Annotated in this window: 44 protein-coding genes and 1 tRNA gene (1 of these 45 running past the window's edge); 18 read left to right on the forward strand and 27 right to left on the reverse strand. The window is 54.7% G+C overall.

Going from position 1 to position 57,671, the window contains the following annotated elements; all coding sequences use genetic code 11:
• The 5 genes in view from K7H94_RS02710 to K7H94_RS02730 are tightly spaced (at most 24 nt apart) and all read right to left on the reverse strand, a layout consistent with a single transcriptional unit that may run on beyond the window.
• A protein-coding gene (locus K7H94_RS02710; RefSeq protein ID WP_141496425.1) for a Csu type fimbrial protein crosses the window boundary here: on the reverse strand, positions 1–484 show its 5' portion. Its footprint begins 479 nt before the window's first position; only the first 484 of its 963 coding nucleotides appear in the window; the start codon lies at positions 482–484; the stop codon falls past the left edge of the window.
• On the reverse strand, positions 481–2,913 hold the full coding sequence (locus K7H94_RS02715) for a fimbria/pilus outer membrane usher protein (RefSeq protein WP_222951599.1): 2,433 nt from the start codon (positions 2,911–2,913) through the stop codon (positions 481–483). Before K7H94_RS02715 ends, K7H94_RS02710 begins: the two co-directional genes overlap by 4 nt.
• A complete protein-coding gene (locus K7H94_RS02720) occupies positions 2,913–3,611 on the reverse strand; it encodes a fimbrial biogenesis chaperone (RefSeq protein ID WP_420874719.1) in 699 nt (232 codons plus the stop codon). Before K7H94_RS02720 ends, K7H94_RS02715 begins: the two co-directional genes overlap by 1 nt.
• A gap of 24 nt (positions 3,612–3,635) precedes the next feature.
• Positions 3,636–4,139, reverse strand: coding sequence for a Csu type fimbrial protein (locus K7H94_RS02725; RefSeq protein ID WP_021509579.1), 504 nt, complete (start codon positions 4,137–4,139; stop codon positions 3,636–3,638).
• Positions 4,140–4,161: 22 nt separating this feature from the next.
• Positions 4,162–4,731, reverse strand: a complete 570-nt coding sequence (locus K7H94_RS02730; protein WP_021509578.1) for a spore coat protein U domain-containing protein — start codon at positions 4,729–4,731, stop codon at positions 4,162–4,164.
• A gap of 547 nt (positions 4,732–5,278) precedes the next feature.
• Here K7H94_RS02730 and K7H94_RS02735 point away from each other — a divergent pair.
• Positions 5,279–7,378, forward strand: a complete 2,100-nt coding sequence (locus tag K7H94_RS02735; protein WP_222951600.1) for a putative bifunctional diguanylate cyclase/phosphodiesterase — start codon at positions 5,279–5,281, stop codon at positions 7,376–7,378.
• A gap of 162 nt (positions 7,379–7,540) precedes the next feature.
• Complete coding sequence (locus K7H94_RS02740) at positions 7,541–9,631, forward strand: putative bifunctional diguanylate cyclase/phosphodiesterase (protein ID WP_222951601.1); 2,091 nt, start codon at positions 7,541–7,543, stop codon at positions 9,629–9,631.
• A gap of 279 nt (positions 9,632–9,910) precedes the next feature.
• Here K7H94_RS02740 and K7H94_RS02745 read toward each other — a convergent pair whose 3' ends face one another.
• On the reverse strand, positions 9,911–12,616 hold the full coding sequence (locus tag K7H94_RS02745; protein WP_222951602.1) for an Ig-like domain-containing protein: 2,706 nt from the start codon (positions 12,614–12,616) through the stop codon (positions 9,911–9,913).
• Between the two features lie 12 nt (positions 12,617–12,628).
• On the opposite strand from K7H94_RS02745, the gene K7H94_RS02750 reads away from it, so the two are divergent.
• Positions 12,629–12,823, forward strand: coding sequence for a hypothetical protein (locus K7H94_RS02750; RefSeq protein WP_222951603.1), 195 nt, complete (start codon positions 12,629–12,631; stop codon positions 12,821–12,823).
• Here the strand turns inward: K7H94_RS02750 and K7H94_RS02755 are convergent.
• Complete coding sequence (locus K7H94_RS02755; RefSeq protein WP_222951604.1) at positions 12,820–15,075, reverse strand: Ig-like domain-containing protein; 2,256 nt, start codon at positions 15,073–15,075, stop codon at positions 12,820–12,822. The genes K7H94_RS02750 and K7H94_RS02755 overlap by 4 nt on opposite strands.
• 210 nt (positions 15,076–15,285) lie before the next feature.
• Between K7H94_RS02755 and K7H94_RS02760 the strand changes: the two genes are divergently transcribed.
• Positions 15,286–16,716, forward strand: a complete 1,431-nt coding sequence (locus tag K7H94_RS02760) for an aminotransferase-like domain-containing protein (RefSeq protein ID WP_058757217.1) — start codon at positions 15,286–15,288, stop codon at positions 16,714–16,716.
• A 12-nt stretch (positions 16,717–16,728) separates the two neighbouring features.
• Here K7H94_RS02760 and K7H94_RS02765 read toward each other — a convergent pair whose 3' ends face one another.
• From K7H94_RS02765 to pepA, 4 genes are all read right to left on the reverse strand, one after another.
• The gene (locus K7H94_RS02765; protein WP_370586218.1) at positions 16,729–17,235 is read right to left on the reverse strand and encodes a GNAT family N-acetyltransferase; all 507 of its coding nucleotides are present in this window, start codon (positions 17,233–17,235) and stop codon (positions 16,729–16,731) included.
• Positions 17,236–17,298: 63 nt separating this feature from the next.
• Positions 17,299–20,154: a valine--tRNA ligase gene (locus K7H94_RS02770; RefSeq protein WP_058757216.1), complete on the reverse strand. Its 2,856-nt coding sequence runs from the start codon at positions 20,152–20,154 to the stop codon at positions 17,299–17,301.
• A 5-nt stretch (positions 20,155–20,159) separates the two neighbouring features.
• Positions 20,160–20,618, reverse strand: a complete 459-nt coding sequence (locus tag K7H94_RS02775) for a DNA polymerase III subunit chi (protein ID WP_058757215.1) — start codon at positions 20,616–20,618, stop codon at positions 20,160–20,162.
• A gap of 302 nt (positions 20,619–20,920) precedes the next feature.
• Positions 20,921–22,432 carry a leucyl aminopeptidase gene (gene pepA, locus K7H94_RS02780; protein ID WP_021506719.1) on the reverse strand — a complete coding sequence of 504 codons (1,512 nt, stop codon included), beginning with the start codon at positions 22,430–22,432 and terminating at the stop codon, positions 20,921–20,923.
• A gap of 267 nt (positions 22,433–22,699) precedes the next feature.
• On the opposite strand from pepA, the gene lptF reads away from it, so the two are divergent.
• Positions 22,700–23,800: an LPS export ABC transporter permease LptF gene (gene lptF / locus K7H94_RS02785; RefSeq protein WP_031279533.1), complete on the forward strand. Its 1,101-nt coding sequence runs from the start codon at positions 22,700–22,702 to the stop codon at positions 23,798–23,800.
• The gene (gene lptG, locus K7H94_RS02790; RefSeq protein ID WP_021506721.1) at positions 23,800–24,876 is read left to right on the forward strand and encodes an LPS export ABC transporter permease LptG; all 1,077 of its coding nucleotides are present in this window, start codon (positions 23,800–23,802) and stop codon (positions 24,874–24,876) included. Before lptF ends, lptG begins: the two co-directional genes overlap by 1 nt.
• A gap of 115 nt (positions 24,877–24,991) precedes the next feature.
• Here the strand turns inward: lptG and K7H94_RS02795 are convergent, their stop codons facing one another.
• From K7H94_RS02795 to K7H94_RS02805, 3 genes are all read right to left on the reverse strand, one after another.
• Positions 24,992–26,269 carry a DUF445 domain-containing protein gene (locus K7H94_RS02795; RefSeq protein ID WP_222951605.1) on the reverse strand — a complete coding sequence of 426 codons (1,278 nt, stop codon included), beginning with the start codon at positions 26,267–26,269 and terminating at the stop codon, positions 24,992–24,994.
• A 23-nt stretch (positions 26,270–26,292) separates the two neighbouring features.
• A complete protein-coding gene (locus tag K7H94_RS02800) occupies positions 26,293–27,795 on the reverse strand; it encodes a helicase HerA-like C-terminal domain-containing protein (RefSeq protein WP_222951606.1) in 1,503 nt (500 codons plus the stop codon).
• Between the two features lie 170 nt (positions 27,796–27,965).
• A complete protein-coding gene (locus K7H94_RS02805) occupies positions 27,966–29,540 on the reverse strand; it encodes an ABC transporter substrate-binding protein (RefSeq protein ID WP_420874720.1) in 1,575 nt (524 codons plus the stop codon).
• A gap of 525 nt (positions 29,541–30,065) precedes the next feature.
• On the opposite strand from K7H94_RS02805, the gene K7H94_RS02810 reads away from it, so the two are divergent.
• Genes K7H94_RS02810 through K7H94_RS02820 form a run of 3 tightly spaced genes read left to right on the forward strand, consistent with a single transcriptional unit; the run spans position 30,066 to position 33,854 of the window.
• Positions 30,066–30,797 carry a gluconate 2-dehydrogenase subunit 3 family protein gene (locus tag K7H94_RS02810; protein ID WP_222951607.1) on the forward strand — a complete coding sequence of 244 codons (732 nt, stop codon included), beginning with the start codon at positions 30,066–30,068 and terminating at the stop codon, positions 30,795–30,797.
• A 32-nt stretch (positions 30,798–30,829) separates the two neighbouring features.
• Complete coding sequence (locus K7H94_RS02815) at positions 30,830–32,599, forward strand: GMC family oxidoreductase (RefSeq protein ID WP_125311423.1); 1,770 nt, start codon at positions 30,830–30,832, stop codon at positions 32,597–32,599.
• A gap of 4 nt (positions 32,600–32,603) precedes the next feature.
• Entirely contained in the window at positions 32,604–33,854 is a 1,251-nt protein-coding gene (locus tag K7H94_RS02820; protein ID WP_222951608.1) for a c-type cytochrome, read from the forward strand.
• Positions 33,855–33,966: 112 nt separating this feature from the next.
• On the opposite strand, the gene K7H94_RS02825 is transcribed toward K7H94_RS02820, so the two are convergent.
• The 5 genes from K7H94_RS02825 to K7H94_RS02845 form a co-directional block, all read right to left on the reverse strand.
• Positions 33,967–34,644 (reverse strand): MarC family NAAT transporter, encoded by a 678-nt coding sequence (locus K7H94_RS02825; RefSeq protein ID WP_021506728.1) that lies wholly within the window; start codon positions 34,642–34,644, stop codon positions 33,967–33,969.
• Positions 34,645–35,184: 540 nt separating this feature from the next.
• Positions 35,185–35,820 (reverse strand): hypothetical protein, encoded by a 636-nt coding sequence (locus K7H94_RS02830; protein WP_021506729.1) that lies wholly within the window; start codon positions 35,818–35,820, stop codon positions 35,185–35,187.
• A 95-nt stretch (positions 35,821–35,915) separates the two neighbouring features.
• Positions 35,916–36,395 carry a carboxymuconolactone decarboxylase family protein gene (locus K7H94_RS02835; protein ID WP_021506730.1) on the reverse strand — a complete coding sequence of 160 codons (480 nt, stop codon included), beginning with the start codon at positions 36,393–36,395 and terminating at the stop codon, positions 35,916–35,918.
• A gap of 12 nt (positions 36,396–36,407) precedes the next feature.
• The gene (locus K7H94_RS02840) at positions 36,408–37,013 is read right to left on the reverse strand and encodes an FMN-dependent NADH-azoreductase (protein ID WP_222951609.1); all 606 of its coding nucleotides are present in this window, start codon (positions 37,011–37,013) and stop codon (positions 36,408–36,410) included.
• 11 nt (positions 37,014–37,024) lie between these two features.
• Entirely contained in the window at positions 37,025–37,450 is a 426-nt protein-coding gene (locus tag K7H94_RS02845) for a GNAT family N-acetyltransferase (protein ID WP_059011143.1), read from the reverse strand.
• 120 nt (positions 37,451–37,570) lie between these two features.
• On the opposite strand from K7H94_RS02845, the gene pdxR reads away from it, so the two are divergent.
• Entirely contained in the window at positions 37,571–38,950 is a 1,380-nt protein-coding gene (pdxR, locus tag K7H94_RS02850) for a MocR-like pyridoxine biosynthesis transcription factor PdxR (protein ID WP_222951610.1), read from the forward strand.
• 109 nt (positions 38,951–39,059) lie between these two features.
• Here the strand turns inward: pdxR and K7H94_RS02855 are convergent, their stop codons facing one another.
• On the reverse strand, positions 39,060–39,575 hold the full coding sequence (locus K7H94_RS02855) for a YjjA family protein (RefSeq protein ID WP_021506733.1): 516 nt from the start codon (positions 39,573–39,575) through the stop codon (positions 39,060–39,062).
• Between the two features lie 249 nt (positions 39,576–39,824).
• On the opposite strand from K7H94_RS02855, the gene K7H94_RS02860 reads away from it, so the two are divergent.
• The 7 genes from K7H94_RS02860 to K7H94_RS02890 all read left to right on the forward strand — a co-directional run bounded on the left by K7H94_RS02860 (position 39,825) and on the right by K7H94_RS02890 (position 51,127).
• Positions 39,825–39,909, forward strand: a tRNA-Leu gene (locus K7H94_RS02860).
• A 186-nt stretch (positions 39,910–40,095) separates the two neighbouring features.
• On the forward strand, positions 40,096–41,349 hold the full coding sequence (locus tag K7H94_RS02865; protein ID WP_033852815.1) for a tyrosine-type recombinase/integrase: 1,254 nt from the start codon (positions 40,096–40,098) through the stop codon (positions 41,347–41,349).
• A gap of 333 nt (positions 41,350–41,682) precedes the next feature.
• Positions 41,683–45,207 (forward strand): type I restriction-modification system endonuclease, encoded by a 3,525-nt coding sequence (gene hsdR, locus K7H94_RS02870; RefSeq protein WP_222951611.1) that lies wholly within the window; start codon positions 41,683–41,685, stop codon positions 45,205–45,207.
• 79 nt (positions 45,208–45,286) lie between these two features.
• The gene (locus K7H94_RS02875; RefSeq protein ID WP_222951612.1) at positions 45,287–46,906 is read left to right on the forward strand and encodes a class I SAM-dependent DNA methyltransferase; all 1,620 of its coding nucleotides are present in this window, start codon (positions 45,287–45,289) and stop codon (positions 46,904–46,906) included.
• Positions 46,906–48,264, forward strand: a complete 1,359-nt coding sequence (locus K7H94_RS02880) for a restriction endonuclease subunit S (RefSeq protein WP_222951613.1) — start codon at positions 46,906–46,908, stop codon at positions 48,262–48,264. Before K7H94_RS02875 ends, K7H94_RS02880 begins: the two co-directional genes overlap by 1 nt.
• A complete protein-coding gene (locus tag K7H94_RS02885) occupies positions 48,264–49,967 on the forward strand; it encodes an AAA family ATPase (RefSeq protein ID WP_089528227.1) in 1,704 nt (567 codons plus the stop codon). The genes K7H94_RS02880 and K7H94_RS02885 overlap by 1 nt, the downstream gene beginning before the upstream one ends.
• A complete protein-coding gene (locus tag K7H94_RS02890; protein WP_222951614.1) occupies positions 49,967–51,127 on the forward strand; it encodes a hypothetical protein in 1,161 nt (386 codons plus the stop codon). The genes K7H94_RS02885 and K7H94_RS02890 overlap by 1 nt, the downstream gene beginning before the upstream one ends.
• 270 nt (positions 51,128–51,397) lie before the next feature.
• On the opposite strand, the gene K7H94_RS02895 is transcribed toward K7H94_RS02890, so the two are convergent.
• From K7H94_RS02895 to K7H94_RS02920, 6 genes are all read right to left on the reverse strand, one after another.
• Complete coding sequence (locus tag K7H94_RS02895; protein ID WP_222951615.1) at positions 51,398–52,510, reverse strand: helix-turn-helix domain-containing protein; 1,113 nt, start codon at positions 52,508–52,510, stop codon at positions 51,398–51,400.
• A 9-nt stretch (positions 52,511–52,519) separates the two neighbouring features.
• On the reverse strand, positions 52,520–53,239 hold the full coding sequence (locus K7H94_RS02900; RefSeq protein ID WP_089528225.1) for a hypothetical protein: 720 nt from the start codon (positions 53,237–53,239) through the stop codon (positions 52,520–52,522).
• A gap of 205 nt (positions 53,240–53,444) precedes the next feature.
• Positions 53,445–54,383 carry a glycosyltransferase gene (locus tag K7H94_RS02905; RefSeq protein ID WP_222952013.1) on the reverse strand — a complete coding sequence of 313 codons (939 nt, stop codon included), beginning with the start codon at positions 54,381–54,383 and terminating at the stop codon, positions 53,445–53,447.
• Between the two features lie 670 nt (positions 54,384–55,053).
• Positions 55,054–55,461: a zinc ribbon domain-containing protein gene (locus K7H94_RS02910; protein ID WP_127350906.1), complete on the reverse strand. Its 408-nt coding sequence runs from the start codon at positions 55,459–55,461 to the stop codon at positions 55,054–55,056.
• Between the two features lie 165 nt (positions 55,462–55,626).
• A complete protein-coding gene (locus K7H94_RS02915) occupies positions 55,627–55,833 on the reverse strand; it encodes a helix-turn-helix transcriptional regulator (RefSeq protein ID WP_045141672.1) in 207 nt (68 codons plus the stop codon).
• 85 nt (positions 55,834–55,918) lie between these two features.
• On the reverse strand, positions 55,919–56,383 hold the full coding sequence (locus tag K7H94_RS02920; RefSeq protein WP_080336124.1) for a YagK/YfjJ domain-containing protein: 465 nt from the start codon (positions 56,381–56,383) through the stop codon (positions 55,919–55,921).
• A gap of 157 nt (positions 56,384–56,540) precedes the next feature.
• Here K7H94_RS02920 and K7H94_RS02925 point away from each other — a divergent pair, with 157 nt between their 5' ends.
• A complete protein-coding gene (locus K7H94_RS02925) occupies positions 56,541–57,086 on the forward strand; it encodes a hypothetical protein (RefSeq protein WP_045141671.1) in 546 nt (181 codons plus the stop codon).
• Here the strand turns inward: K7H94_RS02925 and K7H94_RS02930 are convergent.
• The gene (locus tag K7H94_RS02930) at positions 57,083–57,667 is read right to left on the reverse strand and encodes a rolling circle replication-associated protein (RefSeq protein ID WP_045141670.1); all 585 of its coding nucleotides are present in this window, start codon (positions 57,665–57,667) and stop codon (positions 57,083–57,085) included. The genes K7H94_RS02925 and K7H94_RS02930 overlap by 4 nt on opposite strands.
• Between the last annotated feature and the right edge of the window lie 4 nt (positions 57,668–57,671).

Raw genomic sequence — 57,671 nt, forward strand, 5'->3', positions numbered from 1 at the left:
CGGCGCACACGTTATAGCTCACCGTCAGCGTGATGGTGGTGGTGTAACTGCCGGCGGCAATCACCTGGCCAGGCACGGTGCGGAAATAGAGTGGAATGACAAAATTGAGGCTGTTGCCGAGCGCCAGCAGCGCGGAAGAGTTCCAGCGATAGCTGCCGCCCTGGCGCAGTTCGGTGGCACAGGCGCTGTCGATGCACAGCTGAATCGGCACGTTATCGGTGCCGCTGGCAGACGCCTTCATAGTGGCGCGCGTGCCGCTCAGGTAGTTGGCGGTGGTAAACGCATAGGCGACGTAATCGCTGCCCAGCAGGTTGAGCGTGCCGGTGCCGCAGTTAACGTTGGTGTTACTGGAGGTATTGACTGCCGTCGACTGCACGTAAAACGTGGTTTGCGTGCCAAAGCTGGCGCTGGGGGCCGAAAGCGAACAGAGCGCGTAGCTGCTGGCCGGCAGCAGCCACAGCAGTAAGAACAGAAATTTCCTCATGGCGAGATCCCTGACTGTGAGTTGTTGGCGGCATTCACTGCCGTACCGGGCGCGGCAGGCGGCAGCGGGCAGGTGAGTGGACCGTAAGTCTGCAGCGCTTTAGGCTGCCCCTCAGCAATAGCCAGCGTGGTCTCGCACTGGCGTCCGTCCGGCGTCACCACGCGCATCGGGTTGCTGGCGCTGAGATCTTCCATCCACACGAGGCCGTCCCAGCCGACATATTCGGTGGCGCGATCGCGGCGCAACACCTGGCTGGAGACCGGCAGCGGCTGGCCGTCGCTGTCGTGCAGGATCACGCTGGCGGCGCGCAGGCGCTCCACCGGGAAATTCAGCAGATAGCCACTTTTGCGCTTCACCGCGAAGCGCTGCTCCACTTTGGGCGCGGTCATGTCAGCCGGCAGATCGAGGGTATCGATATCGTACTTCGCGCCGTAATAGCTGCTGATGGACGGCACCAGCAAATAGCCGGCGTCATCGGTGCGGCCCATCGCCTGGTTCTCGTAGCGCACCGTCACGTCCGGATAGCGGGTTTTCACCACCACAAAGGCATCGTTGATGTTGTTGGCGGCGAACACATGGTTGTCCATCAGCACCAGCGAGCCGGTGAAATCGGCCCACTGCGTGGTGTTGTCATCATCGCCGTAAAAGCCGGCGGAAGTATCAATCTTGTTGTTGCGATAGCGCAGGCTGCCCTGACGATAATCGCCGCTGTCGCCGCCCTGATGCGCCCATGACGCATCGTAAGCAAAACCGCCGTCGCTCGGCATGGCGCGCGACACGTACAGGCGCTGATTGCTTTGTCCCTGCTGATCGCGCTCGACGCTGATCGATGCGCTGCTCTGTTCGCCAAACGGAATCACCAGCGAAATCGCGCCGCTCCAGTCGCCCTGTTGCTGGTCGCGGCTGGCGGAGATGTACAGGCTGCTGTTGCCCCACAGGTTTTTACTCCACGATAAATTCCACAGGCGGGTGCGATCGCCGCTGCCGCCGGCGATGTCCAGATACGCCAGACCGAGGCTGCCGTACTGGCTGAGCGACAGGCTGGCGGTGTACTGCGCACTGCGTCTGGCGAGCGAATAGCTGGTATTGGCGCTGTCGCCGCGGCTGCCGACCAGCGCCAGGTTGCCGAAATCCGCGCTGCGCAGCGTGTGCTGGGTGCCGAGGCTGAACCAGCTGTTGTTGTACTGGTAACCCCAGCTGTACTGGGTGCCGGGCCTGCCGTCCAGCTGGCTCTGCGCCAGCGCGGCGTTGATGACGCCCAGGCTGCCCAGCTTCACCAGCGCGCCGGCACCGCCCATCGCCACGTCGCTGCTGCCTTCGGCGTGCGATTCGAGCGTCAGCCAGTCGCGCAGGCCGTAGCGATAGGATCCGCTGGCCGCCGCCGCGCCGTAATCAAAGTTTTTGATGCCGTAGTTCTCGCGAATCGCCCCGGCGGAGAAGGCGTAATCAGACAGGCCGGTTTTCAGCAGGCTGCTGGAGACGTAGAACGGCAGCGTTGTCGTCACCTGACGGCCGACCGCGTCGGTGGTGGTGATCACCGCATCGCCCGCCCCGTTCACGAACGGCACATTGGTCAGCGACCACGGCCCCGGCTGCACGTTGGCCTGCGCGCTGCGGTAACCATTGATAAACAGATCGACTGACGACGGCACCGCCGCCTGGCCGCTAAAGGCCGGCAGCGGGTAGGTAACCAGATCCGGCCGCACGCTGAAGTCACGCGCGATCTGCACGCCGCCAAGGCGCACGCTGTTGCTCCAGCCCAGCGCATCCGTAATTAAATCGCCAGCGCGCCAGCTCAGCGCGGCGTTCTCGTTCTCGTTGCTGTACCAGGTGTCGTAGCGAATGTAACCCTGCTGCTGGCCGCGGGTGTCACCCGCAAGCTGCTGAATATAGACACCGTTGCTGGAGAACTGGCCGGCCGGGCCGAACAGGCGCAGCTCGTTCCAGCTGGAGAGGCGCGAACCGGCGTTGTCGGTTCGCGTAGCGTAGAGGTCGTAGTTGAGCAGCGCGCCGTTGCTGGCCTGGCCGGGATAGCGCGGGCCATTTTGCGGCTGACCGAGCGTCTGCTCTGGCAGCCAGGCGGGCGGTACCGTCAGCAGCAGGCGCTGGCGGCGTTCATCGTATTCCACTTTAACCTCACCCAACTGACCGGGAGCGACCTGTTCGCCAGCCAGCTTCGCCGCCGGAATGCCGGCGCGCTGCAGATCGCCGCTGCGCAGCCAGAACTCACCGTCGCGCCGCTCGACCGGCACAATCTCGCCCCGTTCGCGCTGGTTCACCACCAGTTCCAGCATGTATTGCTGGCCGCTGGCGCTGTGGCTGACGGCAGGCGGCGGTGGCAGCTCAGAGAAAGTCTCTGCGCTGCTCAGCGGGGAAAAGCACAGCACGCTGGTCACCGCCAGCGCGCAGGGAGGCGGCGTCAGCTTCATCAGCGCGCGGCAGCGCTGCGCCAGTGAGTTTTATTCACCTCGGCCGCGAGTTCACCGCTCACCGGGCTGTTCAGCGGCCAGCGGTGGCTGCTGTTAGCCAGCACATAGCCAAACAGGCCGTTGCCGAGCGCGCGACCGCCGACGGTGACGTTGCTCAGGCGCGCGTGGCCGTTGCCGCGATTGGTCAGCTCCAGCCAGCGTTTGCCGTCGCGGCTGACCTGACGCCAGCTGAGATCGGCTTTGGCGCTGTCGCGCGTCAGGCCATCGCCATAGACAAACAGTGGCACCGAGTAGCGCATCTGAAACGTCAGCCCGGCCTGATTCTCGCCCGGCGAGCGCGGCGTCGGGATCTCATCCAGCACCACACGATAGGCTTGCTCCACGCCGGCGGGCGGCGCGCTCTGACGAATCAGGCGCACCAGCTGCTTCTGCCCCGGCTCCAGCCGCACCATCGGCGGGCTGGCGACCACCTGCTGCTGCGTTTGATACTGTTCCTGGCCGTCAATCTGCTGCCAGTTGAAGATGCGCACCTGCATGATGGTGGTGGCGTTACCGCGATTCTCCAGCCACAGTTCGCTGGCTTTTTCCTGTGGGTTGATGGCGGGATCGATCGGCCAGATCATCAGCGAGTTGGCCGCGAAGCTGGCGGGCGAAAGGGCCAGAAGTAACCACAGAAGCAGGGCGCGCAGGCTCATCATCTTTTATCCTTTTTTATGCTGCCGTCACCAGCTCAGGGTGACGGTTAACGTATCGGTATAAGTCCCGGCGCGCGTCGGGCCGGGCAGGGTTAACAGGCCGTAAATCGGCAGCACGATGTTATTGGCGTTGCTGTAACTCAGCGCCACCGGCGAGTTAACCGGAATCGCCGTGGTGTGCGCTGCGTTGGTATACAGGCTGTACGCCACGGTATCGGTGTTACTGGTGTGTTTGAGATTGCGGCTGCTGGTGTAATTGCTGCCGCCATTGATGCTCATGCTGAGGGCGGTACCCGGCGTGCAGGCGAGGGTGAGGGTGGTACTTTGCACGTAGCTGGCGCTGACGCTGCTGCTCGCCACGCCCGACTGGGTGCCAAAATTCAGCGTGCCAAACACGCCGGTATTGGTACCGGAGATCACGCAGCCTGCCACCACTGACGCAGAGACCTGGAAGGTGGCCGTCGGCAAACTCCAGGCCGGGACGCTCCCTATCAGCAGGGCCAGGCTGCCAGCACGCAGCAGCCAGACCATCCTTCTTACCCCACCGCTGGCGTCAGTAGTTCACCGCCACGTTAATAGTATCGGTGTAGGTACCGGCCGGAATCAGTGGGTTAAAGCCGCCGCCGACTACCCGACCGTAAATGGCATAGTTGGTGCCGAGCGTCGGATCGGTGGTGCCGCTGGCGGCAATGTTGGTGTTGTTGGCGATGGCGGTGGTAAACGCGGCGTCGCTGTACAGCGTGTAAGCAATGCCCTGCGTATTGTTGGAGCCGAGGATCAGGTAACGCGGCTGGCCGCTCACCGTACCGTAAATAGTGGCCGGTGCCGGATTACTGCTGGTGACCTGCACATTGAAGGTCTGGCCGGTGGTGCAGCGGACAAAAATGCCGTTCCCGGATGCACCCACCAGGGTGGCGTTTAAGGTATCAAAGGTTGCAGCGCTGCTACCGAAGTTCAGGGTACCGAAGTTAACCCCGCTGGTGGCGGACTGACCGTTCACCAGACAGCCGGTGGTGAGCGTCAATGTGGCATTGATGGTTCCCGTTGTGGTGGCAGCAAAAACCGTTGCAGGGGCGAGCGCGGCGCTCAGGCTGGTAGCCAAAAGAAAAAGCTTGAGTTTCATAATCAATCCTTACTGATTATCCAAGGTCAGTGCTTTTTCGCCTGGTGATTTATTAATGAAACGAACCCGTAAATAACAAGACGCCGCGATCGGCAAACGAACTTAATGCCCTGCCACCTAAGAAAATTCTTAAAGGCTGAGTTAGTGATTTATATCAGTTTTATTTACTATAGAACACCCTTTTGCCGCTTGTACAACGCACCGGAGAATTTTCGCTAATCAATTCTCCCTTTTCGCCGATAACGCAGTCATAACAAGGGCTGGCGGCCCGTTAAAAAAACCAAACGGCGAGTGTTTTCCCCCTCTACCGCGACTTCAGGTTCAATGCTATGTTCATGCATTAATCAGATATCATTACTTTTCCCGGCCGCGACAGACGATGAGAATAAAAAATAGCCGTGTAATACCTCCAGTTATTTATGGACCTGTTTTTGTGTCGCCACAGCGCGGGTGGTCATTAGCTACCTCTCATTGATGTTTTCACTTTTTCTGTTGTTAATTGACGATACCGCACCTGCGCCGCCGCGGGTTGAGTTGAGGAGCGCACATGTTGCTGGTTACCTGGGATAGCGTTCTGGTTGCCGTTTCGCTGATTGTGGCGTTTATCGCGGCGTTTACGGCGCTGGATACCGCCGGGCGCGTCGCCGTGTCGCGCGGCCTGCTGGCGAAACTGTGGCTGGTGGCCGGCGGTACGGCGATGGGCATTGGCATCTGGGCGATGCACTTCATTGGCATGCTGGCGATGATGATGCCGATGACCATGCGCTATGACATTCCGCTCACCGCCTTCTCGCTGCTGATGGCAATTCTCACCAGCATCTTCGCCTTTGCGCAGGGCCTGCAGGGCAGCCATCTGACGCGCCGCCGGCTGCTGCGTGGCACGGTGATCCTCGGCAGCGGCGTGGTTGCCATGCACTATCTCGGCATGCTGGCGCTGCTGATCGAACCCGCCATTCACTGGGATTTGCGCCTGGTGGCACTGTCGGTACTGATTGCCTATGGCGCATCCGGTGCCGCGCTGTGGCTGGCATTCCATCTGCGCCATGGCGAGAGCCTGCTGCTGATGCGCGCCTGCGCGGCGCTGGTGATGGGGGTGGCGATTGCCGGCATGCACTACACCGGCATGGCGGCCGCGCATTTCAGCGCGCCCGGCAGCATGCAGCACCACGGCATGGGGCAGGAGGGGCTGGCGGTGTGGGTAACCATCATCACGCTCACCATTCTCGGTCTGACGCTGCTGATCTCTATGCTGGACGCCCAGCTGCGCGCGGCGCGTCTTGCCGCCCGGCTGCGGCGCGCCAACAGCGAGCTGCGCCAGCTGGCGCTGCACGATAATCTCACTGCACTGCCCAATCGCGTCATGCTGGACCAGCAGCTCAGCACGCAAATCAAACACGCGACGCTGTATGACCAGCCCTTTGCCCTGATGTTTATGGATCTCGACGGCTTCAAAGCGGTGAACGATACCTGGGGGCATCACGTCGGCGATCGTTTGCTGGTTGCCGTGGCGGAACGGCTGCGCACCCAGCTGGAAGCGGACATTTTGCTGGCGCGCCTCGGCGGCGATGAGTTTGTCATGCTGTGTCCGCAGTACGCGGCAACGCAGGCTGAAGCGCTGGCGCAGCGGCTGGTGCACAGCATTGATGCACCGTTTGAGCTGGATCGTTACTCGCTGCGCGTCTCGCTCAGCATCGGTATTGTGATCTTCCCGCAGCATGGCCGCAGCCCGCAGGAGATGATGTTCAACGCGGACTCGGCCATGTACCACACCAAGCACAGCGGGCGTAACGGCTGGAGCCTGTTTGAACCGGTGATGAGCGCGGTGGCGCAGCATCAGCTGGCGCTGGCCAACGATTTATGGAACGCGCTGGAGTGCCAGGAGATGCGCCTGTTCTACCAGCCGAAATTTCGCGCGGGCGGGACCATTCTGATGGGTTTTGAGGCGTTACTGCGCTGGCAGCATCCGCGCCGCGGCTTGCTGATGCCGGATATGTTTCTGGCGCGCGCCGAGAAAACCGGCCAGATTGTGGCGCTCGGCAACTGGGTGATCAACGAAGCCTGCCGCCAGCTGCGGCAGTGGCATGACGAGGGCAATCGCGACTGGAGCGTCTCGGTTAACCTCTCCGCACTGCAGTTTCATCAGCGCGATCTGATCGACACGCTGCGCCAGACGCTGCAGCGCTACCAGCTGCCGGAAGGCGCGCTGATGCTGGAAATCACGGAAAACATCGCCATGCGCGATCCGCAGTTCAGCCAGCAGCGCATCGCCGAACTGCAGCGGCTTGGCGTCAAAGTGGCCATCGACAACTTTGGCATTGGCTACGCCAATCTGCTGCACCTCAAGCATCTTGAGGCCAGCGAGCTGAAGATTGATCGCGCCTTTATTAACAGCCTGCGTGCCGACAGTGAGGATGCAACCGTGGTGACCGCCATGCTGACGCTGGCGCAAAGCCTTAACCTGCGCATGGTGGCGGAGGGCGTGGAGACCGAAGAGCAGCAGCGCCTGCTGACCGGTCTCGGCTTTGACACGCTGCAGGGGTATCTGCTGGGCAAACCAACGCCGGCGGAGCGCATCGGCGAATTCACTGCATCAACGCAGATTGCGCCGCACTTTCCTGATAACGTGCTGCCGCTCACCGGCGCCTGACCAGCAATTTTTGTTCTCCTTCACATCGGAAGCTTTCATCGTTCAGTGACTCATATCGGCAGCCGGTCTGCCGATAATTTCAATTATAAAACCAACATTTTCTTTTTCATTTCAACAACACCACAGCTGACTTAACACAGCTTTTTTATATGGGAAATCACTATGTTAGTGACTTCGTACGATGCGTTTACCGTTATCGTCTCGATACTGGTAGCGATGCTGGCCTCGTTTACCGCGCTGGATATGGCGGGACGCGTCGCTTCCTCGACCGGCCGGGTGGCGCTGGTCTGGCTGCTGGGCGGCGGTTTCGCCATGGGCGTGGGTATCTGGGCCATGCACTTTATCGGCATGCTGTCGATGAGCCTGGATATGGTGATGAGCTACGATCCGCTGCTCACCGCCGCCTCAATGGTGGTGGCGATTCTCGCCTCCATCTTTGCCCTGTGGCTGGTGTGCTCGTCCGGCGACTTGCCGTGGCGACGGCTTATGGGCGGCGCGCTGGTGCTGGGTTCTGGCGTGGTGGCGATGCACTACACCGGCATGGCGGCGCTGATGTTTGAGCCGGGCATCAGCTGGAACTGGGGCTGGATTGCGGTTTCGGTGCTGATTGCGCTGGTGGCTTCCGGTGCCGCGCTGTGGCTGGCGTTCAACCTGCGCGAAGGACATGGCCGCGTCACGCTACTGCGCGTCGGGGCAGCCGTGGTGATGGGCTGCGCCATTGCCGGCATGCACTATACCGGCATGGCGGCGGCGAACTTCCCGATGCACAGTCACGCCACCCATCACGGCGTGAACAGCGACTGGCTGGCGATGCTGGTCACAGTAGTGACGCTGGCGATTCTCGGCATTACGCTGCTGGTTTCGATGCTCGACGCGCGTATGCAGGCGCGCACCTCGATCCTCGCGCGCTCGCTGGCGGAGGCCAACCGCGAGCTGGCACAACTGGCGCTGCACGATAACCTGACGCGACTGCCGAACCGCATCCTGCTGGAGGATCGCCTCGAGCAGGCGATCAACAAGGCCAACCGCGAGCGCTCGCAGTTTGCGCTGATGTTTATGGATCTCGACGGCTTCAAAGCGGTCAACGATGCCTTTGGTCATCACGTCGGCGATAACCTGCTGATTGCAGTAACCGAGCGCATGACCGACCAGATGAAAGGGCACTACACGCTGGCGCGGCTGGGCGGTGACGAGTTTGTGCTGCTGATTGAGATCGGCGATCCCAATGATGCCGCAGCGGTGGCGGATGCGCTGGTAAAAGCCGTGGATCGCCCGTTTAGCGTGTCACGCTACGAGCTGATGGTGTCGCTGAGTATTGGCATCGCCGTTTATCCCGGTGACGGCAAGGACGAGCGCGAGCTGATGTTTAACGCCGACGCCGCGATGTATCACACCAAGAACAACGGCCGTAACGGCTACAACTTCTTCCAGCCGTCCATGAACACGCTGGCGCAGTCGCAGCTGCAGCTTAATAACGACCTGTGGCAGGCGCTGGATAGCAACGAGCTGCGTCTGTTCTATCAGCCTAAGTACTGCGCGCCGAGCGGGCCGATCATTGGCTTCGAAGCGCTGCTGCGCTGGCAGCACCCGACGCGCGGCCTGCTGACGCCGGACAAGTTTTTGCCGATTGCCGAGAAGACCGGCATGATCATTAATATCGGCAACTGGGTGATCAACGAGGCCTGCCGCCAGCTGCACATCTGGCATCAGCAGGGCCATCCGCACTGGTCGGTGGCGGTGAACCTCTCTGCCTTGCAATTTGAGCAGTGCAACCTGGTCGACACCGTGACGCAGGCGCTGGAACAGCACCAGATCCCGGCGGAGCTGCTGACGCTGGAGGTCACCGAAACCACGGCGATGCGCGATCCGGAAGAGAGCGTGCGCATCCTCACCGAGCTGACCAGCATGGGGGTAAAAGCCTCGATTGATGACTTCGGCACCGGCTACTCCAGCCTGCTGTATCTCAAGCGCTTACCGGCCAGCGAGCTGAAAATCGACCGCGCCTTTGTTAACGAGCTGCAGGCCAAGTCGGAAGATGCCACCATCGTCTCCGCCATCGTCGCACTGGCGCAGTCGCTGGATCTCAAAGTGGTGGCCGAAGGCGTGGAAACCCAGGATCAGCAGGCGTTCCTCACCGGGCTCGGCTGCGACACCCTGCAGGGTTTCCTGCTGGGCAAACCGCTACCGCCAGAGCGCATCAGCGAGCTACCGGACTTTGTTAAGGACAAACCCGCGGCGCTGACGGTGGAGTAGAGGCTGGTTTCTGGCGTCTGTCGCTCCTGTCTCCGGGTGCGCGCGGTATGTCTTTTCTCTCTCCCACGTGCACGCTGTGTGTCTTTTCTCCCTCTCCCGCGTGCGCGCTGTATGTCTTTTCTCCTTCTCCCGTGTGCACGCTGTATGTCTTTTCTCCCTCTCCCGCGAGCGGGAGAGGGCCGGGGTGAGGGCCAGACCGCAACTAACCCAACAAAAAAAGCCGCAGCATCCCTGCTACGGCTTTTACCTCAAGCTCACCTAAAAAGGAGGAGAAAAAACTTATACCAGCTCGACTTTCACCCCTTCCTGCACCAGCAGTTCAGCATCGTTGTGGCTGTATACGTTATATTGAATCCCCCCTACAGTGACATGACCATTCTGCTGTACCCAGCTAATTTCACTCTGCTCATCAGAAACTAAATCAGCCAGCTTAACGGAATCGCCTCGTTCGCCCTTCACCATCATCTGCACTTTACCGTCTTCAATAAACAGATCTTGTGCGCCATGCTGCAATAAGGTTTTGGTATCAACCTGCAGAGCATTGTTGCCATGGCCGGAGAGATCGACAGTGGTAATGATGTCATGTTGGCTAAGCAGGTTTGATAATTCGATATTCGCCTCTTCACCCGTCAGGTATATGTGGCTGTCGTCAAACGTCACAATCTCTGTCATGGCCTGAACTTTATTATCGACAGGTTCGATTGTGATATTGTCGATGCTAAAATCATTGCCATTTGAACCGGATGTACCATTAGTTAATATCAGTTGTACAACCTTTGTCTCACTAGCAGTATAAAACCCCGTACGAGTTTCCCAGCTTTTACTCAAAGATTGTTCTGGTATAACAAACTGACCATCTATTTTAAATCCAATTTTAGCGAAATTAAAGTTTACTATGGGGAGTTCAATTGAGTCAAAAGAGATTTTATATCTTTTTCCTTTTTCCACGATGAATTCATGAGACATTACCTCGCCTTTATAATTGTAAGACCCCATTGTGTCAATTCCGACTGACTTACCTTTTGATGTCCATGAACTCACTTGTAACAGGCGTCCTGTCGCATAACCCTCCAGAGGTTTCCAGCCCTGAAAAGTACCATCATTGAAATCCCATTTAAGTATTTGACCATCATTTTGTGATGTAAGATTGATATGAAAAGGCTTACTCCATAGGTCATCATTCAGCTGGTTGAGATTTTTTGCTCTGAAATTACAATAGCTGAATAAGGTCAGTTTTGGGGCTTGCCATGTCCACTCTCCATTTTTATCGACTACGACTGAACCGCCTGCCTGCCATTGAGCGCTGCTTTGATGGTATTCGATAATAATAATTTCACCTGGTGTTCCTGTCCCTTTTAATATGGGATTTTCATCATCAGTAATTCCACCATTGCTTATCATGCCTGTTGAAGGTGGCGTGTCATCAATTGCACCCAATATAATGGGAAGGTCAGGCGTGGTAGAAATATTGAAATTTTCAGACCACTCGCTGTTTTCAGTATTAGTAACTAACTGCGCGCGAAAATGAAAAGTACTGTTGTAAGTGAGTTCAGGTGATTCAATATGCCAGTTGCCTGACGCATCTGCTATAGTAGTGCCTGCATCTTGCCAGTTCCCATTAGCCTCACGATATTGAATATAAACAGTAGCATTTGCTTCTGCCCTGCCGCGTATTTCTGGAGTGAGATCGTCTGTAGAAGCGTTAGATTGTAGAGCACCCGTTATGTTACCAAAATCGTCAACGGCGTGGATGATTGATGGCTTTAAACCAGTCCCAGAAACTACCGTCAGGGAAAAATCACTGTTGCTATTATGCGCTGTAGCGTTATCACTGGCCGAGAACTGATAGCTTCCCGGTGAAATACGGTCGGTTTCATACACCCAGTTGCCATCCACGCCAGCCTGCACGCTGCCCAGTAGTTCCCAGTCGCTCAACGCGTTACGGAAGTGGATATAGACAAGACTGTTAGCCTCAGCGCGACCGTTCAGCGTTGGCGTACGGTCATCGGTGATTGCACCGCTGTGTAATAATCCGGTATTGATGCCAAAATCATCCCACGCATGCGTGATGGAAAGTTCGCTCTGAGGCGTCAAATCAATTTCCAGCGTGAACTCATCCGTCCAGCCGTTGCCCGCATTGGCACGGAACTCCCACTTGCTTTCACCCAGCGCCTGATCCGGCGTCCAGCTCCATTCGGTGCCGTTCAGCGTGGCGTAACCGCCGTCAACCCACTGGCCGTTCACGTCGCGGTACTGAATCAGCACGTTGCTGCCCGCCGGCGCGGTGCCGCGCAACGTTGGCGTGGTGTCATCGGTCAGCGCGCCGTCCAGCAGTTTGCCCTGTGCGGCACCCGCGTCATCGAGCGCGTGGGTGATTTCCACTTTGCCGGGTGCCGGGGCGGCTGCGTCATCGGCAATGGTTAGCTTGAAGGTCTCCGATGCCTTGCTGACGTAGCCGCGCCCATCGGTGGCCGTCACATACAGCGCATGCTCACCGTCAGCCAGCGTCGGGGTGATTTCCCAGTAACCGCTGCTGCTGGCTTTAACGCTGCCAGTCAGCTGGTTCTGCTCGTTGTAGAGGCGCACGATACTATCCGGCTCGGCCACGCCCTTCAGGGTTGGCGTGCGGTCGTCGGTCTGCTGTCCGGAACTGACCGGACCGGTTTTATCACCCGCATTGTCATCGGCACCAATAATCAGTGGCTGGTCCGGCGCGGTAAGGTCAACGTTAACGATTAATAGCGATGGCGCACCAATATTTCCGGCGCGGTCAATGGTACGCACGGAAAGATTATGCGGGCCTTCAGCCAGCGGAAATGGCGGCTGCCAGCTCCAGCTGCCGTCAGCGGCGATGGCGACGCTATAGACTGTCTCATCCATAACAATTTCCATGATGCCGCCGGCTTCACTTTCTGCTGAGCCGGTAAAAGTACGCTGCGGATCGGTAGTCCAGAGTTGTTTTGCGTTGGTGAGTGCTGTGCTCATGAGGTTTTCCTGTTGAGTAATAATCAGAGTCCTGGTGAATCTGTCCGAATCAAACGACAGGCGGCGATTATTAGTCGATCAGATAATTCTCCCAACGAGAAAGGTCTTGAAGGAAAACTGGCTGCGGTGATGGCTGTGAAAGGTAAAACCAGCAAAATGAAAACAGCAAACCACACCAGAAAAAGGTGTGGTTTGCCTGGGGATTAAATCAGCTCGACTTTCACCCCTTCCTGTACTAACAGTTCGGCATCGCCATGATTATAAACCTGGTAATGAATGCCAGCGACAGTAACGGTGCCGCTCAGCTGCGACCAGCTGGCAGTCATATCAGTCCCGGGAACTAAATCTGTCAATTTAACGGTGTCGTCTTTATCACCCATAACCACGAGCTGTGTTTTGTCGTCATTAATAAACAGACTTTTTTCACCATGCTGTAATAAATTTTCTGCGTTTACGGTGAGTATCCCTGCAGTACTATTATCCATGTTGATCACGGACGAATCACCAGGCCTGACCGGCAGGTTTGCCAAATCGAGACTGCTAACGTCGTCAGTGATTGAATCGCTGAGAAGAGCATTCTCCTGCTCTGTACTTTTAACCGCCTTATCAGCACCCAGTTCGATAACAAATTTGCCCGTCCAGTCACTTTTATTAATGCCGTTAGTGCTGCGGGCATGGTAAACCCAAATGCCGTTGCTGCTTAGTTCGGGTGAGACCATTGACCAGTTGCCGTTAGCATCTACTTTAGTACTGCCCGCTGATTTCCAGGATTCGTATTGTTTACCATACTCAATTTCGATAATTGCACCAGGTACGCCTTTCCCCGTCAGTGTCGGCGTTTTATCGTCGGTCCTGCCATTGTGTTGAATATCCCCCTGGACTGTGCCGACATTATCCACTGCATGCGTAATTTGAGGCGCTTTATCGGCCTCATCACCCACGTTCAGGGTAAAGGTTTTGCTCCAGCCGCTATTCACGGCACCATTGGTACTACGCGCCCTGTATTCCCAGATACCGTCTTGAGTTAGCAGCGGTGATGTAAATGTCCAGTTACCGCTCTCATCCACCACCACGCTACCTGCTGTTTTCCAGTAATCTGTAGATAAACCGTAATGGATTTCAATCACTGCGCCTGGAGCGCCTTTGCCTTGCAGCGTCGGGGTTTTATCGTCCGTCAGGCTCCCACTGCTTAATTTTCCGGTGGCTGAACCGGCATCATCAGCGGCCTGGGTGATCTCTGGCACTTTATCCGCTTCAGCGGACACGTTCAGGACGAACTTTGGCGTCCAGCTACTTTTGCTTGTTCCGTCCAGCGTACAGGCGCGGTATTCCCACTTACTGTCGCTTGTAAGCTGCGGCGAAACCAGTGACCAGTTACCGTCGGGGGCGACCATTACGCTACCGGCGGTGCTCCAGCCACCGCTGGCGAGACCGTACTCAACCAGAATAATGGTTCCAGGCACGCCTTTCCCCGTCAGCGTTGGGGTTTTATCGTCGGTGATGGCACCTGTTGTCAGCTGTCCGGTGCTGGTGCCGTTGTCGTCCAGGGCATAGGTAATTTGTGGCTTAAGGTCGATTTTGAGCGTGAACTCATCCGTCCAGCCGCTACCGCTATTGGCGCGAAACTGCCAGTCGCCCTGACCCAGTCCAGGCTCGGGCGTCCAGTTCCAGTTATCGCCAGTCCGGCTGGCAAGGCCGCCATCAATCCATTTGCCGTTAGCCAGGCGATACTGAACGCGGACTTCACTGTCAGCTGGGGCGCTACCGTGCAGAGTCGGTGTGTAATCGATAGTCACCGCGCCATTTTTCAAACTTACCGGCTCGCTACCGGTGTCATCAATCGCATCCTTAATCTCTGTTTTAGCTGAAACGGGTGGGGCATCATCAGCAATAGTCAGCTGAAAAGGTTCGGATGCCTCACTCTCATAACCGCGGCCATCCGTTGCCTTAACGTAAAAAGTGTGTGTACCTTCTGCCAGCGTGGGCGTGATTTCCCAATAGCCATTACTGTTAGTCTTTACGCTGCCAATCACCTCATTTTGTGCATTGTAAAGACGAATAAGGCTATCGGGTTCCGCTACGCCACGCAGGGTTGGCGTGCGATCGTCGCTTTGCTGACCGGAACCGATTAACCCGGTTGCTGCGCCGTTGTCATCCAGTGCATTTATGATGATCGGCTGATTCGGCGCGGTAAGATCAACGTTAACGATTAATAGCGAAGGCGCACCAATATTTCCGGCGCGGTCAATGGTACGTACGGAGAGGTTATGCGGGCCTTCAGCCAGCGGAAATGGCGGCTGCCAGCTCCAGCTGCCGTCAGCGGCGATGGCGACGGTATAGACTGTCTCATCCATAACAATTTCCATGATGCCGCCGGCTTCACTTTCTGCTGAGCCGGTAAAAATACGCTGCGGATTGGTAGTCCAGAGTTGTTTTGCGTTGGTGAGTGCTGTGCTCATGAATATTCCTGTTTGATAATAATTAACGTCCTGGTGAATCTGTCCGAATCAAACGACAGGCGGCGATTATTAGTGGATCGGATAATTCTCCCAACGAGAACGGTCTTGAAGGAAAACTGGCGGCGCGCGGGGAAAAGGACACGGATTTTTAGCCGCAGCAATGGCTGGCAGGCTATACTGGCGCGCACGCAGGTCGCAGGGAATGGAGCCATGGCCAAATACCAGCAGCTGGTAGATCAGCTACGTACGCAAATCGAAGCACGCATCTGGCCGCCGGGTGAAAAGCTGCCGTCGCTGCGCCAGCAGGCGGAGCAGAGCGGGTTAAGCCTGATGACGGTGATGCACGCTTACGAGGTGCTGGAGAGCCAGGGCTGGATTGTGTCGAAGCCGCAGTCGGGCTACTACGTGGCACCGCGCGCGGCGGAGAGCCGTCCGCGTTTGCCAACCCAGGCGATCGCTAAAACCGATCAGGCCGATACCAACAGCTTCGTGTTTGATGTGCTGCAGGCGACGCGCGATCCGGCCATCATGCCGTTTGGTTCTGCCTTCCCCGATCCGGAACTGTTTCCCCAGCGCCAGCTGATGCGCTCGCTGGTGAAGGTCTCGCACAATCTTAAACCCACCGATGCCCTGAATAATCTGCCGCCCGGTAATGAAGCGCTGCGAAAAATCCTCGCCCAGCGTTATGCGCAGCAGGGCATTACGCTGTCGCCGGATGACATCGTCATTACCAACGGTGCGATGGAAGCACTGAACCTCAGCCTGCAGGCGGTGACCGAACCGGGCGACTGGGTGGTGATTGAGAACCCTTCCTTCTATGGCGCGTTGCAGGCGATTGAACGGCTTAAGCTGAACGCGATTGCTATCGCCAGCGATGTGGAGCAGGGCATCGATCTGGATGAGCTGGAGCAGGCGCTGCAGCGCTGGCCGGTGAAAGCCTGCTGGCTGATGACCAACCGGCAGAATCCGCTCGGCTTTACGCTCAGCGCCGAGCGCAAACAGCAGCTGGTGGCACTGCTGACGCGTTATCAGGTGGCGATGATAGAGGACGACGTCTACAGCGACCTGTATCACGGCCACGATAAGCCGTTGCCGGCCAGAGCGTTCGACCGCGAGGGTTACGTGCTGCACTGCGGCAGCTTTTCGAAAAATCTGGTGGCGGGATTTCGCGTGGGCTGGGTCGCGGCGGGGCGCTATGCGCAGCGCGTGCAGCGTATTCAGATGATGAGTACGCTCTCGACCAGCGCGCCGATGCAGCTGGCGCTGGCGGATTTTCTTAGCACCCGCAGCTACGATACGCATCTGAAAAAGCTGCGACAGACGCTGGCGAAGCGCAAACAGCTGGCACAGCAGGCGCTGCGCCGCGTACTGCCCGCCGAGGCGCACATCAGCGATACGCCCGGTGGCTACTTTTTGTGGATTACCCTGCCGGAGCAGATTAACGCCACGCAGCTGTATCATCTGGCGCTGCAGCAGGGCATCAGTATTGCGCCGGGCCAGCTGTTTTCCAGCAGCGAGAGTTTCAGCCACTGCTTCCGCTTCAACACCGCCTGGCCATGGGATGCACGCGCCGAGGCGGCGGTAGAGACGCTGGGGGCGTTAATTGGTCAGCTGGCGCAGGGCGTTGCGGTAGAGAAGTGAGTGGTTTTTCCCTCACAACACCCGCAGCATTCTCACTTCGCAATCCACGTGGCCGGTACAGCCCATCGCGTCCGCAATCTGTTCAAAGCCCAGCGACTGATAGAGTTTAATGGCACGCGTCAGGCTGCCGGTGGTCTCCAGGTAGCAGCGCCGGAACCCGCGCTGGCGGGCAAAATCCATTGCGCGCAGCGCCAGTTCGCGCGCTAAACCCAGCCCGCGCACCGACGGCAGGAAATACATCTTCTGCAACTCACAGATATCCGGTGCGCTGCAGGCCAGTGGCGCCACGCCGCCGCCGCCGACCACCTGACCTTCATGCTCCACGATCCAGTAAGCGCTGTCCGCCGCACTGTAAAGTTCAAACAACCGATCGAGCTGCGGGTCGGACACGGTATAACCTTTATCCGCCGTCAGGCCGAACTCGGCGGAGACATCGCGGATCACCTGCGCAATCCGCGGATTATCGGCGGCGACAATCGGGCGCACCTGCAGGTTAAGTGGCGTGGCGGTGGTCATCATAATCTTCCGATAGAAAAAAGCCGGGCAGTGCCCGGCTTCGATTAAGCGTCAGGACTGAAGCGCTTACAATGCCGCAATCACGCCCTGCTGTTCAATCAGTTTTGCTTTTGATTGCTCCAGCTCGGCTACGCGCTCGCGCTCTTTCGCTACCACCGCTTCCGGTGCGCGCGATACAAAGCCTTCGTTAGCCAGTTTGGTCTGAATCTTCTCGATCTCGACATCCAGCTTCACCAGCTCTTTCGCCAGACGCTCCAGCTCGGCTTCCTTGTTGACCAGATCTGCCATCGGGATCAGCAGCTCCGCGCCATCAACAATCTTGGTCACCGAGACCGGACCCTTCTCGCCGGCTGGCAGAATGGTCAGGCTTTCCAGACGCGCCAGGCGCGACAGGAAGTTGCGGTTCTCTTCAACACGACGCTGCGCCGCCGGCGAGCAGTCGCGCAGCAGCACGTCGAGCGGCTTGCTTGGCGCGATGTTCATTTCGGCACGGATATTACGCACCGCCACAATCGCCTGCTTCATCCACTCGATATCGGCCTTCGCTTCCGCGTCTTCCTTCGCCGCGTCATACTGCGGGAACGGCTGCAGCATGATGGTATCGTGGTCGATGTTCTTCAGCACTTTCACGCGCTGCCAGATGGTCTCGGTAATGAACGGGATGATCGGATGCGCCAGGCGCAGCAACGCTTCCAGCACCGTCACCAGCGTGTTGCGCGTACCGCGCAGCTCCGCTTCGCTGCCGCTGTTCATCACCGGCTTGGTCAGCTCCAGATACCAGTCACAGAACTGGTTCCAGGTGAAGTCGTACAGAATGTTGGCAGCGATATCAAAGCGATAGCTATCCAGCGCTTCACGGTACGCTTTCACGGTGCTGTTGAATTCCGTCAGGATCCAGCGATCCGCCAGCGACAGCTTCAGCTCGCCGCCGTTCTGGCCGCAATCCTGATCTTCGGTGTTCATCAGCACGAAGCGGCTGGCGTTCCACAGCTTGTTACAGAAGTTGCGGTAGCCTTCCAGGCGCTTCATATCCCAGTTGATGTCACGACCGGTGGACGCCAGCGCGGCGAGGGTGAAGCGCAGCGCATCGGTGCCGGAAGGCACGATACCGTCCGGGAACTGCTTCTCGGTGCGTTTGCGAATCTTCTCAGCCAGCTGCGGCTGCATCATGTTACCGGTGCGTTTCTCCAGCAGATCTTCCAGCGAAATGCCGTCCACCATATCCAGCGGATCGATGACGTTGCCTTTCGACTTGGACATCTTCTGGCCTTCTTCATCGCGGATCAAACCAGTCATGTAGACGGTTTTAAACGGAACCTGCGGCTTGCCGTTTTCATCTTTGATGAAGTGCATGGTCAGCATGATCATGCGCGCAATCCAGAAGAAGATGATGTCGAAGCCGCTCACCAGCACGCTGGTAGGATGGAAGGTGCGCAGCGCTTCGGTATTCTCCGGCCAGCCCAGCGTAGAGAATGTCCACAGGCCGGAAGAGAACCAGGTATCAAGCACGTCGTCATCCTGGCGCAGCGTCACGTCGGCGGCCAGATTATTTTCCTGGCGCACTTCTTCTTCGCTGCGGCCGACATAGACGTTACCGTTGTTGTCGTACCAGGCCGGAATGCGGTGGCCCCACCACAGCTGACGCGAGATGCACCAGTCCTGGATGTCGCGCATCCATGAGAAGTACATGTTTTCGTACTGCTTCGGCACAAACTGAATGTCGCCGTTTTCTACCGCTTCCACCGCGACTTTCGCCAGCGGGGCCGTGCGCACGTACCACTGATCGGTCAGCATCGGCTCGATCACCACGCCGCCGCGGTCGCCGTATGGCACCGTCAGATCGTGTGGTTTGATTTCGTCGAGCAGGCCGAGCTCGTCAACGGCGGCGACAATCGCTTTACGCGCGGCGAAACGCTCCATCTTCTGGAACTGCGGCGGAATTTCATCGGAACAGGCATCGCTGACTTCACCGTTGGTGTCGAACACTTCCGCACGCTCGCGGATGTCGCCATCAAAGGTCAGGATGTTGATCATCGGCAGCTTGTGACGACGGCCCACTTCGTAGTCGTTGAAGTCGTGCGCCGGGGTGATCTTCACGCAGCCGGTGCCTTTCTCCATATCGGCGTGTTCGTCGCCGACGATCGGAATACGACGGTTCACCAGCGGCAGGATCACTTCTTTGCCGATCAGATCTTTATAACGCGGATCTTCCGGGTTGACCGCCACGCCGGTATCGCCCAGCAGGGTTTCCGGACGGGTAGTGGCCACCACCAGGTAATCTTTGCCTTCGGCAGTTTTCACGCCGTCAGCCAGCGGATAGCGAATGTGCCACATTGAGCCTTTGCTCTCGCGGTTTTCCACTTCGAGATCAGAGATCGCCGTGCGCAGTTTCGGATCCCAGTTCACCAGGCGCTTGCCACGGTAAATCAGGTTTTCTTTGTACAGACGGACGAAGACTTCTTTCACCGCGTTGGACAAGCCTTCATCCATGGTGAAGCGCTCGCGCTCCCAGTCAACCGAGTTGCCGAGGCGACGCATCTGGCGGGTGATGGTGCCGCCGGATTCAGCCTTCCACTGCCAGATTTTTTCGATAAAGGCGTCACGACCGTAATCCTGACGCGTTTTGCCCTCTTCAGCGGCGATCTTGCGCTCAACCACCATCTGCGTGGCGATACCGGCGTGGTCCGTACCTGCCTGCCACAGGGTGTTTTTACCCTGCATGCGCTGGTAGCGGATCATGGTATCCATGATGGTTTGCTGGAAGGCGTGACCCATATGCAAGCTACCGGTGACGTTCGGCGGCGGGATCATGATGCAAAAGCTTTCCTGGCTGGTATCGCCATTCGGTTTGAAGTAGCCCTGCTGTTCCCAGTGCTCGTAGAGCGGCTGCTCGATATCTTGCGGGTTATATGTCTTTTCCATATCTGCTATGTCGTTTGCGGCGGGGGTGGCGTCGCCGTATTCAATTGGAAACCAACGCTGCGATACGCTTTATAGCGGTCGCGCGCCAGTTGTTTCAGGGATTCTTCATAAGGTACGAAGTCTATCACTTCATGGAAACCGGTAGCAAAATCTGCGAACTGCGGCAGCAGGCTGATCAGCAGATCGCGCGGCGCACTGCCGCGTCGCTGCGGCCAGGCCAGCTCAACCGGCGCGCCGTAGCGCGGGCCTTCGCCGGCCAGGTTGTGCGGCACAAAGGCGTTGGCCGGACGCTGCCACAGTGCTTCATCCAGCCGATTGGCCTGCTGTTCATCTTCGCAGGCAATCAGGATGCGCTTACCGTCTCGCCAGCGGCTGGCGGCCAACTCGCACACCAGCGCTTCGATGGCGCTTAAGCCGTCGCTGGCGCTTTCAGACTCCATGACGAAGAAGGTGGCGTTTTTCATGGCAGGTTATTTCCATCAATGACAGTGGGGCGCATTGTGCGACAGTAAGATTGCGGCGTCCAATAATAAGGTCGCCATGAACGGCGACCCTGTAAACCGTGCGGCTGATAATCAGGTCGCCGTGAACGGCGACCCTACACCGTAGGGTGCGCATTCATGCGCACCGTATCAATGGCCGCACGGTATTTAACGCATTTATACGCACCATCACACCCGTAGGGTGCGCATTCATGCGCACCGTTCCAATGGCCGCACGCTGTCAAACGCATTCATGCGTACCGTTGCAGCATTCGCCCTGGCTCTTAATCGTCGCCGTTCAGGCCAGCGCGGTTCAGCAGGAACTGCGACAGCAGCGGCACCGGACGGCCGGTCGCGCCTTTGGCTTTGCCGGAGCGCCAGGCGGTGCCGGCGATATCCAGGTGCGCCCAGTTAAACTTACGCGCAAAGCGTGCCAGGAAGCAGGCGGCGGTAATTGCGCCGCCCGGACGGCCACCGATGTTGGCCATATCGGCAAAGTTGGATTCCAGCTGCTCCTGATACTCGTCGGCCATCGGCAGACGCCACGCGCGGTCGCCCGACTGCTCTGATGCGCTAATCAGCTCGTGCGCCAGCGGATTGTGGTTCGACATCAACCCGCTGACGTGATGGCCCAGCGCAATCACGCAGGCGCCGGTCAGGGTGGCGACGTCAATCACCACTTCCGGATCGAAGCGCTCAACGTAGGTCAGCGCATCGCACAGCACCAGGCGGCCCTCGGCATCGGTATTCAGCACTTCAACCGTCTGGCCGGACATGGTGGTCAGCACGTCGCCCGGACGCATCGCGCGCCCGTCCGGCATGTTCTCACAGCCCACCAGCACGCCGACCACGTTCAGCGGCAGATTCAGCTCCGCCACCATGCGCATCACGCCGTACACCGACGCCGCGCCGCACATGTCATATTTCATCTCATCCATCGCCTCGGCAGGCTTGATGGAGATGCCACCGGAGTCAAAGGTCAGCCCTTTACCTACCAGCACGATAGGGCGCGCATCGGCGTCGCTGCTGCCTTTGTACTCAATCACCGACATCAGCGACTCATTGTGCGAACCGGCACCGACCGCCAGATAGGCGTTCATGCCCAGCTCTTTCATCTGCTGTTCGCCAATCACGCGGGTGGTGACGTTTTTGCTGTACGCATCGGCCAGCTGACGTGCCTGCGACGCCAGATACGCGGCGTTACAAATATTCGGCGGCATATTGCTCAGGTCTTTCGCCGCTTTGACGCCGGCGGCAACGGCCAGACCGTGCTGAATAGCGCGCTCACCGCTGGTCAGCTCACGGCGGGTCGGCACGTTGAACACCAGCTTGCGCAGCGGACGGCGCGGCTCAACTTTGTTGCTTTTCAGCTGGTCGAAGTTGTACAGCGCCTCTTTAGAGGTTTCTACCGCCTGGCGCACTTTCCAGTAGGTATTGCGCCCTTTAACGTGCAGCTCGGTCAGGAAGCACACCGCTTCCATTGAACCGGTGTCGTTCAGGGTATTGATGGTTTTCTGAATCACCTGTTTGTACTGGCGCTCATCCAGCTCACGCTCTTTACCACAGCCGATCAGCAGGATACGTTCGGACAGGATATTTGGCACATGGTGCAGCAGCAGCGTCTGGCCCACTTTGCCCTCCAGCTCACCGCGGCGCAGCAGCGCGCTAATGTAGCCATCGCTGATCTTATCCAACTGCTCGGCAATCGGTGACAGACGACGCGGTTCGAAAACGCCAACCACAATGCAGGCGCTGCGCTGTTTTTCCGGGCTACCGCTTTTTACACTGAACTCCATGCACTCTCCTGAATCTTAAAGACAACGGCCTTAGCTGTCGTTAGAATGTAGCGCGTTCGTAACCCATTAATTTGTTGCGACGCCATGACAATTTAACGCCGGCGGCCATAATGAGTGGGGTGACAATGTGTTGTTTTTTCACCACCCTAACGCGTTCGTCATACTATTTTAGCTACCATGACGGCCATTGATGAAGAAAAATGGCTGATAAGCGTTGAAACTAGCGATTTTCCTGCAAAAAGACAAGTTTTCACAGGCGTACTAAGCGTGATCATCATTAGATATCTGGTTCGGGAAACGCTCAAAAGCCAGCTGGCTATCCTGTTCATCCTGCTACTTATCTTCTTTTGCCAGAAGTTAGTCAGGATTTTGGGTGCGGCGGTGGATGGCGAAATCCCAACAAATCTGGTTCTGACATTGTTAGGACTTGGCGTGCCTGAAATGGCACAACTTATCCTGCCCCTAAGCTTGTTTCTGGCGATTTTAATGACCCTTGGGCGGCTGTACACCGAAAGTGAAATTACGGTGATGCACGCCTGCGGGCTGGGTAAAGGTGTCCTGATTAAAGCGGCGATGATCCTGATGCTGTTCACCTCGCTGGTGGCGGCGGTCAACGTGATCTGGCTTGGCCCGTGGTCCTCGCGCTATCAGGATGAAGTGACACAAAATGCCAAAGCCAATCCGGGCGCGGCGGCGCTGGCGGCGGGGCAGTTCCAGACCTCCAGCGACGGCAACACCGTGCTGTTCGTCGAAGACGTGAAGGGCAACAAATTCGGCAGCGTGTTCCTGGCGCAACTGCGACCGAAGGGCAATGCACGGCCATCGGTGGTGCTGGCAGACAGCGGCCACATGGAGCAGCACAAAGATGGCTCGCAGACCGTGACGCTGGATAAAGGCACGCGCTTTGAAGGCACGGCGCTGCTGCGTGACTTCCGTATTACCGACTTCGTCAATTATCAGGCGCTGGTGGGGTACAAAGAGGCGGTGCTCGATCCTAACGATGCCGATCAGGCCGATATCAGCACGCTGATAAAAACCAAAACGCCGCAGTTTCAGGCGGAGCTGCACTGGCGTCTGACGCTGGTGTTCGCTGTGCTGGTGATGGCGCTGATGGTGGTGCCGCTCAGCGTGGTTAACCCGCGTCAGGGCCGCGTGCTGTCGATGCTGCCGGCAATGCTGCTCTACCTGATCTTCTTCCTGCTGCAGAGCTCGCTGCGCTCCAACGCGGCGAAAGGCCGGTTTGATCCGGCGATCTGGATGTGGGTGGTCAACCTGGCGTATCTGGCGCTGGCGGTGGCGCTTAACGTATGGGATACCGTACCGATGCGCCGTTTCCGCGCGCGCTTTAGCCGTGGAGGATCCGTGTGATGTTTAAGGTCCTTGACCGCTATATCGGCAAAACCATCTTCAACACCATCATGATGACGCTGTTCATGCTGGTGTCGCTGTCGGGCATCATTAAGTTTGTTGATCAGCTGCGTAAAACCGGGCAGGGCGCGTATACCGCGCTGGATGCCGGTTACTACACGCTGCTCAGCGTGCCGAAAGATATCGAGATCTTCTTCCCGATGGCGGCGCTGCTGGGCGCATTGCTGGGGCTGGGCACGCTGGCGCAGCGCAGCGAACTGGTGGTGATGCAGGCCTCCGGCTTTACCCGTCTGCAGGTGGCGCTGGCGGTAATGAAAACCGCGATTCCGCTGGTGCTGCTGACCATGGCGGTGGGCGAGTTTGTCGCCCCGCAGGGCGAGCAGATGGCGCGTAACTACCGGGCGCAGCAGCTGTACGGCGGCTCGCTTGTTTCGACGCAAAACGGCCTGTGGGCGAAAGACGGCAATGACTTTATCTACATTGAGCGCATTAAAGGCGACAACGAGATCGACGGCGTCAGTATCTATCGCTTCACCGACCAGCGACGTCTGCTGAGCGTGCGCTATGCCGCCACCGCGGTCTGGAATAAAGATCGCAAACTGTGGGAGCTGTCGCAGGTGGATGAGTCGGACCTGAAAGACCCGAAGCAGATTACCGGTTCACAGAGCCTGAGCGGGGAATGGAAAACCAATCTGACGCCAGACAAGCTGGGCGTGGTGGCGCTGGACCCGGACGCGCTGTCGATCAGCGGTCTGTATAACTACAGCAAGTATCTCAAACAGAGCGGCCAGGAATCCGGGCGCTACCTGCTGAATATGTGGGGCAAAATCTTCCAGCCGCTGTCAGTGGCGGTGATGATGCTGATGGCGCTGTCGTTTATCTTTGGTCCGCTGAGAAGCGTATCGATGGGCGTGCGCGTGGTCACCGGCATCAGCTTTGGCTTCCTGTTCTACGTGCTGGATCAGATCTTCGGGCCGCTGAGTCTGGTGTACGGTTTACCGCCGGTGCTGGGCGCGATTCTGCCAAGCGGCGCGTTCTTCGCCATCAGTTTGTACCTGTTGCTGAAACGGCGGTAGTGAGGGTTGCAGGGGCGCGATTCAGGGCGCCCCTGTCATTCCCGCACCGTTACCGTAGGGTCGCCATTCATGGCGACCTTTTTTATTTATGCCAGCCAGGTCGATGCCCGCACCGTTAGCGCAACGTCTGCACCCAGCCCGGCAGCTGCGACAGCAAAAACAGCACCAGGCCAATGGTACCGCCCACCAGCGTGCCGTTGATGCGGATAAACTGCAAATCACGGCCAATGTTCAGCTCAATCTGTTGCGACATCTCGCGCGCATCCCAGCTCTTCACCGTATCGCTGATGTGACGGGTGAGAAACGCCGCAAACTCCGGCGCGACGCTGCGCGCAGCGTCTTCCAGATGCTGATTCATTGAGGTACGCAGTGCTTCATCGGCAGCCAGCGTTTCGCCCAGCCACAGCGCCGCCAGCCGCACCCGCTCCTGCACGCGCGAATCATCACTGTTGAGGTCGCTCTTCAGCCAGCGGCGCAGGTCCTGCCACAGCTCGCTGATATAACGGTTAAATGACTCATCCTCTTTCAACCAGTGTTTGATGGTCTCAGCCCGTTCGGCCATCTCCGGATCGCTTTTCAGTCGCTCAATCAGGCGCTGTACCGCGCGGTTAAAACCGAGGCGGAATTCGTGGCCCTGGTCGCGCGCCACTTCATCCAGAATCGAATCCACCGCGTTGGCGACCAGCTCGGCGCTGTGTTCGCCCAGCCATTCGGTCGGCAGCACTTTGGCCTTGATCGGATGTTCGCGTTTCAGCCAGCGCACAATCTGCAGCGCGATAAACTCGCGCGTGCCGGGTTTGTGCAGCAGACGCAGCAGTTGTTGCACAGCAGCGTCCAGCAGCTCCTGGTGGCGGTTGTTTTTGGTCAGGCTGTCCAGCAGCAGCGCGCTGGACTGGGTCAGATCGACCTTATCCAGTGCGCGATGCACCGCGCGGCGCAAAAAGCGCTGAATACGCTGATCGTCAGTAAGATCGAGGAAACCGCGCATCACCTGCAGCAGATGGCGACCAATGCGATCGGCGTTGCCCGGCGTATTGAGCCACTGCGCCAGCAGCTGTGACGGATCGTGGCGGCGAATCAGTGCCAGCAGCGAATCGGTATCGAGAAACTTCTCCTGCACGAAGCGGCCAAGATTCTCGCCGATGCGATCTTTGTTGCGTGGAATGATTGCCGTATGGCGCGAGATGAACGGTACCGGCACGCGACGAAACAGCGCCACCACCGCAAACCAGTCGGCCAGCGCACCGACCATCGCCGCTTCGGCAATCGCCTTCAGCCCCAGCACCCAGAACGTGGGCGGCAGAAACAGCGTCACGACAAAGGTCGCGGCGGCAATCAGCAGCAGCGACAGGGCCAGACGCTTGCTCCGTTTTAATTGTTGATATTTATCCATATCACGATCATAGCAGAGGGCGATTAACGGCGGCGTCCACCGAGCAGACTGCCCAGCACGCCGCGGATGATCTGATTGGTCACCTGGCGCGCCGCGCTTTTCGCCACGCTCTGTACCACGCCGTCGCGCTTGCCGCCGCGCGGCCCGGTGCTGCCGAACAGAATCTCTTTCAGCCCGCCCAGAATGCCATCATCCACCGCCACGCTATTGCCTTTGCTGGGCGGCGCATCAGCCTGCTGCGGCGCGGCCTGCACGCCTTGCTGTAACATTTCGAACGCCGATTCGCGATCGACGGCACTGTCGTATTTGCCGTACAGCGGCGAATGGTTGATCAGGCTGTTGCGTTCATCAGGAGTGGCCGGCCCCATGCGCGAGCCCGGCGCGATCACCATGGCGCGCTGCACCATCGACGGACTGCCTTTCTCATCGAGGAAAGAGATCAGCGCCTCGCCGGTGCCCAGCGCCTGAATCGCCTCCACGGTATTGAACGCCGGGTTGGCGCGCATCGTTTCGGCGGCGCTTTTTACCGCTTTCTGGTCTTTCGGCGTGAAGGCACGCAGCGCATGCTGCACGCGGTTACCCAACTGACCGAGCACATTATCCGGAATGTCCGCCGGATTCTGCGTGACAAAGTACACGCCAACGCCTTTCGAGCGAATCAGGCGAATCACCTGTTCCACTTTCTCCAGCAGCACCGGCGGCGCGTCGTTAAACAGCAGATGCGCTTCGTCAAAGAAGAACACCATCTTTGGTTTGTCCAGATCGCCGGCTTCCGGCAGCTGTTCATACAGTTCCGCCAGCAGCCACAGCAGGCTGGTGGCGTAGAGTTTCGGCTGCTGATAAAGCTTTTCCGCTGCCAGGATATTGATGAAGCCTTTGCCGTCAGCGTCGCAGCGCACCCAGTCACGGATATCCAGCATCGGTTCACCAAAGAAGTGTTCAGCCCCTTGCTGCTCCAGCGCCAGCAGGCCGCGCTGAATGGCGCCCACCGAGGCGCTGCTGATATTGCCGTACTGCGTCTGAAACGCTTTGGCGTTATCACCGATGTATTGCGTCATGGCGCGCAAATCTTTGAAGTCCAGCAGTAGCAGGCCCTGATCGTCGGCGATACGGAAGATAATTTGCAGCACGCCGGACTGCACCTCGTTGAGGCTGAGCAGCCGCGCCAGCAGCAGCGGACCGAGATCGGAAACCGTCGCGCGCACCGGATGGCCCTGCTGGCCGAAAATATCCCACAGCATCACCGGATTTTTCTGCGCCTGCCAGTCGGTGACGCCAATCTTCGCCAGCCGCGCCAGCAGCTTTTCCGAGCCGTCGCCCGCGGCCGCAATGCCGGAAAGATCGCCTTTGACATCGGCCATAAACACCGGCACGCCGATGGCGGAGAAGGATTCAGCCAGCTTTTGCAGCGTCACGGTTTTACCGGTGCCGGTCGCACCGGTTATCAGTCCGTGACGGTTAGCCATGGCGGGCAGCAGATGCAGTTGAAGGTCAGGCGTCTGGGCGATCAGCAGTGGGGTACTCATGATGGTTGCGCTCTCCGGCATTGCGTAATGACTCAAAGAATAGCAAGCGGTGCGCGGGATAGAGAGGGATATTTGGGTGAAAAATAAGGGGAGTTCCGGTTGCTGCCCGCGCGATCGGCCCTTCTCCCGCGGGCGGGAGAAGGCTGGGATGAGGGGCAGCGCGCACCTATCTACTTCTTCTCTACTGTATCGAAAAACAGCAGGCTCACGCCGATGCCCTGCTGCACGTGGCTGACATTATTGCGCACCGCTACCTGCTGTGCGCCCTGCAGCATCACCACAAACGGCGAATCCTGCTGTACGCGCTGTTGCAGTGCGGTATACAGCGCGCGGCGCTGGCTGGCGTCGCTCTCACCGGCTGCGGTGCGCGTCTGCGCGCTCAGTTCGGGAATCTCCCAGCCAACGCGCCACGCCAGCGTTTTCGAGCCGCCCGGCACGTTATAGGCAAAGGCGCTGGCGTTGGTATTCGGATCCACATAGTCGGCGCCCCAGTAAATAAAAATCGACTGGAAATCACGTCCGCGCATTTTGCCCCACAGTTCCGATTCCGCCACCGGCTGCAGCTCAATTTGCACGTCGGCTTTAGCAAAGCTGGCCTGCAGCGCCTGCGCCACGTCGATGTACGGCGGCTGATTGATCACCGTCAGCGAGAATTTGCTGCCGGGCCTGATACCGCCCTGCGCCAGGATCGCTTTAGCTTTGGCCACATCATAATGGAACGGCTGATTCTCCAGCGCGCCATCAAAGCCCTGCGGCAGGAAGCTCTGGTGAATACGGTACTGGCCTTTCAGCAGATCGCGTGAAATGGCGTTGTAATCCACCAGCCAGCGCGCCGCCTGCCACAGCGCCGGATTACCCAGCGCCGGCTGCGCTTTGTTTTGCGTATTAAACGCCAGGTAATAGACCAGGCTCGACGGAAAGGCCTCAATGCGCAGCTGCTTGTCGTTTTTCAGCGCATCGATCTGGTCCGGGCCCAGCTGGTAAGCCACATCGACATCGCCCTGCTGAATCAGCAGGCGGCGCGCACCGGCATCGGCCACGCCTTTCAGCAGGATGCGTTTCAGCTGCGGCTGCGGGCTGGCGTGCGGATTTGCGCTCAGCACCAGCGCCTGCTGCGGCACGTATTGCTGGATGCTGAATGCGCCGCTGCCCGCGGAGTGAGTGTGCAGCCAGCCGTTGCCGCTGTCGTTGGCGATGATGTGCTGCTGCACGGTTTTGCTGTCCACCACCGAGGCTACCGGCGCGGTCAGCAGGCGCAGCGCCAGGTCCTGACCAATCTGCGCCGGCCACTGAATCTCCAGCTGATGATCGTTCACCGCCCGCAGCTGGCTGGCGATGTTGTCCGCCGTCCAGCCAAACTCAGCGAGAATAAACGACGGGGCTTTATTGAGCTGCACCGCGCGCGTCAGCGAAAACACCACGTCCTGCGCGGTCACCGGGTTACCGCTAACGAAATGCGCATCCGGTTTCAGATTGAACACCAGGCTGTGCGGCGTGCTGCCGGGCTGCCATGAGGTGGCGAGCAGCGGCGCGAGTTTTTGTGGCGCATCGCGATCGGCCTCTACCAGAGTCTGATAAATATTGCGCTGCACGCTGTTACTGACGGTCTCAAAACTTTCTGCCGGGTCGAAGCTGATAATGCCGTCGAGCGGCACGGCCACCACCAGCGTGTCTTTTGGCGTGGCGGCCTGCAGGGCAAAGGCGCTGCTGAATAAGGTGAAGAACAATAAGAGTGCTCGCATCATGATTATCCTGAGTAATTGATGCGACGACTTTATCGCTGTCGCGCTGCTGGCTAAATGCCGGTTTGTTCTGAGCTGTGCCGGAAATAACAATTAATACCGGCAATTAACTAATCGGTTATTTTGTGCGCGCGCTGTCATATTCAGGAAATAAACCGCTCAGACGTTGCGCATTGAGCCAATAAGCGGTTATTGATAAGAATAAGCTCTGGTATGGAAGTATGATTTTTTCTGATTAATTAAGCTGAGCGACTATTTCTCACGCCGATTTGTTTCAGTCATTTGCCCAGTCTCTGGCGCTAATCTCCTGGCATTTGTACGGTTAAAAGCGCAATTCCCGCTGCGAAAGCGCTTCCACAGCGCCTGGCGACTTTTCGTCAGGTTGATGGTTTCTCATCAAAACACATTTATAATTTAATGCTTACATCCTGAAATATCTGTATCCATAAGATTTCCAGCTTGTTTGCCGATTTATAAATCTATTAACAAAAATAATTTCCTTTCTTAGCAAGTGAGAGTCGTCGCGCCATGCTTTTAGAAAAACCGACCACCAGACGTAAGTTTTTACTTGGGTCGTTGCTGGCTTTGCCATTAAGCGACCTGGTTTTAAAAGGACTGACTGCAGCCCAGGCTGCGGAAATGGCAGCACCGGACCTTGCCGACTATAAACCGATCTTTTTTAGCGCTGAGGAGTGGCAATTTATTCTGGCCGCGACCGATCGCCTGATCCCTGCCGGTGGCAACGGCAAAGCGCCGGGTGCGCTGGAAACCAATGTGCCGATCTTCATTGACCAGCAGCTGCACAGCCCGGAGTTCGGCGCAGAGATCTACCTGCAGGGGCCGTTTGATGTGCACGCGCCCGCCACCATGGGCTATCAGATCCCGTTCACGCCGCAGCAGATGTATCGCACCGGCATCAAACTGGTGGAGCAGTGGACGCAGAGCACCTACCACAAAGCGTTCTCTCAGCTGACGCTGGTTGAGAAAGACGCGGTGCTGACCAAAGTGAATAAAAACGACGGTATCGACTTCGCCGCGCTGGGCGAACCGAACCTGAAAGCCTCGCAGTTCTTCAGCCAGCTGCTTTCCGATACCAAACACGGCTACCTCGCTGACCCGATGTACGGCGGCAACAAAGGCATGAAAGCCTGGATCGCCATCGGCTTTCCGGGGGCACGCGCCAGCTTCACCGAGTGGGTGAAGCAGCACAACGTACCGTATCCGCTCGGACCGGTCAGCCTGATGGGCGAACGCGCCTGAATCCCCGTATTTGGTATGTGAGACAGAAAAACATGGCACAGATTACAAAGAAAGAAGTCGACGTCGTGGTGTGCGGCCTCGGCTGGGCCGGCTCGCTGATGAGCATCGAGCTGGCATTGGCTGGACTGGACGTGCGCGCCCTTGAGCGCGGCGGCGAGCGCGACTACCCGGATTTCGCTTACCCGAAACCGGCCGATGAGTACGCCTATAACGTGCGCAATAAAGTGTTCGCCACGCCGAAAGAAGTGGCGGTCACCGTGCGTTACAACATGGACCAGACGGCGCTGCCGACCCGTAAATGGGGCGCGTTTGCCCCGGGTACCGGCGTCGGCGGCGCGGGCATGCACTGGACGGCGGTACTGATTCGCCCCACGCCGACTGATATCAAACTGAAAACCTACGTCGATCAGGCGTATAAGCCCGGCATCCTGCAGGATGACATGCGCGTGATGGACTTCCCGTTCACCTGGGATGAGATCGAGCCGTATTTCTACAAGTTTGAGCTGATTTGCGGCCAGTCGGGCACCACCGGCAACCTGCGCGGGCAAATTCTGGAAGGCGGCGATCCGTTTGAAGGCCCGCGTTCTGAGCCGTATCCGCTGCCGGCGCTGGACGATACGCTGAACAACGTGATGTTCAAAGAGGCGGCGAAGAAGCTGGGCTATCATCCGTTCCCGAACCCGTCAGCCTGCGTCTCGCGCGCGTGGAAAAACCCGTACGGCAACCAGATCGCTCCCTGCAACTACTGCGGCTACTGCTCGAAATATCCGTGCCTGAACTACTCAAAAGCCTCACCGCAGACGGCGGTGATGGACGCGCTGAAGCGCATGCCGAACTTCTCCTATGAAGTGCACGCGGAAGTGTACAAAGTGGTGCTGCACGACGACGGCAAAACTGCGAAGGGCGTGCTCTATTTTGACGCTGACGGCAACGAAGTGTTCCAGCCGGCGAAGATTGTGGTGCTCTCCAGCTTCCAGCTTTACAACGTGCGCCTGATGCTGCTGTCCGGTATCGGCAAGCCCTACAACCCGATCACCGAAGAGGGCGTCGTCGGGCGTAACTATGCGTTTCTGTCCAACGGCGGCGCCACGCTGTTCTTCAAAGACAAAAACTTCAACGCCTTCGCCACCGCTGGCGCGACCGGTCAGATGTTTAATGACATCTCGCCCGGCAACTTCGACGGTCCGGGACTTGGCTTCCTGGGCGGCGCCAAAATCCACAGTTCGCAGGCAACCGGTACGCCGATTGGCACCGCGCTGCCGAAAGGCACACCAAGCTGGGGCATGGGGTACAAAGAGGGTCTGGAGCAGTGGTACAACCATTCGATGAAGATCAGTATTACCACCACCTGCCAGTCGTACCGCGATATCTATCTGGATCTGGATCCGCACTACACCGACCATCGCGGTCAGCCGCTGCTGCGCATGACCTTTAACTGGAAACAGAACGAGCTCAAGCTGCAGCAGCACCTGAAAGGCATCGTTGGCGATATCGCCAAAGAGCTGAATCCGGACAGCATGAGCATGAGCTTCCTGCCGATGGGCGCTGACTTTGACCTGACCAAATACGTCTCTACCCACAACGTGGGCGGCGCGGTGATGGGCGACAACCCGAAAACCTCGGCGCTGAACAAGTACCTGCAAAGCTGGGATGTGCACAACGTGTTTGTGCCGGGCGGTAACGCCTTCCCGCAGAACTTCCAGGCGAACCCGACCGACACCATCGGCGCGATTACCCTGATGGCGGCGCAGGCTATTAAAGAGCACTATTTGCAGAATCCCGGCCCACTGGTACAGGCATAAGCACATGAAATTAAAATCATTGTTAATCGCTCACGCGGTGCTGCTGGGCAGCTGTGCGGTGCAGGCGCAGGCAGCAGATGACGCATCACTGATTAAAAAAGGCGAGTATCTGGCGCGCCTTGGCGACTGTATGGCGTGCCATACCGTAGCCGGCAAAGCGGATTACGCCGGCGGGCTGGCGATTGAGTCGAACCTCGGCACCATTTACTCCACCAACATCACGCCGGATAAACAGCACGGCATCGGCAACTACAGCGAGCAGCAGTTCTCGGACGCGGTGCGCAAAGGCGTGCTGCCGGACGGCTCGCGCCTTTACCCGGCGATGCCGTACCCGGATTACGCCAAAATCAGCGATGAAGACCTGCACGCGCTGTACGTCTACTTCATGCAGGGCGTGAAGCCAGATAGCGCGCAGCCGCCGGAAACCAAGCTGAGCTTCCCGTTCAGCCAGCGCTGGGGCATGCGTTTCTGGAACTGGGCGTTTACCTCAGATAAGCCGTTCCAGCCGATTGGCGGCGCGTCGGCGGAGGTTAATCGCGGTGCTTACATCGTGGAAAGCCTCGGCCACTGCGGTAGCTGCCACACGCCGCGCGGCCTCGGCATGAACGAGAAGGCGCTGGACAGCAGCGACGATCGCTTCCTCGCCGGCGGCAGCCTGAATAACTGGGAGGTGCCGTCGCTGCGCGGTGTGCCACGCTGGAGCGAGCAGGAGATTGTCGATTATCTGCAAACCGGACGTAACGATAAAGCCGCGGTGGGCGGCGAGATGACGTCCGTGGTGGAGCACTCCAGCTCGCACATGACGGATGCCGATCTGCAAGCGATTGCCGCTTACCTGAAGTTCCTCGGTGGCAATCCGCCGCTGCAGGCGTATGACGTGCAGGCGCAGCAGAAGACCGAGGCGAAGCTGACGGCGGCGAAGAATCTGAGCGAAGGCGAGCGTCTGTATCTCGATAACTGCGGTGCCTGTCACTTTGTCACCGGCAAAGGCGCACCGGGGATCTTCCCGGAATTGGATCAGGCCACTATCGTCAATGCGCAGGACCCCAGCGGGTTGATTCACACCATTCTGGCCGGTGCGCAGCAGCCCTCAACGGAGAAAGCGCCGTCGACGCTGGCGATGCCGCCGTTTGCGTATCGTCTGACCGATGATGAAGTGGCGCAGCTGGCCACCTTTATTCGTCAGGGCTGGAGCAACCACGCGCCGGCAGTGACGAAAGAACAGGTGGCGGATGTGCGGAAAACGCTGCACTAAAATGTAGCGGCGCGACCTGGCGCGCTGTCCTGATGGCAATGCCCGGCGTCGCGTGATGGCGGGCATTGCGCGATGAATCGCGCCGCTACCGTACGGTGCGATTTTTTATTGTTTAATGAAAGGTGTGCGCCACTTCCAGCACGCCGTTGATGACAAACTGCACGCCCATACACACCAGTAAAAACCCCATCAGGCGCGAAATCGCTTCGATGCCGCCTTTGCCGACCAGCTTCATGATGGCGCCGGAGCTGCGCAGCGAAATCCATAAAATCACCGCCACCGCCAGGAACGTCAGCACCGGCGCGATGGCTACCACCCACGCGGGGAAATCAACGCCGGCTTTCACCGTCGAGGCCGAACTGATGATCATCGCGATGGTGCCCGGTCCGGCGGTGCTCGGCATTGCCAGCGGCACAAAGGCGATATTCACCGTTTCGCGCGGGTCGTCGCTGGCGTCGAGTTCATCCAGCTTGTGTTTGGCCTCCACCGAATGCCCGACCGGTTTGGCGGGGAACAGCATGCGAAAGCCGATAAAGGCGACAATCAGCCCGCCGGCCATGCGCAGGCCGGGAATGGAGATGCCAAAGGTGTGCAGCACCGCGTTACCGGCGTACCAGGCGACCATCATAATCAGAAACACGTAGATCGACGCCTGCAGCGCCTGGCGATTGCGTTCCTGAAAGTTCATGTCACCCGCAAGGCCGAGAAACAGCGCCACGGTGGTTAACGGGTTAGCAAGCGGCAAAATCACCACCAGGCCGAGCCCGATGGCTTTGAACAGTTCCAGCATGATTTATTCCACATCCAGGTGCGCCCATGATGGCGCGGTTAACAGGCACATCATTCAGACGCGCTCTTATTGCACCCAACCCGTAGCGGCGCAATTTATTGCGCATCAGACAGCGATGCGGCTGTCCAGGGCGCGCGAAAAATCGCGCCGCTACAGAATGTGCGATTAACGGGGGCAGACTCAGTCATCTGCATATCCCATCGTGGCGCAAAACATTCAGACGCGCTCTTATTGCACCCAACCCGTAGCGGCGCAATTTATTGCGCATCAGACAGCGATGCGGCTGTCCAGGGCGCGCGAAAAATCGCGCCGCTACAGAATGTGCGATTAATGGAGCAGAATCAGTCATCGGCATTTCCCATCGTGGCGCAAAGCATTCAGACGCGCTCTTATTGCACCCAACCCGTAGCGGCGCAATTTATTGCGCATCAGACAGCGATGCGGCTGTCCAGGGCGCGCGAAAAATCGCGCCGCTACAGAATGTGCGATTAACGGGGCAGACTCAGTCATCTGCATTCCCCGTCACGGCGCAAAGCAGCATCAATGCTTCGGCGTTTCCATCGCTTCCAGCAGCTCGGGGAAAAAATCTTCCAGCAGATCCGGCGTCATCAGCTCGGGATAATGAATCAGATGCTCGCGAATGCGTTCATTCACGTCTGGCAACAGGCGCTGAGCGGCGTCGCTGGCGCTGATTTTCTTCTGCTTCATCAGGCGCAGCACGTTATCCGGCAGGTTATCCTCATCTTCCTCACTTTCCACGCCTTCCAGATCGTCCAGCTCGTCCAGCAACTCCATCAGCGCTTCAATCTGCGGCGTGCGTGACTGATACTCTGCCGGCTTCTCGTTCTCCAGATAGCGCAGCAGCGCGCGCACCGGCGAGCCGTCTGGCGTGGCGGGCGGTTCACTGGCGAACCAGCTAAGCAGCGCATGCTGGCTCACCTGATGCACGTGATAACCGTTGTCCACCAGCTCATCGGCGAGGATATCGGCGGTGTCGTGCTCAATCAGGCAAATATGGGTGCGACCCGGCGTGAACTGCTCCAGCCACTGATAGATCTCCTCAATCACGCTGTCGGCGTAATGAAACGTCTGGCTGAGGTAGCTGTCATCCGGCTGGTGAACGCAGATGCGAATCAGGTCGGGATCGAAGTAAATCGCAATGTTGATGCCTTTCATGCGCGGTGTCCTGTGTGGTGCAAAACTTCACTATAGCGTCAGGGCGCGCAGAAAAACATGCTATCGCCAGCAGCCGCAGCCACTGGCGATAAAAATTACCGCAAATCAGCACGATCCAGCCCGTAAGCGCTGTCGAGCGCGCCGGGTGCCATCTGCGACAGGATCATCAGCCGGTTCCAGGTATTGATCACCGCGATCTTAAAGGTCAGCTCGCTGATCTCCACCTCGGAGAAGTGCGCGCGCAGCTCGCCGTACAGCGCCTCGTCAACGCCGTGCTCGCCAATGCGTGTCAGCGCTTCGGTCAGAGCAAAGGCGGTTTTCTCCCGCGCGCTGAACAGCGGCGATTCACGCCAGATCGCCACATGGTGCAGCCGCAGCTCATGCTCGCCGTCAATCGCCGCCTGCTTGATGTGCATATCGAGGCAGAACGCGCAGTGGTTGAGCTGCGAGGCGCGGATATCCACCAGATGCCTGAGCGACTTCTCCAGTGACGCGCTGGCGACGCTGTTCGACAAATCCGACATCGCTTTGGCCAGCGCCGGGGTGGTTTTGAAATGGTTAACGCGTTGAGTCATGATTTTCCTCCGTCAGAACAGACGTTCAATGGTTTCGAGTGCTTCGGGTAACGCGCGGGCACGGCTGAGCGGGTCGTGCGTGCCGTCGACGCGGATAAACTGCACATCGCTGATGCCGATGTACGCCAGCGCCGCGCGCACGTACGGCGTGAACTGGTCATCCTGCATAAAGGGCCCGTGGGCAAACACGCTGCCGCTGGCCATCACGCAGTAAACTTTTTTGCCGCTCACCAGCCCGACTTTGGTGCCTTCAGGCGTAAAGGCGAAGGTGCGGCCGGCGCGGGTAATATGGTCGAACCAGGCTTTCAATACCGACGGCAGCCCGAGGTTCCACATCGGCGATGAGATAACCAGGGTGTCGCAGGCAAACAGCTGATCCACCAGCTGTTCCGAGGTGCGAATGGCGTTACGCTGCGCTTCATCACGCGCCTCTGGTGGGGTAAAAAAAGCCCTGATGGTAAAGGCATCCAGATGCGGCAGCGGCTGTTGCGCCAGATCCAGCACCGTCTCGTGCAGATCGTGATGGCGGCTGCGCAGCTTTTCGATCAGACGCGCTGAGGCGATGCGCGACGCCGATCCCGTCAGATCCGGGCTGACTTTAATGTGCAGCACATTCATGCAGTGATTCCTCATACGATAGAGCGATAAAAATGCAGGCCGAGCGCCTGATAGCCGCAGCGCTGATAAAACGCCTGCGCCCGGGTATTACTGATTGCGGTATCCAGCACCATACGGTGGCAGCCGTACTCCCGCGCCAGCACTGCTAAGCCGTCGAGCAGCGCGGCGCCGAAGCCCTGACCGCGCAGCGCGGGATCGCTCACCAGGTCATCGACGTAGCAGAAGCTGCCGTGGATAAAATTCTCCAGCAGGCGATAACCGGCCAGCACCGCCGGCTGTCCCTGATGTTCGATACCGGCGAGGCGATAACCCTGCGCCTGCTGACGCTGCGCCTGAGCGATAAACTGCGCCTCATCCGCCAGCCGCCCGCGCAGCGCACGCATCAGCGGGTAGCAGCGCGCGAGTTGTTCTGCGGTGGCGTAATGCACAATCTTCATGGCTGTCATCCGTATTGCAGGGGGAATGCCTGCATCTTAAACTGCTATGTCTGAGCGAACAGGGCCATTACGCGTGAAAACAGGTAGGACATAGCGCCGTGGCTGAGAAAGGAGTGACGCGTGGGTTACAAAGAGATTTACCAGCGCTTCCGGCAGCAGATTCTTGCCGGACAGCTCCGGCCGGGCGACCGCGTACCGGCGATCCGCGTGCTGGCGGGCGAGCTGCAGGTGGCGCGCAAAACGGTGGAGGCCGCCTATGAAATCCTCATCGGCGAAGGCTATTTTGTCAGCCAGGGCGCGAAGGGTACGCGCGTTAATCCGCAGCTGAAGCTGGCGAGCGCAGCCACGCCACCGCGCGCACCGGCGACGACGCCCGCGCTGCTGCCGGTGACCGAGGGCAAAGGCGAGCTGCGGCTCGGCATACCGGCGCTGGACGAGTTTCCGCATAAAAAGTGGCGGCTGATGTCGGCGAAAGCGGCGCGCAGCCTGCGGCCGGACGAGATGATGATACCGCCGGTGATGGGATATGCACCGCTGCGGGCGGCCATCGCCAGCTACCTGAACATCTCGCGCGGCCTCACCTGCCAGCCGGAGCAGATCTTCATCACCAGCGGCTACCGTGCCAACCTGCGACTGATTCTGGCGGTGCTGGCGCAGCCGGGCGACAAAGTGCTGTTCGAAGATCCCGGCTACTTCTTCGGCCAGCAGCTGCTGAAGCGCATCGCACCCAACCTGCACTATGTGCCGGTGGATGGGCAGGGCGTCGACGTGGATTATCTGCTGCGCTATCACGCCGACGCGCGCTTTGCGGTGGTAACGCCAACGCACCAGAGCCCGCTGGCGGTCAGCCTGTCGCTGCCGCGCAAGCATCAGCTGCTGGCGTGGGCGCAGCAGCATGACAGCTTGATCATTGAGGATGATTACGACGGCGAATTTCACTACACGCGTAAGGTGATTCCGGCGCTGAAAAGCCTGGATGTGCACGACCGGGTGATCTACACCGGCACCTTCAGCAAAACCATGATGCCGGCGATGCGCATCGGCTATCTGGTGATGCCGCAGCACACGCTGGCGCAGTTCGGCGAGCTGGGCGAGATTCTGGAAACCGGCCTGCCGCTGCTGCCGCAGAAAATCCTCGCGCAGTTTCTCAGCGAAGGGCATTTTTATCGCCACATCAAGAAGATGCGCATCCTGTATCAGCAGCGGCGCCGCATGATGCTGGAGGCCATCGAAGCCAGCTTTCCGGGGCTGTTTACCTTTGAGCTGACCGACGGCGGCATGCACATCGTGGCGTTTCTGCGGCGCGGCACGCAGGACGTGGCGCTGGCGACGCTGTGGGCGCAGCAGGCGTTGTACGTGCGGCCACTGTCGGGCTGGTACGCGCAGACGCAAAAGCGCTACGGCCTGGTGATTGGCTACACCAATATTCAGTCGTTTGAACAGGCGAGGGCGCTGCTGGCGCGCGTGGCGGATGCGACGCGGGCGTTGCTGGCGATATAGCGGCTACGTGGCGAGAGAAGAGGGCGCGGGGGACAGCCCGCGCCGGCTGGCATAAGGTGAGCGGCGATTCAGACGGCAGGAAGGCGGCCCCTGAACCCGCGCGAAGGAATCACATGCCGATGTATTTTTTGCCCTGCTTCAGCACTACATCGCAGGCTTTGGTTTTCAGCTTCTCACCCATCGGCGAGTTGCTCAGGCTCTGCAGATTCAGCTGCTGGCCGTTGCCGGTGTTCAGCAGGCCCTGCAGCCCCTGCTGGTAATCGGTTTTCTGCTGCTGCGCGGTGGTGCTGCTCAGGCCCAGCTTACTCAGCACCTGATCCTTCACTGATTTCACGTTGTTATCCACCACGTTGTGCTGCACGCAATATTCCATCACGCCGGCGGCGTTGGTCATGCTGTTGGCGCTCACCGCTTTATCACCGCCGTTCAGCAGGCCGCTGAGCGAAGAGAGCGACAGTCCGCCGTTCTGCGTGTTGCTGGTGGCGGTGTTGCCGCTGTTCTGCTGCGACAGCTGCGATGCGGCGCTGCTCAGCTGATCCTGCCAGCTCGCCGCCGATGCGCTACCGGCCACCAGTGCCGCCGCGATACCCCATCCCCAAACTAACCGTTGTGTTGCTTTTTTCATCTCAACCTCGTTGTGCTTATACGTCTGACGGCGTCAGTTGTGGTTAAGAGGCATGCAGCGGCAGAAAGTTCCAGAGAAGTGGCCGCCGCGCGCGAGTTTGGGAGTGTTCCGGAGGTGATTGCCGGGGTTTTGCGCAGCGTTTTTGACAGCGCTGCTTTTTTCGACGCTTAGTGCACATCCCCATCGATTCCGGTTGCGCCGCAAGCGCGTAACGGTATAATCGCCCACGTTTTCCGCATCCTCTTCAGTGCCGAAGTGGCGAAATCGGTAGACGCAGTTGATTCAAAATCAACCGTAGAAATACGTGCCGGTTCGAGTCCGGCCTTCGGCACCAACAGTATGTAAATAGACCTCAACTGAGGTCTTTTTTTATGTCTAAAATCCAGCATTTATCTACCTTTCTCGCTATATTAACTCTCTCAAGGTCAACCGGCTTCAACGTACATCTACCAACACATGTTGGTACAGATGATGGTATTTCCGGTTCGATAATGCTTGTACCAACAGGGAGGGGATAAGCATGGCTCTAACAGATATCAAAGTCAGAACAGCGAAGCCAACGGATAAGCAATATAAGCTGACCGATGGCAACGGTATGCATCTTCTCGTCCACCCCAATGGTTCAAGATACTGGCGTCTGCAGTACCGCTTTGGCGGGAAGCAAAAGATGCTGGCTTTAGGCGTATATCCTGATGTGTCTCTTGCAGATGCCAGATCGCGTCGTGATGATGCTCGGAAGCTTTTGGCAAACGGCATCGACCCGGGAGACAAAAAGAAAAGTGATAAGGTTGAACAAGAAGAAGCGCGCACTTTTGAGGAGCTTGCTGTTGAGTGGCATGCCACAAATAAAAAGTGGTCGGAAGAACATAGCCGACGAGTGCTCAAAAGCCTGGAGGACAACCTCTTTCCTGCCATTGGTAAACGCAACATTGCCGAGCTAAAAACGCGGGATTTGTTAGCTCCTATAAAAGCCGTAGAACTTTCTGGACGACTTGAAGTGGCTTCCCGTCTGCAACAGCGAACCACGGCAATAATGCGTTATGCCGTACAGAGCGGTTTGCTCGACTACAATCCCGCGCAGGAGATGGTCGGTGCCGTTGCTTCAGGTAACCGGCAACATCGACCAGCTCTTGAATTGAAACGGACACCCGAACTGCTTCAGCGCATAGGCAGCTATACCGGTAGGCCGCTGACTCGCCTTGCCGTTGAGCTAACCCTCCTTGTCTTCATTCGTTCCAGTGAATTGCGTTTTGCTCGTTGGTCCGAGATCGATTTTGAAACATCAATGTGGACGATTCCAGCCGAGCGGGAAGTTATCGAAGGAGTAAAGCACTCACAGCGAGGTTCGAAAATGCGGACACCTCATCTGGTTCCACTTTCCCGTCAAGCTCTGGCGATTCTCGAGCAGATAAAGACGTTCAGTGGGGATCATGAACTGATCTTTATTGGCGATCATAACCCTCGCAAACCGATGAGTGAAAACACGGTGAACAAATCTTTGCGAGTGATGGGATATGACACACAGGTTGAAGTCTGCGGTCACGGTTTCAGGACAATGGCGTGTAGTTCGTTGATTGAGTCAGGGTTGTGGTCGAGAGATGCAGTGGAACGGCAGATGAGCCATATGGAGCGTAACTCTGTGCGAGCGGCTTACATTCACAAAGCCGAGCATCTTGATGAGCGCAAACTGATGCTGCAATGGTGGGCTGATTTTCTGGATGCGAATAGGGATAAGGCGGTGAGTCCGTTTGACTTTGCCAAGTTTGGGCGGTGATTAGCCGCGGTTTCTCCCACAACATGCGGAGTGGGGACTTTGCATAAGTTAAAGCGGTCTATCCAAAGGAGACCAACAGTGCCAGCAGTGATGCTGGTGCTGCTAGTTAATGACGCTGCTTATTTTTTGTCTATTTTGCAATATGCGTTATGTCTCTCAAGAGTAACCCTGTGTTAAATATCGATAGGGCCAGTCTGCCACAATGAAGAACCGAAAAAGATATTGATTTAAGGAGGGTGTTTACTTATCTGTTCTGAACGGTTTCGCGATACAATGCTACCAAGTATGTAACTAATTCTAAGCAAAGGTGCTTTATAATCGAGGGGCGATTGAATGGATGCATTAAGTGCTACTACATCGACAAATTTCAGTTTTCTCGCTGAACATGACCCGCTGTTTCTACAAATCGCCACTGCTGCAGAAAATGCCTTCTCAGGCGATCCCAACACCACCTTGATTAAGTTGCGCCAACTAGGTGAAGCCTTAGCACAACATATTGCTGCGCTGGTCGGGCTCACGTTTGATGAACCGCCCACTCAGGCTGATTTACTCTACCGCCTCAATCGCGAGCTAAAATTTGAACCAACGGTACGCGAGCTATTTCATCTATTGCGGATAGAGGGCAACAAGGCCACTCACCAGTTCAAAACCAAGCACAAAGAGGCGCTGGATGGCTTAAAAGTGGCGCGAGCGCTAGCTATCTGGTTCCACCAATCTTTCGGCAAGCAGGGCGCGGCCTTTAAACCCGGCGCTTTTATTGCTCCCCCAGACCCGAGCAATCAGCTCAGGCAACTCCAAACGGAAATCGATCGCCTCAAAAGTGAGCTCACTACCGCCAACATACAGCTAGATTCCAGCCAACAGCTGCAAAATTTGCTGGTGCAGGAAAAGAGTGAATATGAAACGCTGGCGCTAGCCATGGATGATGAAACTAAGGTGTTAGCATCGCAGGCGAAAGAGCAGGAAATTGCACTCGAACAGCTTCGACAGCAATACGAAGAAAAATTAAAAATCCTGCAAGCGCAGCTGACCGAAAAAGATGAAAAGCAGGCCCGAACACAACGGCAAGAGTTTGCCCGGAAGAGCCGCCGTGCTAGCCAACATATCGCGTTAAATGAAGAACTCACCCGTATACTGATTGACCAAAACTTAAATGATGCGGGCTGGCTTGCTGACAGTCAGGAACTGACCTGGGCTAACGGAACTCGCCCTGAAAAGGGGATAAACAAAGCCATTGCCGAATGGCCTACGGAGCATCAGGATAAAAAAGGTCGCGCTGATTACGTTCTGTTTTGCGGCTTAACTCCGCTGGCCACGGTCGAAGCCAAAAAAGAAAACACCGATGTTGCGGGAAAAATTCCGCAGGCAGAACGCTATAGCAAAGGCTTCAAAATCACTTCCCCCATGATCGGCGCATGGGAGCGTGAAGGCCGAACCATTGCATGGGCGGATGAAACTGACGGGCATTACATTATCCCGTTTGTATACTCCTGCAACGGTCGCCCCTACGTGCCACAGTTGGCCGAGTCATCAGGAACTTGGTTCAGGGACGTGCGCGAACCGTCCAACATCCGCCGTGCGCTGCAAAAGTTTCATACCCCGCAAGGCTTGCTGGATAAACTCGAACGCAGCAAAGACAGCGCCGAACAGAAGCTAAAGCAAGAAGGCTTCGCTTACCTCCGGTTACGCGATTATCAGCAAAAGGCCATTCTCGCCGTTGAAAGCACATTGGCGCAAAACATCCGCAATGCCCTGCTGGCGATGGCAACCGGCACCGGGAAAACACGCACCATTGTTGGCCTGATGTACCGTTTTCTGAAAACTGAACGCTTCAAGCGCATCCTGTTTCTGGTTGACCGCACGGCTTTGGGCGACCAAGCCACGGACACCTTCAAAGAAGCGCCGCTGGAGCAAAACCAGACGCTGTCTCAGATTTACAATATCGCTGAGCTCGGCGATATGGCTACACAGGCAGAAACCCGAGTACAGGTCGCGACGGTACAGGCCATGGTTAGCCGCATTTTTTCCTCGGACACACCACCGCCGGTGGATGAATTTGACTGCATCATCGTTGATGAAGCCCACCGAGGCTACACCTTAGATCAGGAAATGACGGAAGGGGAGCTCTCGACCCGCGACGCCAGCCAATACCTCTCCAGCTACCGTCGAGTGCTCGATTATTTCGACGCGGTAAAAATCGGCCTTACCGCCACACCGGCGAAACACACCAGCGATATCTTCGGCAAACCGATTTACATCTACTCCTACCGTGAAGCCGTGGCGGATGATTGGCTCATCGATCATGAACCCCCGATCCGTTATGAAACGCTGCTGACGCAAAATGGCATCCACTTTGACAAAGGGAGCCAGGTGCATGCCATTAATATCCACACCGGAGAGGTTGAGATTGACCAGCTAGAAGACGAGGTGGATTTCAACGTCGATGCATTTAACCGTGGCGTCATCAGTGAAAACTTTAACCGGGTTATTTGCCAACAGCTCGTGAAAGAGCTCGACCCCTTTGGCGAAGAGAAAACACTGGTTTTCTGCGTCACGGACAAACATGCCGACATGGTCAAACGCCTGCTGGATGAAGCGTTCTCTGCCGAATATGAAAACTATAATCAAGCGGCCGTCGAGAAAATCACCGGTGAAAGTGACAAAGTCAAACAGCTGATCAAACAGTATAAAAATGAGCGCTACCCGAATATTGCCGTCACCGTTGATTTGCTCAGCACCGGCATTGACGTGCCGAAGATTTGTAATCTGGTTTTCATGCGTAGGGTGAAGTCACGTATTTTATTTGAACAAATGATCGGTCGCGCAACGCGCCGCTGTGATGATATTGGCAAAACGGTCTTCCGTATTTACGATCCGGTGGATATTTATGAGGCCCTCAGCGACGTCAACACCATGAAACCGCTGGTCAAAGACCCCAATATCACGCTTGAACAATTGGTCAGCGAGCTAACAGATACTGAACAGCTTGAAAAAGCGCTTAATAGTCCCGGCGAACAGGCCGGGGAAACTCAAGCTGATGTGGTACTCAGCCAGTTAAGCCAAAAGGTGATGCGTATTTTGCGTAAAGCGGAAAAACGCGCAGAAAGTCGTCCGGCGGTGAAACAAAAGTTGGCTGACCTTCACCAGATTTGGGGTGTAGAACCTAAACAACTGCATCAACACCTGCATCATTTAGGGCCGCGTCAGGCGGCTGCCTTCATCCAACAACAGCAAGGGTTAATCAGTCAGCTCAACGAGATAGCTACATTACTCGGCAGTGAATACCGGCCGATTATTTCTGAGCATCATGACCAACTAGAGGAACGTAACCAGAGCTACGGTAGCCATCAACGGCCAGAAGATTACTTGGAAAGCTTTGCGGATTTTATTCAGCAGCAGCTTAACCAATCCACTGCGCTGGCCGTGGTTGTCAACAAACCCCGCGACCTCACTCGTGAACAGCTTAAAGAGATCCGCTTATTATTAGACGGTGCGGGCTATTCCGAAGCTAAACTACAAACCGCCGTGCGTAATCAAACCAATCAGGATATCGCCGCCAGTATTGTCGGCCATATTCGCCGTGCTGCACTAGGGGAACCGCTTATGCCTTTTGCGCAGCGCGTATCACAGGCAATGATCAACATTTATAACAGCCACGCATGGACAACCCAGCAACGAAAATGGCTGGATCGTCTGGCAAAACAGCTGGTTCATGAAGTGATCATTGACCACCAATTTATTAACAGTCGTTTTGCTGATGACGGCGGCGTAAAACAGCTTAATAAGATATTGGTAGACCAACTGGACAGCGTGCTGGATGAACTTAACGGTGCGATCTGGCCACAACAAAGCGCCTGATTCTGGTAAAATTCGCTGGCGAAACTCGCCTTTTTAATCGCGCTTGCGGCATATTTTGTGAGCGAATGCAGGAAAAATAATGAGTAATAATAACGATATCGTACAAAAACTGTGGAACCTGTGTGATGTACTGCGTGACGACGGCATCAACTACAGCGATTACGTCACCGAACTAGTGCTACTGCTGTTTATCAAAATGGTGCATGAAAATACCGAAGCAGAATTATTAGATCAGCACACCTTACCGCAGGGCTGCCGCTGGGGCGATCTCAACAGTTTATCGGGCCTCAACCTGCTCAACTATTACAAACAAATGCTGTTGAAGCTCTCCAGTGGCAAAGACGCTGAAGGTAATTCGGTTCATGCTGACCCGCTGATTAGCGCCATTTATGCCGATGCGCAAACTCGCCTGCGTGAGCCTCGTCATCTCGAACAGATGATCCGCACCCTCGACCAAATTGACTGGTTTAGTGCTAAAAAAGACGGTCTCGGCGATCTTTATGAAGGTCTGCTGGAGAAAAACGCCGGAGAAACAAAATCTGGCGCAGGACAATATTTTACGCCGCGAGCTTTAATTAACAGCATAGTACGCTGCATTAAGCCACAGCCTGGAGAAGTGATCCAAGATCCCGCTGCGGGCACCGCAGGATTTTTGATTGCCGCCGATCAATACATCAAGCAACAAACCGACAACCTCTACGACCTGACGGCCAAAGCGAGAACCTTTCAAAAAAATAAAGCCTTTGTTGGTGTGGAACTGGTTCCGTCTACGCGCCGCTTGGCACTGATGAACTGCCTGCTGCACGGCATGGAAGGGGATGATGAAGGCGTCGTGCATCAGGGCAACGCGCTGGGCATGGCGGGCGCTAGCTTGCCCAAAGCCGATATCATTCTTGCTAACCCTCCGTTCGGTACGGCGAAGGGCGGTGAAGCTAGCATTACCCGTGATGACTTAACCTACCCAACCAGTAACAAACAGCTAGCGTTTTTACAGCATATCTACCGTAACTTAAAACCGGGTGGCCGTGCAGCCGTGGTGCTGCCCGACAACGTCTTGTTTGAAGCGGGCGTTGGCACCGATGTACGTCGCGACCTTATGAACAAATGCAACCTGCACACCATTTTACGTTTACCCACCGGGATTTTTTACGCCCAAGGGGTGAAAACCAACGTTTTGTTCTTCACCAAAGGTAGCGCCAACAACAAATATCAGGATGAAAACTGTACCGAAAACGTCTGGGTCTATGATCTGCGCAGTAACATGCCAAGCTTTGGCAAACGCACCCCGTTTGGTGAGCAACATTTAAAACCCTTTGAAGCGGTTTACGGTGACGATGCCTACGGCCAAAGCCCGCGCAGCGAAGGGGAATGGAGCTTTAACTCCGACGAGCTCGACGCGCCCGATAACGCCGAAAATCAGCACGTTGACGACCGCATGGCGACCAGCCGCTGGCGCACATTCAGCCGCGAATGGATCCGCGATGTTAAAGGTGATTCATTAGATATCTCATGGCTGAAAGATAACAACAGCGTTGATGCGGCTAACCTACCTGAACCATCGGTGCTGGCTGCCGAAGCGATGGGCGAACTGGTGCAGGCACTGGGGGAGCTGGATACGCTGATGCGTGAGCTGGGCGCTAGCGATGAAGCCGATGCGCAAAAGACGTTGCTGAATGAGATGTTGGGTGGGGTTAAGTGATGAGCGAGGGTAAATTGCCTGAAGGGTGGTGCTACGCATGTGTTGGCGACTATCTTTATTTGAAAAATGGTTTTGCTTTCAAAAGTACTAGTTATGTAAATGCGAGTGAGCATACATATCCAGTAATCAGAATATCAGATTTAAATGGGGCTCAGGCTTCAGACCGAAATGCTGTTCATGTATTAGCTGGAGAGAGTGGTTTTGAAATTAACAGTGGTGATTTATTAATTGCTATGTCTGGCGCAACGACGGGAAAAATAGGAGTATACTCAGGGCGAACGCCTGCGTATCAAAATCAACGCGTTGGAAATATCATTCTTCATTCCACTAAGTATGGTAATGCTAAATATCGAGACCTCCTAATATCTTCGCTATCTGACACTATATTGAAAATTGCTTATGGAGGAGCTCAGCCTAATATATCTGGTAAAGGTATTGAGCAAATAACTATATTGCTCCCCCCCCTAACCGAACAAAAAATCATCGCCGATAAACTCGACACTCTGCTAGCACAGGCTGATAGCACCAAAGTACGCCTTGAGAAAATACCACAAATCCTAAAGCATTTTCGTCAGGCGGTGTTGGCGGCAGCGGTGAGTGGGAAATTGACGGAGGAGTGGCGTGGTACAGCTATCCTAAATAACTGGAAAAGCGGGGTACTTAAGAATTTCATAAAGAAACCGTCTTACGGTACTTCTGCAAAGTCTCAAAAAGAAGGGTTAATCCCTGTGCTAAGAATGGGGAACCTTCAAAATGGTGAATTGAATTGGTCTGATTTAGTTTATACATCAGATGAAAATGAAATTGAAAAATATAACCTAATAGCTGGCGATATATTATTTAATCGAACAAACAGCCCCGAGTTAGTAGGTAAGACCTCTATTTATAGAGGAGAAAAACAAGCAATTTATGCTGGGTATTTGATTAAAATCCAGTGTTTAGAGGAACTAAACCCTGAATATCTCAATTATCATCTTAATAGCCATATAGCGAAGCAATACTGTTATGAAGTTAAATCTGATGGCGTTAGTCAATCAAATATTAATGCTCAAAAACTGGCGGCGTACCCTTTAGAAGTACCACCAATCAAAGAACAAAACGAAATTGTCCGCCGCATAGAACAACTCTTCGCCTGTGCTGACGGCATCGAAAAGCAGGTACAAAACGCCCTTGAGCGCGTCAACAACCTCACACATTCGATCTTGACTAAAGCATTTCGTGGGGAACTCACGGCACAATGGCGGGCAGAAAATCCCGAATTAATCAGCGGTGAAAATAGCGCACAATCATTGCTGGTAAGAATTCAACAGCAGCGTAAAAGTATAAAAAACATCAAGCAAAGAAAAGGTAAAAGTTAATGAGACTGATATCTTTAAACTTGAGTGGCGGCTACAAAGGCTTGAAAGATCAGTTCTTTGATTTTAGTTATGCCCAAGATAATATATTTGCATTGATTGGCCTTAATGGTTCTGGTAAATCTCAATTGCTTGAGTTAATCGGGGAAACTTTTGCTTATCTAGAGCGATGGCAACGTGCAGAGTTCAAAAATAAAACATCGTTAGGTTTTAGCGTTGCGGTACACTATCAATGGGATCTTAGAAATGATAGTGCTGTTATGTCTTACCCAGACGAGCTCATGAATCATGGTGAGAGTATTGAGCTAAAGGTAACTATTGAGCTTGACGGAGCTGTGGTTTTAAATGTTCGTGGTGCTGATGAGTGGCATGTAATACAGCTTGGTGAGCGCCATTTTCCCATCCCTCTCGTGGTTGGTTATGCTTCGGGGCTAAACGAAAATTTACAGCGAAGTTTTATGAAAAATGCTGTGCAATATTTTGAAGTTCGTCGAATTAGTAGCCAGCGTCTAAAAATGCTATCACGAGAAATCAATGATGAACAGTTGGCTGAAATCAATAAAAAGTATCTTAAAAAATACCCACACATATTTGATCCTTTATCAGAAGGTGATTTTGTTCCAAATTATCACCTGAATTTGAGAGAAGTAAACCCTGCCTCTAGCAATTTCAACTACCTTGATTACGATAATGTTGGGCTCTTAATTTTATCACTATCGATTCTTCCGACAGAGACAGTATTTCAACTGTTGGATGAAATAACATATAAGCATCCCGTCAAAGCCGTACTTCATTACGACTTTCGTTCCGGTATCATAGAAGATGATGCCATTCGTGATGTGAAAATGTTGATCCGTATAGCAGGCTCCGATCAAGTAAAGCCAACAGGAGGCCGAACGACAGATAACCAGTATGAGCTTTATGAGTTAGAATATCTGTCTGGAGAAATCACTCTCGAATTAAGTGATGAGACTGTCTTAAACAGACTTCGTGAAGATAACTACTATGATTCTTTCGCATTATTTAAAAGGCTTAACAATATTCAACAGCTTGGCATAAAGAACTGGGATCGTACATCTCGTTTGAAATTGATGAAAGATGATTTTATAGGTACGGTAAAAAAACCACTCCAGTCAAGATTACCTTTATCTGTTGTTGAATTATTAATGGCTAATGAACAGGGTGATACCGTTAAGTTTGATGATTTATCTGACGGTGAAGCTCAATTGATTCAGGTTATCGCGGCTACGCGGATATTCAGTCAGGCTCAGGCTATATTTCTTTTTGATGAGCCTGAAACACACCTTAATCCTTCTTGGCGAACCTATTTTCACCAGCGTTTGACCGAAGCTTTTACACCGGAAAATGAAAGTAAAGGGCAATCACAGTTCTTTTTATCTACTCACTCACCATTCATGATTTCCTCGCTCAAACGCGAGAACGTATTTTTCTTCGAGCGTAATGACATGGGTTATATCAGTATGGAACCGGTATCCAGCCAGACTTACGGTACTTCATTTGATATCTTGGTTAAGAATCACTATGGTTTACGATCCCTTATTTCACAGACAGTGGTAGAGGATGTTAAAAATCGATTACCAGAAGATAATGATCCTGAAGCAGTTATAGTTGCGCGACGCTGGATTGAGGAAAATTTGGGAGATTCAATGGAAAAGGCTTATCTGCTAAGGAAACTAGAGAACTAATGTTATTCTCACTCAACCCACAGACGCCTCAATGTTCTGTATTTGCATTGCTTAATGCTGAGTTTCTTCATTTTCTGGACTCCAGTATTAATGCAGATGCTTTCTCAGAGGGATTATTTCGAACTTTTTTTGAGATAATAGAAAATGTAGAGGTAGCTGTTCCCAGTGTATGTTGGAGTAATATACCCACAAGAGAGAAATTTCAGGACTTATGGGAAGCTCTACCTAATACCGTTGCTAATCGCCGGAGATTGTCGGTTCAAATAAGCCAGGCTCAGGATATTGTTGTATTTTTTAACGATACCCAAACAGTGTTGCCAGAATTAGTGCCAGCCTCATTATTCAAAGCGTGTAAGGCATTAACAACTCATCTGTTTACGCGTACCAAAGATCTCGCTCAAGCAAAGTCACAATCCAATAACTCTATTGAAATACATTATCAGAATTTTGTTGTGGGAAATAACAATGGTCATCTTTGTCCTATTTGTGGCACAGCTCTTCTCTCTCAAAATAGGGAAAGCGTGGCAGATGAAGAACAGTGGCGTTCAGATTATGACCACGTGCTCTGCAAAGATAAGTATCCAGTTTACAGTGTCCATCCAGGCAATTTTATTCCTACCTGCCACATCTGTAATAGCAAGGCAAAAGGGGCAAAAGATGTATTGAGAGCTCAAAGCGGCCAACGGAGAACAGCATTTTATCCACTTCCACCAGCACAAGAGTCATGTGAACCATATATATCAGTGACACCCCAGCTAAGTAGTCGTAGTGATTTAGTTACAGACTCTTGGGAAACGCCTTTAACATCAGTTTCAATTTCATATGTAAATGCTCCGGCAGAAGTATTGAACAAGATAGAAGTTTGGAAAGAGATTTATCAAGTACCTGAAAGAGTTGAGCAACATCTTAAGGCTAATTTTTTCACACGCATAGCATCTGATCTTCAGCCAACAAATTTTGATGACTTCTGTCAACAATTACAAAGGCGTACAAGAAATACTCCACCAGATTATAAGCAGTCAGAATGGAGATTTTGGTGGCAGAAAGTTTATGAATTCTTAGGAAACCAAAATCAACTCTATTTGCGTGATGTATGGTTAATGGTTGAGTGGAAACAAAAACAATCAAATGATGCTGATATGGCACATGAATTTAGTTAATAAATGCTATTGGACTTATGCGCATTATCCTTGAGTTAATTGGATGGTTATATTAATCTTCCGCTTGAAGAGATGCCAGAAAAATGTCCAAATGAAAATGTTTTTTAGCACGTACAGTAAATATTAATAACAATGCCGACCAATTCTATAATTTTCAAAGAGTTGTACATTGATATAATAATTTTTTGGATAGAAATGAGCATGATATCTAATGCTTTACAAGGTCGGCAGCTGTTAAAAACATGGTAAATAGTTACCATGTTTTTGGATCTATTTAACCAAACTTAAATGTGGAGGACGTTTACCTGAGTTTTGCTCAGTCAAGCCTTCCCCAGTGATGGAGCCCATAAAGAAGCTATTGCTAAACGTAAGGGCACTTACTTCATCCGCAGGGAACCGTAGTTGTTCGAGGATCGTACTACGTTTGATCCTATTTGAACGCAGTGCTGAAAACACCTTTTCTAATACAAGTGATCTCTCACGATCGTCCATACCTTGTGGTTCGCTGGTTCGATACCCCCGTCGAGCTAACTCAATTGATAATTGTCGATAATGCCATTCGGTAGATAAACCCACATCGAATGTGCGACGGACCAAAGCTGCAAGTGACACTTTCCAATTTTTTTTCAATGAGATAAGTAGATCCAGCGATGGCATTCTTGGGACCGTCGCCAAAACACTACGTTCAGGCATCAAAAAAGCTGATGCAAAGCGGTCGGCATCTAGTTCAGCTTGTCTGCCATTATTGCTTGAATGTTTGTGAAGAACTAAATGACCTAATTCATGAGCTGCATCGAAGCGGCTACGCTCCGGTGTTTTCATTGTGTTCAGAAGAACAAATGGTTTTTCGTCAATCCAAAACGAAAAAGCATCAACTTCAACGCAATTTTCAGCGAGCGAGAATACACGTACACCATTAGCCTCCAGAAGGTGAATTAAGTTAGAAATCGATAGTTCACCGACTCCCCAGTGTTCTCTCACTGCTCGGGCGGCACGATCAGGTTCCGAATAACCATCGAAGCTACAATCAGGAATATTGGGTTTCGGTAGTTTGAATTGTTCTTCAATCCAGATTGATAACTCTTGGGCAAGTTTGCCTGCTCCAAGCGCGGAATCTCTCTTCTGTGCACTTAGCTTAGTCATTGCTCGAAAACTAACCGATTCAGGAGAAAGAGAAGGGACGTCTCTGTCGAGGAAAAATTCAACAGGGTAACCAAGAACAGCAGAGATTTTATCCATACTGTCACTGGCTACAGCATCAAAGATACCAGCCTTCTCATAGTTAGAAATCGTTCTGCTGGTCAATTCAGCTGCTTCGGCTAAAGCTCTTTGTGTCAGACCTCTTCGTTCTCTTGCTATACGTAAACGCTCTGAATTAAACATGGTACATACTTAGCCTACTTTTGAAATGTCGAGGTCGATATCTGGCGTAAATAGTGGTGCATCATTACTCTGGATAATCGGCTCTGGTCCGTGAATATCAAGTATCAAGCGCGTAGAAAAGCTATTAACTACATTTTTATCGTTGTACGAGATCGGTCGAGAAAGCTCTGCACGGATACCTACCCGGTGAAAGTCATCGATTTCATAAAAATCGTAGAGTAAAAACCATAAGTCCATTCCGATTTTATTCGGTAGGAGAGGGACAACATCACCTTCGGGTAGATCAAGGTCCAATTTAAGTTGGTTATCGTCGAACTTGAGATTTCCTTGCCCTGGAGTATTGTTGTGAATCAACCCCATCAGATCGCAAGTAAAGTCACCTTTCTTCAGGCGAGATTCGGGGTATCCATGAAGAAGTCCAGTTTGATCGCAGCCACGGCATAGGTAAATTGCAACATTATCGCTAACGGTTAATTCAACATTTCGAATAGATAGCCGTTTATACCCTTTTGGCGCAAGAATCTCACGAGCGCCGCTAACTCCCTCACCATAAAAATACTGCCCACGTGAAATTGCAGGATGGTTCTGAGTCGTTGAGTAACGACCTGATAACCCTCGTTCGAGGATACGGGCAAGATCACTTTGGCTAAGATTCATAGGCTGCAGATAGGATTCAACGTCACCAAGGTCAGCCAGCACGACAGTTTTTGCGAGATTATGAGAGTACATTGGCAGTGCCTCTTATGGATTTTCTGTTTTTTATACCTCATTTGAGGTGTGAAAACAAGAAAATTACTGGATGCAATACCAGTGTGAGGGCAGCCAAGCCAGCCTATTTAAATAGCTGTAAAACCTGTGGCGATTCAAAATGTTTTTGGATTAATCAAGGTGCGCGTGTCTAGGTGATTTTATATGGCATTGTAACGGGTCGGTATTATTTGAGTTTAGCCACGAGTTTGATAAAGAAAAATACATCGCTAAAACTGCTGATGCCTCTGAATAAACTAGCGAACGAAATGCTTGTTTTGAAGCAGGTTTTCACTCCTGATTTATCCCAAACTCGATTCCGGTACAGCCCCAGAAAATGACGAGCCTCCACCAGCGCATGTCTGTAAAAAAATACCTTTATTTTTTTGTTTTGTTCCTGTCCCGCTAGCTGGATGATTTCGGCGATCACTTCAACATAGCTTATTGCACGAACATCGTAGTAATCCGGTCGGTGCGTAATAGAGGTCCTATTGCTGTTATAGATATAGTCCTTAACATCCAATACGCAGAGACGGCCATTTCTAGCTGCAAGATGAACCGTCCAGATAATGTCTTTATGGCTCTTACCGTACTGGAAGTGCAGTGAGTGTTGTCTGATATAGGCTGACTTGATCATCTGCAACCACAGGTAATGTGGCCATTCACGGCGTGTAACGCACTGTCTAATCCACTCATGACCTGACAGGGTCGCCCCATATGGCTGCTTTCGGTGGACTGCTCTTCGATGTAGGTCAGCACTAGAATGCCAGCCATTAAAGATCATGACGTCGGCTTGCGACGCAGTAGCTGCTTGCCATCGTTTTTCAATGAACCCGTCTGCTATATCATCGTCAGCATCGAGGAAAATTACCCACTCTCCTTGATGCAAGGCTAGAGCAGCATTTCGGGCAGCATAGACACCTCGATTGGCCTGCTCAATCAGAATGAGTCGGTCATCATGGATTTGGCGAAGAGCGTTGGCTGTTCCATCAGTAGAACCGTCATCGACAATGATAAGTTCAATAGCCACGTGGGTTTCGCTGAGGATTTTATTAACCAAATTACCAATGGTCTCAACGGCGTTGTAAGCAGGGATAATGACACTAACGTCGATTTTATTCTTCATCACGAGTAACTATTTCCCTTCATCGTCATCTTTAAGCCTTGTGATCGGGATCATCCGTCTTTCCCTGATTTCCTGGTCGATATCAAACAAGCACTCGTCGCAGAATTCTTTATCGAGTGAGAGCCATCGCTCAAGGACACTTCTTTTTTTGTTGCAACGTGCGCATCTCTTCATCTTTCCGCGTCTTTGCGACCTCGTAATTTGGGATACATGGAAAATGGGCGTAGCAAGCCTCGGCTAGATAACTAACCGTAATAAAAGGCTTTTCTGCGAGTAAGTTAAGACAAGGATAACCAGGCAGGGCGCATGAAAGATAATCGTTTTGATAGATCAGTTTTTCGATATTGATCGTTGGCACCGATCGATAACAAGTGCGGTTAAGTTATAGGCATGTCCACGGAGTCAGCTCATGAAAACGAGCGTTTTGCTAAATGGAATAATCTTGAGAATGCGTCTGTATCAGCGCAGCAGCCACCAACGTCAGTACGTTGCCAGAGATGGACCACGTTGCAAAGGGAGAACGTATGGGCATCTCCGAACTGACAGGCCCAGAAGAAGTGAATGATGTTCATTGTGAGCAGTTAAATCTTAAGCTTGGCAGGAGGGCAATATATCCGATCATAGCGGAATGCAATATGCCCTCCTGATTCGCCAGACCTCTGGCAACCGATTAGCGCGATATCGTATAAACCCACTCGCCGCAATGGGGGCATTTCTTGCCGCCGTAGTAGGAACGTTCGCATTGATTGCATCGCCACAGCCCCCTTCGGGTATTCAAAGGACCTCGTAGACCAGCATAACCTGCAGGCGGTTGTTTTCGTCTGTGACCGGCGCTTGTCGATGCTGGTTGCTTCGGTGGACGGATTACGTAGTGGCAGCTTTGGTTTTTGATTCGTTCGCTGCGATTATGTCGGGAGTGAATAAAAATCTCTTTGCCTGACTTGTCCTCGTCGATAGCAACCTCTGCATGGCAGGAATCGCATAACAGCCGCCCCCGATAATCCAGAGGAAGCTCTTCTGGCGTCACCCACTCACCGTCTTCGGTGATGGCGTGTTCAATGGCACGGAATTGCATCATGACGATGCCCCCCGTTGTGCCGATTCAATAAGCATCTTTAGTTTCATAGTATGGGACCTTCGCCATACAGCACGCAGGCGAAAGCCGCCTATGTCAGGCAGTCTGGCGAGTATGCTGTGGGGGGAATTCAGATAAACATGAGAGGAGGTAAGGTTTGATTTGATATCACTGGCGGGATTGGTCGATACGCTGCTGTAGCCAGGCTTCTACTTCGCTTTGCAACCAACGAGAGCTTCTGCCCAGCTTAATGGGCTTCGGAAACTCGCCGTCTTTTATCAACTTATAGAACCATTTATCCGTCAGGCCCGTGCGCCGGGTGATAAACGCCATCGTCACCAACTGGTCGTTAAGAACGCTGTAATCAGTTGTCATCGTTTTTCTCCTTGAGTGAATGAGGAGAAGGAGCCAGGTATGGTGAACGCAGACTCCTTCAAACGATGGGGCTCCGGCGTAATTTTTAACTTGCTTTCCGCCGTCTACCCGCCCCCGGTGGGGCAGGGATATCACTCAACTGGCAGATTACGCCCAGAGTCTTCTGCTCCTGCTTACTGAGATAGCTCAGGATGTACTGCATGTTCTTACGGCACTTGATATCGTCATACGCCGTCACCCATTCACCTCGCAAGCGATAACGCTCTTTAGGCTCATAACGGTGTGTATGTCCTTCTTCCCATGTCACATACTTCCAGGTATCCCTGAGTGTTTCAAAGACAGTCGAGACCTGGCGATGCTTCTGACCGTTGAGGTAAAACACTGCGTGGATGTGATAACCATGATGTTCGGTTTGCTCCAGCACCCATGCGTAACCCACCAGCCCATTGATGGTGATGGCAATGGTAAGTAGATCATGAGACTGAGGATCGGCATCGTTAGATGTCGCTGTTGGGGAGATTGATGGAGTACCACGACTGGATAGCATCATCCATCAGCATTGGGGTAATGTGATGAAAATTCAGGAGAAGGGATGCTAATTAGAAAGATTTCTTCTTTAGAAACAGTATTATTTACCTTAATTACAATCTGTACTCACCTGCAAAATTGCAGCGACGCAGCTGATTTATCGTAAGGAAACACCATTCATGCGCCATTTTTTGACAACGTACCGGGACTCGATCCTCGCATCTGCAGGCATCATCATTGCCATGATCTCACTTGGATTCGCTATCTGGCAGGGCAGAGAGGAAATCAGGCACAACCATATTTCTGTAGAGCCAAGAATAAATGCCTATTTCTCTAACGATGGTCGCAAAAATCAATGGGGCATTTATGCCATCAACAACGGTATGGGAGCGGCCTTTGTTAACGGGATTACCGTGACGGTCAATGGCAAACCCGTAGATGCCATCGATAACAATATCTTCGTAGGGGCGATTCGGGCACTGGGCCTTCACGCTGAATGTTTCGTGATTGGTGGCCCGCGCCCGAATGATTCCTTCAGGGTGGGAGAGGAAATATTTCTGGTGGAAGCCAGAGGGGCAGATAAAAGCTGTGCGGAAGACCTGCTGCGCCTGAAGTGGGCCTCACGGGACCCAGAACAGCTGGACTTTGTGCTGGATACGGAATCCATCTACGGTGATAAGTTCCGTTATACCTATTCTCAGAACCGCCAAGTAAAACTGGATTAACGTCCGGGAACATATGAGCGACGTCTGCCGCTCGACACCGGTGCCGGAACAGCGCTGACTCTGTAAATCCGGCGTTCTGTCCGCTGCGACTGCTTGCCCAGGTAGCTCAGGATGTATTGCATGCCCTCCCGCCCTCTGTTGTCGGAAAAACTGATAACACGCTCTCCCCGTACCCTGTAATGTCCCTTAGGCTCACACCTGTGCGCGTAGCCTTCTCCGTTCGTAATGTCCTCCCACAGGTCCCTTATGGACTCCCAGAAGCACCAGACCTTCCTGTGGCGCTGACCATTGAGATAAAACGCAGCATGAATGTGGTAGCGGTGATCTTCCCCGTATTCCAATACCCAGGCATACCCCACCAGCCCGGATAACTCATGGCATTGCTCTGTCAGCCAGGTCATTTCGGCGACAAGTTGATTTACATCGGCGTGGTGAAACGACTTACTGTTCCGGCGGTAAGCAAAGTCCACTCGCAGCATTAAGAGTTTCGAGTAGCAATCAAATAGCTGGTTATGATGAGCGAATAACACGCTCTGTAGCGAATGATCTGATATGTGGTTTCGATTGATATTGTGACGCATGATG

Origin of the sequence: Pantoea dispersa (assembly GCF_019890955.1) — a bacterium.
GTDB lineage: Bacteria > Pseudomonadota > Gammaproteobacteria > Enterobacterales > Enterobacteriaceae > Pantoea > Pantoea dispersa.

What these genes read in the sequence shown, in the direction of transcription:
- K7H94_RS02865 (WP_033852815.1), top strand. Translation starts at nt 40,096, where the DNA reads ATGGCTCTAACAGATATCAAAGTCAGAACAGCGAAGCCAACGGATAAG.
- K7H94_RS02805 (WP_420874720.1), bottom strand. Translation starts at nt 29,540, where the DNA reads ATGATGCGAGCACTCTTATTGTTCTTCACCTTATTCAGCAGCGCCTTT.
- K7H94_RS02925 (WP_045141671.1), top strand. Translation starts at nt 56,541, where the DNA reads ATGCGCCATTTTTTGACAACGTACCGGGACTCGATCCTCGCATCTGCA.
- K7H94_RS02840 (WP_222951609.1), bottom strand. Translation starts at nt 37,013, where the DNA reads ATGAATGTGCTGCACATTAAAGTCAGCCCGGATCTGACGGGATCGGCG.
- K7H94_RS02825 (WP_021506728.1), bottom strand. Translation starts at nt 34,644, where the DNA reads ATGCTGGAACTGTTCAAAGCCATCGGGCTCGGCCTGGTGGTGATTTTG.
- K7H94_RS02720 (WP_420874719.1), bottom strand. Translation starts at nt 3,611, where the DNA reads ATGATGAGCCTGCGCGCCCTGCTTCTGTGGTTACTTCTGGCCCTTTCG.
- K7H94_RS02905 (WP_222952013.1), bottom strand. Translation starts at nt 54,383, where the DNA reads ATGAAGAATAAAATCGACGTTAGTGTCATTATCCCTGCTTACAACGCC.
- lptG (WP_021506721.1), top strand. Translation starts at nt 23,800, where the DNA reads ATGTTTAAGGTCCTTGACCGCTATATCGGCAAAACCATCTTCAACACC.
- K7H94_RS02830 (WP_021506729.1), bottom strand. Translation starts at nt 35,820, where the DNA reads ATGAAAGGCATCAACATTGCGATTTACTTCGATCCCGACCTGATTCGC.
- K7H94_RS02795 (WP_222951605.1), bottom strand. Translation starts at nt 26,269, where the DNA reads ATGGATAAATATCAACAATTAAAACGGAGCAAGCGTCTGGCCCTGTCG.
- K7H94_RS02845 (WP_059011143.1), bottom strand. Translation starts at nt 37,450, where the DNA reads ATGAAGATTGTGCATTACGCCACCGCAGAACAACTCGCGCGCTGCTAC.
- K7H94_RS02810 (WP_222951607.1), top strand. Translation starts at nt 30,066, where the DNA reads ATGCTTTTAGAAAAACCGACCACCAGACGTAAGTTTTTACTTGGGTCG.
- K7H94_RS02885 (WP_089528227.1), top strand. Translation starts at nt 48,264, where the DNA reads ATGAGACTGATATCTTTAAACTTGAGTGGCGGCTACAAAGGCTTGAAA.
- K7H94_RS02820 (WP_222951608.1), top strand. Translation starts at nt 32,604, where the DNA reads ATGAAATTAAAATCATTGTTAATCGCTCACGCGGTGCTGCTGGGCAGC.
- K7H94_RS02875 (WP_222951612.1), top strand. Translation starts at nt 45,287, where the DNA reads ATGAGTAATAATAACGATATCGTACAAAAACTGTGGAACCTGTGTGAT.
- K7H94_RS02765 (WP_370586218.1), bottom strand. Translation starts at nt 17,235, where the DNA reads ATGATGACCACCGCCACGCCACTTAACCTGCAGGTGCGCCCGATTGTC.
- pepA (WP_021506719.1), bottom strand. Translation starts at nt 22,432, where the DNA reads ATGGAGTTCAGTGTAAAAAGCGGTAGCCCGGAAAAACAGCGCAGCGCC.
- K7H94_RS02835 (WP_021506730.1), bottom strand. Translation starts at nt 36,395, where the DNA reads ATGACTCAACGCGTTAACCATTTCAAAACCACCCCGGCGCTGGCCAAA.
- K7H94_RS02895 (WP_222951615.1), bottom strand. Translation starts at nt 52,510, where the DNA reads ATGTTTAATTCAGAGCGTTTACGTATAGCAAGAGAACGAAGAGGTCTG.
- K7H94_RS02735 (WP_222951600.1), top strand. Translation starts at nt 5,279, where the DNA reads ATGTTGCTGGTTACCTGGGATAGCGTTCTGGTTGCCGTTTCGCTGATT.
- K7H94_RS02745 (WP_222951602.1), bottom strand. Translation starts at nt 12,616, where the DNA reads ATGAGCACAGCACTCACCAACGCAAAACAACTCTGGACTACCGATCCG.
- K7H94_RS02900 (WP_089528225.1), bottom strand. Translation starts at nt 53,239, where the DNA reads ATGTACTCTCATAATCTCGCAAAAACTGTCGTGCTGGCTGACCTTGGT.
- K7H94_RS02930 (WP_045141670.1), bottom strand. Translation starts at nt 57,667, where the DNA reads ATGCGTCACAATATCAATCGAAACCACATATCAGATCATTCGCTACAG.
- K7H94_RS02725 (WP_021509579.1), bottom strand. Translation starts at nt 4,139, where the DNA reads ATGGTCTGGCTGCTGCGTGCTGGCAGCCTGGCCCTGCTGATAGGGAGC.
- K7H94_RS02775 (WP_058757215.1), bottom strand. Translation starts at nt 20,618, where the DNA reads ATGAAAAACGCCACCTTCTTCGTCATGGAGTCTGAAAGCGCCAGCGAC.
- K7H94_RS02730 (WP_021509578.1), bottom strand. Translation starts at nt 4,731, where the DNA reads ATGAAACTCAAGCTTTTTCTTTTGGCTACCAGCCTGAGCGCCGCGCTC.
- K7H94_RS02890 (WP_222951614.1), top strand. Translation starts at nt 49,967, where the DNA reads ATGTTATTCTCACTCAACCCACAGACGCCTCAATGTTCTGTATTTGCA.
- K7H94_RS02800 (WP_222951606.1), bottom strand. Translation starts at nt 27,795, where the DNA reads ATGAGTACCCCACTGCTGATCGCCCAGACGCCTGACCTTCAACTGCAT.
- K7H94_RS02880 (WP_222951613.1), top strand. Translation starts at nt 46,906, where the DNA reads ATGAGCGAGGGTAAATTGCCTGAAGGGTGGTGCTACGCATGTGTTGGC.
- K7H94_RS02715 (WP_222951599.1), bottom strand. Translation starts at nt 2,913, where the DNA reads ATGAAGCTGACGCCGCCTCCCTGCGCGCTGGCGGTGACCAGCGTGCTG.
- K7H94_RS02915 (WP_045141672.1), bottom strand. Translation starts at nt 55,833, where the DNA reads ATGACAACTGATTACAGCGTTCTTAACGACCAGTTGGTGACGATGGCG.
- K7H94_RS02815 (WP_125311423.1), top strand. Translation starts at nt 30,830, where the DNA reads ATGGCACAGATTACAAAGAAAGAAGTCGACGTCGTGGTGTGCGGCCTC.
- K7H94_RS02740 (WP_222951601.1), top strand. Translation starts at nt 7,541, where the DNA reads ATGTTAGTGACTTCGTACGATGCGTTTACCGTTATCGTCTCGATACTG.
- hsdR (WP_222951611.1), top strand. Translation starts at nt 41,683, where the DNA reads ATGGATGCATTAAGTGCTACTACATCGACAAATTTCAGTTTTCTCGCT.
- K7H94_RS02910 (WP_127350906.1), bottom strand. Translation starts at nt 55,461, where the DNA reads ATGATGCAATTCCGTGCCATTGAACACGCCATCACCGAAGACGGTGAG.
- K7H94_RS02770 (WP_058757216.1), bottom strand. Translation starts at nt 20,154, where the DNA reads ATGGAAAAGACATATAACCCGCAAGATATCGAGCAGCCGCTCTACGAG.
- K7H94_RS02855 (WP_021506733.1), bottom strand. Translation starts at nt 39,575, where the DNA reads ATGAAAAAAGCAACACAACGGTTAGTTTGGGGATGGGGTATCGCGGCG.
- K7H94_RS02920 (WP_080336124.1), bottom strand. Translation starts at nt 56,383, where the DNA reads ATGATGCTATCCAGTCGTGGTACTCCATCAATCTCCCCAACAGCGACA.
- K7H94_RS02760 (WP_058757217.1), top strand. Translation starts at nt 15,286, where the DNA reads ATGGCCAAATACCAGCAGCTGGTAGATCAGCTACGTACGCAAATCGAA.
- K7H94_RS02755 (WP_222951604.1), bottom strand. Translation starts at nt 15,075, where the DNA reads ATGAGCACAGCACTCACCAACGCAAAACAACTCTGGACTACCAATCCG.